Origin of the sequence: Pseudomonas serbica, from assembly GCF_028823535.1 — a bacterium.
GTDB classification, from domain to species: domain Bacteria; phylum Pseudomonadota; class Gammaproteobacteria; order Pseudomonadales; family Pseudomonadaceae; genus Aquipseudomonas; species Aquipseudomonas serbica.
Genome location: NZ_JAQIYM010000010.1, coordinates 114,581 through 170,630 on the forward strand (window position 1 = coordinate 114,581; position 56,050 = coordinate 170,630).

Consider the following 56,050-nt stretch of genomic DNA (forward strand, 5'->3'; position numbering starts at 1 on the left):
CAGCATGACGCCGAGGAAGCCGGCTTCGAGGAAGAATGCCGTGAGCACTTCATAGGTCAGCAACGGACCGGTGACCGAGCCGGCGAAGTCCGAGAAGCGGCTCCAGTTGGTGCCGAACTGATAGGCCATGACCAGGCCTGAGACCACCCCCATGCCGAAGTTGACGGCAAAGATCTTCGACCAGAAATGGTAAAGGTCTCGGTAGGTGTCGTTATGGGTTTTCAGCCACAAGCCTTCGAGCACCGCCAGGTAACTCGCCAGGCCGATGGTGATGGCTGGAAACAGGATGTGGAACGAGATGGTAAACGCGAACTGAATTCGGGCGAGATCAAGTGCCTCTAAACCGAACATAAGTCTTCCTCTGTCAGGTAGTACGGCTGCGGGCTCGAAGCCTGCACCCACGGCCCCCACGGATATGGAGTGTGGCGAATCTCTGTTTGTTCTTTTTTTGTACGCATCACAACGCAGGGAGTCTGGCCTCACGGCCGCCGGATCAATTCCTTTTGCCGGTCTTGATCTGGATCAATCAACGATGAAAGAGTAGTCCCATTTGCGCGGATGAACCGCGTGGCCTTTTGCCGCGTGACAAGTTGCCTCACGGTTTCAGTCACAGGTTGAAACGGAATCACCGGAAGGAAGTGGGCCATCAGCCAGTGAAATCGATGCTTGGCTAACGAAATTTTCCCGCCTCGCAACTTCCTGTTACAGCTTGGTGATAATCTCGCCCTTTCCCTCCCCAGACTTGCCTTCAAATGCCCAGCCAAGAGCCCTTGCTGTTACGTCGCCATCGCCCTTTCATCGCCTTCTGGCTGGCCCGGGTGTTTACCGCCAGCGGTTTCCAGATGCTCACCGTGGCCATCGGCTGGAACCTCTACCAACTGACCGGCAACGTGCTCGACCTGGGCCTGGTCGGGCTCGTGGAGTTCGCTCCGCGCGTGCTGTTCATGCTGCACACCGGGCATGTCGCCGATCGCTACGACCGACGCAAGGTCGCGGCCATCTGCCAGTCGCTGCAAGCGCTGATCGCCCTGTCGCTGGCCATCGGCAGCGCGACAGACCATGTCACCCGGGAAATGATCTTCATCCTCGCGTTCCTGCTCGGCGCCGCGCGCTCGTTCGAAATGCCCACCACTCAAGCCTTGCTGCCGAGCATCGTGCCCAGCGCACTGTTTCCCCGGGCCGTGGCCGCCGCGCAGTCAGCCCAGCAATCGGCGACCATCGTCGCGCCAGCCCTCGGTGGCTTGCTCTACGCCTTCGGCAGCTTCTGGGTGTATGGCCCGACGGTGATCCTGTACATCATCGCCTGCACACTGATGCTTAACCTGCCCGCCCGGCAAACGCCCCTGAACAAGGGCAAGGCCACCCTGGACTCACTGTTGGCGGGCATCCGTTTCATCCGCAGCCGCCCGGACATTCTCGGGGCCATTTCCCTGGATCTGTTCGCTGTCCTGCTAGGGGGGGCGACGGCGTTGCTGCCAGTGTTTGCCAAGGACATTCTGCTGACCGGGCCTTGGGGGCTGGGCCTGTTGCGATCGGCACCGGCGGTGGGTGCGTTGCTGATGTCGCTGTTCCTGGCGCGCTTTGCCGTGGAGCGCAATGTCGGACGGGTGATGTTCACCGCCGTGGGTGTGTTCGGCGTGGCAACGATCGCCTTCGGCCTGTCGACCTCGTTCTGGTTTTCGTTGGCCGTGCTGGTGGTGCTGGGCGCGGCCGACATGATCAGCATGGTGATCCGCGCATCCTTCGTGCAACTGGAAACCCCGGACGAAATGCGCGGCCGGGTGAGCGCCGTGAATGGTCTGTTCATCGGGGCCTCAAACCAATTGGGCGAATTCGAATCCGGCCTGACCGCCCACTGGTTCGGCACCGTGCCGGCAGTGGTCATGGGCGGTATCGGCACGCTGGTGGTTACCGGGACCTGGATCAAACTGTTCCCGACCCTGGCCAACCGCGACCGGATGCATGTGCCGGTGGAAGAGGTGAAGGCTTGAGGCCGCTGCCGATCACAAATTTGCCGACCAGGTGCAATACATAGTTAACGCATAGAGTGTAATGTATCGCCTTACACTTCCCCCATGATCAGATCCTTTCAGCACAAAGGCCTTCGTGGCTTCTATGAAACAGGCTCGACTCGGGGAATTCGCGCAGATCATGCGAAACGTCTGGGCCGTATGCTGCAATTCATGGATCGCGCAGCGGTACCCGGCGACCTCGACCTTCCAGGGTGGCGGTTACATCCACTCAAGGGAGAGTTGGCCGAGTACTGGTCACTGACCGTTTCCGGAAACTGGCGGATCATTTTTCGATTTACCGGATCGGATATCGAACTGGTCGACTATCTCGATTATCACTGACAGGAGGCAGGACATGCCCATGCACAACCCGCCGCACCCTGGTGAAACACTGTTGATGGATGTATTGCCTGAACTGGGTATCAGCGTCGCGGAACTCGCCCGGCACCTTGGGTTTGCGCGCCCGCATCTGTCGCGGGTGCTGCATGGACATGCACCAGTCAGTCCGGATTTGGCCGTGCGTTTGGAACGCGCAGGGATCGGCAAGGCCCGCATGTGGTTAGGGGTACAGACCGATTATGATCTGTGGCAAGCGGAGCACCGTGAGCAACCGCCCATCAAACCCATCGCCGCTCACGCCTGACGCCGTCTATACCAACAACTCCCCCGCCACCATCGCCCGCGTGGCTTTACCGCACAGCTGTTCCACCAGCGTCAGCGCAAATGCCAAGGCGCCACCCGAGCCTTGGGCGGTGATGCAATTGCCGTCGACCACCACCGGTTGATCGACGAAGTTGCAACCCGACAGTTGATGGCTGGCCGACGGCAGGCAAGTCATGCGTCGCTGGCGCAGCACGCCGAAGGTTTGCAGTGCTACCGCGGGCGCTTCGGCGATGCCGGCGAACAGGCGGCCCGCCGCGGCCTGGTCCTTGACCAGTTGTTGCAGGGGTTGGTGGGCGGTCAGATGTTGCGTCCCTACGGCACCGCCAGGCAGGACGATCAGATCGAATGGCTGGGCCAGCAAATCCACCAGCATCGCATCGCACGTCAAGCGCGTGCCTCGGGCACAGGTGAGCATGCGCCGCCCCTCGATGCTGGCGACCACCACCTCGACCTTGGCACGGCGCAATACATCGATCAAAGTCACAGTCTGCAGGTCATCGGCGCCCTCAGCGAGGGTAATCAAAGCTCGAAAGGTCATGGGAACAATCCACGGAATGGTTCCTAAAGCGTAGTCAGCTTTCCTGAGGCTTGTTCGAGCCCCTGTCGTTACTTGATGTAAAGCTGGGTCGACATCGTGTTGCCCGGTGCGTTGATCGAAGTGTTGCTGAAGGTGAACGTACCCTCCTGCTTACCCGCCAGATTGAAAATGTACAGGTTGCCGACGACCTTGGTCCTTTGCGCGCAATCGGTCAGGTTGCCGTTCTCATAAGCGCACACCGGCGTGCGGGTGCCGTCCACTTCGAAGCCATCGAGCGTGACATGGGGCTGGCTGCGGCCGTAGCCCACTTCCAGCACATAGATCCTGATGTTCGGGCCCGCGTGGTCGCAGCGGGTCTGAGCCTGTCCTTCCGCAATCGTCTCAAAACCACAGCCTGGCGATTCGACCTTGAGCACTTTTACCTGGGTCAATGGGGGGGCCGATGCCGCTGAAGCGGATTGTGCCGCCAGCGCCAACGCCATCAAGACACCGGACATGATCGTCAGCCACTTTTTCATCCAAATTGCCACCGCAAAAAACCAGCGCGCAGTATGGCTGGTTTGGACTGAACACAAAACATCGACGACGATCACCGCCATAAGCAGCCATAACCCCACGCTGCTGGTATGATGCGCGGCTTTTTCCGGCCCACAGTAATTTCCCAGGCGCGTTCAGCGGTCTGTGCTTTGCTGTTGAGGTCGATACATTCACGGCGCCGGGCGCGCCACGGGGAGCAGACATGCTGGAAAGGCTGTTTCAACTCAAGGCACACAACACCAACGTGCGGACCGAGATTCTGGCGGGCGTCACGACTTTCTTGGCCATGGCCTACATTCTGTTCGTCAACCCGAGCATCCTCGGCGAGACCGGCATGGACAAGGGCGCGGTGTTCGTCGCCACCTGCCTGGCGGCGGCCATCGGCTCAACCACCATGGGCCTGATCGCCAACTACCCGATCGCGCTTGCGCCGGGCATGGGCCTGAACGCCTTCTTCACCTACACCGTGGTCCTGCACATGGGCCATACCTGGCAAGTGGCGCTGGGTGCGGTATTCATCTCGGCGGTGTGTTTCTTCCTGCTGTCGATCTTCCGCATCCGGGAATGGATCATCAACAGTATTCCGCTGCCGCTGCGCTCGGCGATTGCCGCCGGTATCGGTCTGTTCCTGGCGCTGATCGCCCTGCACAACGCCGGTATCGTGGTCAGCAACCCGGCGACCATGGTCGGCCTCGGTGACCTCAAGCAACCGGCACCGATCCTCGCCACCCTCGGTTTTGCCCTGATCGTCGCCCTGGAAGCCCTCGCCGTGCGTGGTGCGGTGCTGATCGGCATTCTGGTGGTGACCATCGCTTCCATCGTCATGGGCTTCACCCCGTTCGGTGGCGTGGTGTCGATGCCACCATCGCTGGCCCCGACCTTCCTGCAACTGGACATCAAGGGCGCACTGGACATCGGTCTGGTCAGCGTGATCTTCGCTTTCCTGTTCGTCGACCTGTTCGACAATTCCGGCACCCTGATCGGCGTCGCCAAGCGCGCCGGCTTGATGGGCAAGGACGGTCACATGCCAAAAATGGGCCGTGCGCTGATCGCCGACAGTACCGCCGCAATGGCCGGCTCCCTGTTGGGCACCTCGACCACGACCAGCTACATCGAATCCGCCGCAGGCGTGAGTGCGGGCGGCCGTACCGGCCTGACCGCTGTCGTCGTGGCGATCCTGTTCCTGTTGGCGCTGTTCTTCTCGCCGCTGGCCGCCAGTGTTCCCGCGTTCGCCACGGCCCCGGCACTGCTGTTCGTCGCCGTGCTGATGACATCCGGCCTGGCCGAAATAGACTGGGACGACATCACCGTCGCCGCACCGGTGGTAATCACCGCGCTGGCCATGCCGTTCACTTATTCCATCGCCAATGGCATCGCCTTCGGTTTCATTGCCTGGACCGCCATCAAGCTGATGTCCGGTCGTGGCCGTGAGCTGAACCCGGCGCTGGTGATCCTGTCGATTCTGTTCGTGATCAAGCTCGGTTGGTTCAACGCATGACTTTTGATTCCCAGGCCTACACCGTCCAGCTCGAAGACAAGGTCACGCGCCTGCGCGACCTGCTGGCGCCGTTCGACGCACCCGAGCCGGTGGTCTTCGACTCGCCGCTGCAGAACTTCCGCCTGCGTGCCGAATTCCGCCTGTGGCGCGAAGCCGGTGAGCGCCACTACGCGATGTTTTCCCAGGAAGACAAACGCACGCCGATCCTGATCGAAGAATTCCCGATCGCCAGCCTGCGCATCAATCAGTTGATGCCGCAGCTCAAGGCCGCCTGGCAAGCCAGTGCGCCCCTGAGTCACAAGCTGTTCCAGGTGGAGTTCCTGACCACCCTGGCCGGCGATGCGATGATCACCTTGTGTTATCACCGCCCGCTGGACGAGCATTGGCATGCAGCGGCGAGCAAACTGGCGGCCGACCTGAACGTCAGCATCATCGGCCGCTCCAAGGGCAAGCGCGAAGTCATCGGTCACGATTATGTGGTCGAGAAACTGGAAGTTGGCGGCCGCACGTTCAGCTATCGCCAGCCTGAAGGCGCATTCACCCAGCCTAACGGCACCGTGAACCAGAAGATGCTCAACTGGGCATACGATGCGCTTGGTGATCGCTCCGACGATTTGCTGGAGTTGTACTGCGGCAACGGCAACTTCACCCTGCCGCTTGCGACCCGCGTGCGCAAAGTGCTGGCCACCGAAATCAGCAAGACCTCGGTTAACGCGGCTTTGAGCAACCTCAGCGAAAACGCCGTGGATAACGTCACGCTGGTGCGCTTGTCCGCCGAAGAACTGACCGAAGCCTTGAACGAAGTGCGCCCGTTCCGTCGCCTGCAGGGCATCGACCTGAAAAGCTACGAATTCGGCAGCGTCTTCGTCGACCCGCCCCGCGCCGGCATGGACCCGGATACCTGCGAGTTGACCCGCCGCTTCGACAACATCCTCTACATTTCCTGCAACCCGCAAACCCTGGCGGCCAACATTGCCCAGCTGCACGACACCCACCACATCACCCAATGCGCGATGTTCGACCAGTTCCCGTGGACGCATCACATGGAATCCGGGGTGTTGTTGACCCGCCGGTGATTGCAGAGGGCACAAACAAATCAGCCGTCATCACGACGGCTTTTTTGTGGGCGTTGGCAGCGCTGCCGAGCCGTCGCAAGGACGGCTGTCTTGCAAGGAGGCCTGCCGCATGCCGGCGGCCAAAGGCAGGCTGCTTCCCCGCTCGCTCGAAAAGTAAGGCTGACGGTATCTGTGTGCGGGCATTTGATAAATACTGACTTACAGACTTCATTTGATCCCCGGTGTAATCAATCATGCAGCGACAATTCGACGATCTTCAACTGGGCAGTATCGAACTGTTTTGCCTGGCCGCCGAAGCCGGCAGCTTCACTGCCGCCGCGCTGGTGGCGGGCGTCACTCCAGCCGCGGTGAGCCGCTCGGTGTCGCGCATGGAAGAACGTCTCGGCGTGCGCCTGTTTGCGCGCACCACCCGCAGCGTCAAGCTGACCGACAGCGGTCGGCGCTATTACGAAGAATGCCGCCAGGCACTGGCGCAATTGGTGGAAGCCCAGCGCGAGGTCATGGGCCAGCAACAGGTGCCTTCAGGAACCCTGCGCATCAGCATTCCCACCACTTATGCCCATCACCGCATCCTGCCGTTGCTGCCGGCCTTTCGCGCGCGTTTTCCGGCGGTTAAGGTCGAGTCGCATATCAGTAACCGCAACATCGATTTCGTCGGTGAAGGTTATGACATGGCCATCCGCGTGCGCGCCATTCCGGATTCCGGCCTGATCGCCCGGCAACTGGAAGACGCTGCGCTGGTAATGGTTGCCAGCCCCGACTACCTCAAGCGGGCCGGCACACCTCAGACCCTCGACGACCTGCAACAGCACGAATGCATTCAGTACGAACTGCCCAGCAGTGGCCGCCGCATTGCCTGGTTGTTCAACGACAATGGCGTGCAGTGCGAAATTCTCGCCGAGGGCAATTTCAGCTGCTCCGACGACGTATTGGGTGGCGTGACCCTGGCGAAACACGGTGCAGGGTTGTTCCAGACCTATCGATTCATCGTCGAGAAGGAACTGGCCGAAGGCTCGCTGGTGGAAGTGCTCAAGCCTTATGGGGGACGCTCGCGACCGTTCACTCTTCTCTATCCGCAAAGTCGTCACATGCCCCTGCGATTGCGGGCGTTTATCGACTTCCTGGTGGAGCAGTTGCCGCGCTGAAACGAAACCGTCCGATCACCGCACACAAACGGACCGTAAGCGGGCGGCACAATTGACCAAATTAACTATCCGGTACATTTTATCTCCACAGGCTGAAACCTCGGCCAACGCCAAAAATAATAAGTGGAGAAACCTTGATGCCCCCTATCATTCTGGTGCTCAACGGCCCGAATCTGAACCTGCTTGGCACCCGTGAACCGGCGACCTACGGCCACGAAACCCTGGCTGATATTTCCGCCATGTGCGGTCGTGCCGGTGAAGAGTTCGGCCTGGCGGTGGAGTTTCGCCAGACCAACCATGAAGGCGAACTGCTCGACTGGATCCATGCAGCCCGCGGCCGCTGTGCCGGGATCGTGATCAACCCGGCCGCCTGGACGCACACCTCGGTGGCAATCCGCGATGCGCTGGTCGCCAGCGAACTGCCGGTGATCGAAGTACACCTGTCCAACGTCCATGCCCGTGAAGCGTTTCGGCATCACTCCTTCGTCTCGGCCATTGCCACTGCGGTGATGGCGGGCTTTGGCAGCCATGGCTATCGCCTGGCACTGGAACATTTCGGTCAACGTCTGAAGGGGTGCGCGTGATGAGCAAGAATCAAACGGTACTGGCCGGCCTGATCGGCGCCGGCATCCAGGCTTCACGCACGCCTGCCCTGCACGAGCATGAAGGCGATGCCCAGGATTTGCGTTATCTGTATCGCCTGATCGATCTCGATCAACTGCAACTCGACAGCAACGCCCTGCCCGAACTGCTGCTGGCAGCCGAGCGAATGAACTTCACCGGCCTCAACATCACCTTTCCGTGCAAGCAGGCGATCATCCCGCTGCTCGACGAATTGTCGCCAGAAGCCCGCGGCATTGGCGCGGTCAACACCGTGGTGCTGAAGGACGGCAAACGCATCGGCCACAACACCGATTGCCTGGGATTTGCCGAGGGCTTTCGACGTGGTTTGCAGGGCGTTGCCGTTGAGCGCGTGGTGCAAATGGGTGCCGGTGGCGCCGGTGCGGCGGTGGCTCACGCGTTATTGAGCGAAGGCGTACGGCAACTGAGCATTTTCGATGTGGAAATCAGCCGCGCCCAGAGCCTGGCGGACAATCTCAATCAACATTTCGGCAGTCACCGCGCGGTGGCCGGCCTCGATCTGGCATTGACCCTGGCCGAGGCGGATGGCCTGGTCAATACCACGCCCATGGGCATGAAAAAACTGCCCGGCATGCCGGTGCCGGTCGAGTTGCTTCGAGCCGAGCTGTGGGTGGCGGAGATCGTTTACTTCCCGCTGGAAACCGAACTGCTGCGCAATGCCCGCGCGCTGGGATGCCGGACGCTCGATGGCGGCAACATGGCGGTGTTCCAGGCGGTGAAGGCGTTCGAATTGTTCAGCGGCGTGGTGCCGGATGCCAAGCGAATGCTTGAGCACTTCCAAAGCATGAATACTTGATGCGACTTATTGGAGCCGGCCGGCTGGCTGGCTCCTACAAAGGCAATTCACACAGCTGGATTATGCCTGCAGGTATCGCAAGACCGACTCGCAAATCATCTCCCGATGACGCTGCTTGATGCTTTCATCCGGCAAGTCGATCTGAAAGATTTCGCCGAAGGTGTGGCGGTTCGACACGCGATAGAAGCAGAACGAACTGATCAGCAAATGCACATCCAGCGGGTCAAGGCCGGTACGGAACAAACCTTGCTCGGCACCGCGACGCAGGATCTCGCCCAGTGAATCGAGAATGGTGTTGTTCATGGCCTTGATCGCATCGGAGCGTTTCACGTATTCGGCGTTGTGAATGTTCTCGATGCTGACGATGCGCACGAAATCGACGTTGCGGTCATGGTGATCGAAGGTGAACTCCACCAGCCGCCGAATCGCCTCGACGGGCGGCAGTTCAGCCAGGTGCAGCCGGTTTTCGGTATTGCGGATATCGCCGTAGAGCTTCTCCAGCACCTCGACGTAGAGCTGTTCCTTACTGCCGAAGTAGTAATAGATCATGCGCTTGGACGTGTGGATGCGCTCGGCGATGGCATCGACGCGAGCCCCGGAAAGCCCTTGCTGAACGAACTCGACAATTGCCTCCTGCAGGATGTTCTCGCGGGTTTTTTCCGGATTGTTCTTGCGACTCTTGCGCGGTTCGGCAGCCGGTTGATCGGGTGCTGCTGCGGAGAGTTCTGAAGTCATTGTCATTGCGGGCTCACGGCCATCACTGCACAGGTGGGCGATTATGAGCCGCGCCGCACAGTGAAGGAAGCCGTGCGGCAGCGGTTTGTCAGCGTAGTTACGATTTTCCTACAACTTTGCCTGACGCACGGCACCGCTGCGGGATTTGGCCATGGCTGCCAGGCGCACCGCCACGTTGGCCGCACCGTAACCGGCATATCCATTCTTGCGCTGAATGATTTCGAAGAAGAACCGCCCCTCGAACGGTTCGGTGTACACATGGAACAGCTCACCACCCTGGGCATCACGGTCGTACAGCACGTTGTAATAAGCCAGTTCGCTGAGAAACTCGTCGTCGAAATCGAAGCGTGCTGCCAGGTCATCGTAGTAGTTGAGCGGAATATCCAGCAACGGGACGCCCGCCGCCTTGGCGCGACTGACTTCGGCAAAGATATCGTCGCAATCGAACGCGATGTGGTGCACGCCGGAGCCGCGATAACTCGACAAGGCGTGTGAGATCGCGGTGTTGCGATTCTCGGAAATATTCAGCGGCAGGCGGATCGAACTGTCACGGCTGCGCAGTGCACGGCTCTTCACCAAACCATAGGGATCAGGCAGGACCACTTCGTCATCGGCCTCGAAGTCCAGCAGGCTCTTGTAGAACAACACCCAACTGTCGAGGCTGTCGGCGGGCAGCGCCATGGCCATGTGGTCGATGCGCTTGAGGCCGCCACCGGTCACTGCGGCTGGCTGCAGGTTGAAGTCGGTACCGTAGACATCGGCATCCTCGTCAACGAGGTAAATCAGGCTGCCATCCGGCGCGCGCACGGCGGCCAGTTCCAGTTCATTGGGGCCAACCAATCCGCGATACGGCTGGCCTTTGTAGGCCACGGCCCGGGCCAGCGCACTGGCACTGTCCTTGACTCGCACGGCCGTGGCGCAAAGGGATGGACCGTGCGCCTCGAAGAAACTGTGGCCGAACGAGTACGGTTCGGAGTTGAGGATCAGGTTGATATCGCCCTGGCGCAGCAGGCTGACGCTCTTGGAGCGATGCTGCCCGGCCTTGACGAAACCCAGCCGCTCCAGCCAATGGGAGAGCTTGGCGCCGAGGCTTTCGTCCACGGCGAATTCGAGAAACTCGATGCCGTTGTATTCGCTGGCCTTCGGCGTCTCGAACAGAATCTCGGGGTTGGCCGTTGGCTTGGCTTCCTGGGCCAGGCGCTCGCGGGTTTTCTCTTCCAGGTACAGCAACGAGCGCAGACCGTCAGCAGCGTTGGCCCGTGGCGGTGCGGCGCGGAAACCGTCGTTGAAGATTTCCAGCGACAGCGGCCCGGTGTAGCCACTCTTGATGATCGGCGCGAGGAAGCCCGGCAAATCGAATTCGCCCTGGCCCGGGAAGCAGCGGAAATGCCGGCTCCACTCCAGCACGTCCATGGCCAGGATCGGTGCATCGGCCATTTGCACGAAGAAAATCTTGTCGCCGGGAATCTCGGCGATGGCGCTCGGGTCACCCTTGAGCGACAAGGTGTGGAAACTGTCGAGCAGTACGCCGAGGCTCGGATGATCGGCCTGGCGGACAATGTTCCACACCTGCTGCCAGGTATTGACGTGACGACCCCAGGCCAGCGCTTCGTAACCGATACGCAGGCCTCGCGCGCCGGCGCGTTCGGCCAGCAGGCGCAAATCGTCGACCAGAATCTGTTCATCACCGATGGAGTCGGCCGAGGCGTTGCTGCACACCAGCACCAGGTCGGTGCCGAGCTCCTGCATCAGGTCGAACTTGCGCTCGGCCCGCTCCAGATTGCGCGACAGACGGTCACGGCGGCAGCCTTCGAAGTCGCGGAATGGTTGAAACAGCGTAATGGCGATCCCGAGATCGGCGCACATCTGTTTAATTTCTCGCGGGCTGCCGTCGTAGTAGAGAAGGTCGTTCTCGAAGATCTCCACGCCGTCGAAACCGGCGGCGGCAATGGCTTCGAGTTTTTCCGGCAGGGTACCGCTCAAGGACACGGTGGCAATGGAACGCTGCATATTTCGACTCCCGGTGGTGGAGGCAATCTTGTTAGGACATCGCACGCTTGTTGCAGGGCCCGGCTGCCAGCGATGGCGATCTCGCGGACGCCATCGCCGGCAAGCCGGGCCTCTACAGGGATTGCGTTTAGCTTTGATTGAATTATTGGCCTGGTGATTCCTCACGGCAATTCAAAGTGTACTATCCAGTTAGTTTTTCGTGCGATTATCGAACAGAATGGCTGTTAGCGAATTGACGATTTTTCGTCCACTGCGCAACATCAACACCACATTGGGTCCGGTCATTAATCATCGGTTCCAGTTAACAAGACCCTGAACACCACATAAAAATTTCAAAAAACGGGTATACGCTCATGCGCTCCTTCAACGCCTTGCTCGATTACACCACTGTCATTACGCCTTGCCTGGCGTCCATCCGAACCCCGCGCACCCCTGGCACCCACGTGCCGCTTGCTGAATAGCTCGTCAGCCGACGAACACAGCCGATCAGTCCAACCGCGCCCGTCGCCCTCGATTGATCACGCGCCCTTGAAGCCTCGACGAGCTTCGCTTGTCAGTCATTGAACGGATGGCCCACATGAATCCTACACATAGCTCACGCATGGCTCCGGCCATGAGCGCTGCCACTGGCGGCATCGGCGACAAGATCCGCGGCGCCATGGCTGTCGGCAAAACCCGTTGGGGCATGCTGGCGCTGGTGTTTTTCGCCACCACCCTGAACTACATCGACCGCGCCGCCCTCGGCGTCATGCAGCCCATCCTGGCCAAGGAAATGAGCTGGACGGCGATGGACTACGCCAACATCAACTTCTGGTTCCAGGTCGGCTACGCCATCGGTTTCGTGCTGCAAGGCCGCCTGATCGACCGGGTCGGCGTCAAGCGCGTGTTCTTCTGCGCCGTTCTGCTCTGGAGCCTGGCGACCGGCGCCCACGGCCTGGCCACGTCGGCGGTCGGCTTCATGGTCTGCCGCTTCATTCTCGGCCTGACCGAGGCCGCCAACTACCCGGCCTGTGTGAAAACCACCCGCCTGTGGTTCCCGGCCGGCGAGCGTGCCGTGGCCACCGGTATCTTCAACGCCGGGACCAACGTCGGCGCGATGTTCACGCCGATGCTGCTGCCGCTGATTCTCCATGTGTGGGGCTGGCAGGCGGCGTTCCTGTGTATGGCGGCACTGGGCGGGATCTGGTTGGTGTTCTGGGGCCTGAAATACTTCAACCCGGAAGATCACCCACGCGTCAAACAGTCGGAACTGGACTACATCCAGAACGAAGTTGAGCCGGAACAAGCCCGCGTACCCTTCTCGAAAATCCTGCGCATGCGCGGCACCTGGGCCTTCGCCCTCGCCTACTCGATCACAGCGCCGGTGTTCTGGTTCTACCTGTACTGGCTGCCTCCGTTCCTCAATCAGCAGTACAACCTGGGCATCAACGTGACCCAGATGGGTATCCCGCTGATCATCATCTACCTCACCGCCGACTTCGGCAGTGTCGGTGGCGGGATCCTGTCCTCGTTCCTGATTGGCCGCGGCGTCAACCCGATCAAGGCGCGCCTGATGTCCATGTTCCTGTTCGCCTGCTGCATCATCGGCGTGATCATGGCAGCCGGCTCCAGCAACCTGTGGGTCGCGGTGGCCGCCATTTCCCTGGCCATTGGTGCACACCAGGCCTGGACCGCGAACATCTGGAGCCTGGTGATGGACTACACGCCCAAGTACATGATGAGTACGGTATTCGGCTTCGGCGGCATGTGTGCGGCGATCGGCGGGATGTTCATGACCCAGTTGGTCGGCCACATCCTGACCGTTACCAATAACAACTACACCGTGCTGTTCACCCTGATCCCGGCGATGTACTTCATCGCGCTGATCTGGATGTACTTCATGGCACCGCGCAAGATTCCGAAAGTAGAAGACTGATGTTCCCTCGGCGCAGGTCCGGTTTACGGGCCTGCGCTTTTTTGTGCCTGCGTTTTATGAATCCGTGAATGTTCGCTCATTGCCAAGGAGGTCCCACCAAGTCGCCAGCTCACCTGAGCATCGCCGCCGATGCAGGCCTTGAGCGCCGATGCCGGCACGTCCCTGCAACAGGTGCAAACCCTGGCCGAGCAATCCCGGGAAATCGGCAAGGTGCTGGACGTGATTCGCCATCGCCGAGCTGACCAACCTGCTGGCGCTCAATGCCGCGATCGACCCGGGAAATTGAACAGATGATCGGCCGCGTCCAAGGCGATACCGAGAGTGTGGTGCTGGCGATGCATGTCAACAGTCAGCGCGTCGCCCAAACCCTGTCGATTGCCGAACAGCCCGGGATTGCACTGGCAAAACCTGGTGCTGCGTGTCAGGTTCTGAGTGACTTCAGCGCCGGCTTTGTTGCCATGCCGCCGCCAGGCCACTGCAGCAAATCACGGCGATCCCGACGACGGTGGTCAGGGTCGGCGTGTGGGAAAACAGCAACCAGCCCAGTAGACCCGCAAACACAATCTGGCAATAACTGAAAGGCGCCAGCAAGGCTGGCGCCGCATGGCGGAAGGCCTGGGTCAGAAACAGGTGCGCCGTCATCCCGCAGGCGCCCAGCGCCAGCATCATTGCGCCATGCAGCAAGGTCGGCACCTGCCAGAAGAATGGCACCAGCGCACTCATGACCAGGGTGTTGCACAGCCCGGCGAAGAAGTTGCTGGTGGTCGGGCTGTCGATCTCACTGAGCTTGCGGGTCAGCAGTTGGTAGAAGCAGAAAAACAACGCCGAGCACAGCGGCAGCAACACCGCCGGGGTGAACAAATCCCCCCCGGGGTGAACGATGATCAGCACCCCGATAAAACCGCAAATCACCGCCAGCCATTGGCCACGGGTGACTTTCTCCCCCAGCAACGGTACCGACAGCGCGGTTACCAGCACCGGCGCCAGGAAGTTCACCGACGTCGCCTCCGCCAGCGGGATGTACATCAGACCCGTGGTGAAAAACAGGCTGGTGCCCAGCAGGCACAAGGCGCGAATCAGTTGCAGCAACGGCCGCTTGGTACGCAGCACCCGCAGCCCGGACTGCGGCAGGAATATCCCGGCCATGAGCAGGGTGTGCACCACATAGCGCGCCCAGACCACCATGACAATCGGATAGAACCCGGAAAGGTACTTCGACAGGGCGTCATGGCTGGAAAACAGGAAGGTTGCGACAACGATCAGCAGGATCCCTTTGAAGGGCTGATTGACGCCGGAAAGCGGAGTGCTGACGGTCATGGGGTTCCTTTCTCATAGTCAAAAGCCTTGCGGGACCTATGTCAGCCGCGCCAGCAATTCACGGGTTTTGCTCAATGCCATCTGCGCCCGATCCAGCCCACTCACGCCCTGCTCCAGCAGTTGCACGGTGGGAATCTCCAGGCTCAATGGAATGTTAGCCGGCAAACATTGCAACAGCCCCGGCAGATCACAATCACCATCGCCGGGAAAACGCCGCTCATTACGCGCCTGCCGCAAGATCTCTGCCATGTCTGCAGGCCTGGCCCCCGCCACGTCGCACAACTGCGCATACCGTAACCGCGAGGGGTCGACCCTGGCCAGATCTTCCAGCCGCGAGCCGGAGCGATCGAAGTGAAAAGCGTCGACCAGCACCGCCGCGTTTGCACGCTCGGCCCGTTCAACGATGCGCACCGCTTGCTGCAGATCGCGTGCGTCGGTCCAGGGCATGAACTCCAGGTGCGGGTGTAGCCCGTATGGCGCCGCCAGATCACACAGCCTGGCGAAGTTTTCCGTCAGCCGCTGCTCGTCAGGATCGTTGCCGGCCACCAGCAATTCACTGGCACCGAACTCGGCTCCCACTGCCAGCACGTGCTCGAATTCGGCAACCACGGTGTCCGGTTTCAGCCGCAGGATTTCAACATCCAGGACACGTATGCCGGTATCACGCAGGCGCTCCAGGGTCTGGCGCCGCAAATCGGCATCCGCCACCAGCGCGAAATGGTGCTCCTGCGGCGTCGCTGGTATCAGGCGCAAACCGACATGACTGTAACCGGCCCGCGCAGCGACCTCGACCATGTCCGGCGGTGACAATTCCAGCACTGTCAGACTGGCCAGGGAAAAGATTCGTTCACTCATGCTCAATCCTCGATCAAGGCCGGTGCGCAGGCGCGACCGGTTTCAGCGGCCTGGCGAATCGCCTCGACCAGCGCCAGGGTGCGCGCTGCATCGGCGGCGCTCACCAGCGGTTCGACCTCACCGCGCGCAACGCGCACGAAGTGCTGCAACTGCAAGCGCAGCGCGGGTTCGTCACTGAAAGGTTCGTTGGTCACCGCCAGCGGTTGATGCCATCCGCCGTCCGCTTGCGTGTAGTGCCAGTGCTTGAGCTGCGGGATGCTGAGCGCCCCGGCGGTTCCCGCCAGCAAATAGCACGGTTGGTCGGCCTGGCGTGGATACACCGGGTTCTCCCCGGAACCCAGTTCCCAACTCCAGGGTGCCGCCACCGCATCGGACCCGGTCAGACTGCCCAGCGCACCATTGTCGAATTGCAGCAACACGGCCGCGCAATCCTCGTTGGCAAACCCGCGCACGGCATTGCTGGTGATGGCCTGCACCTGGCGGACTTCACCGCACAGATGACGGAGCAGGTCGAGGTCGTGGATCAGGTTGGTCAACAACATGCCCGCACCGGGCTCGCGGCGCCAGGCCGTTTCGAAATAACTATCGGGTTTGCGCAGCTGCCAGAGCGCAGTGACGGTGCTCAACCGGCCCAACGCGCCGCTGTGGACCCGCTCATGGGCGCGGGCGATCAAAGGGTTGTGGCGTCGATGATGACCGACCAACACCGCGACGCCGCTCGACTTCGAGGCAGCCACCAGCTCACGGGCCTCATCCAGGTGCACACCCACCGGCTTTTCCAGCAACACAGGCACACCGGCAGCCAGGCAATCGAGCGCAGTGCTGACATGCAGCGCATTGGGGTTGGCGATAATGACGGCCTCTGGCTTCGCCTGATCCAGCATCTGACGATGATCGGCGAAATATCCCACGCCCCATTCCTTGGCGAGGCTCGGCGCTTGCGGACCGGGGTCGGCCACAGCGCACAAGGTCGCTTCAGTCAGGGTTTTCAGATGCTGGTAGTGCTGCTGGCCCATGATGCCAGCACCGATCAGGGCTATACGCAGTGGTGAACTCAAGGTGCGGTCCTCTTGTGGTTATTGTTGGAAGGTGAATTTCAACAATTTAGAACCTGGTTCCAGATTCTTACACAGACGCGCATTGAAAGTGTTCGAACAGCGCACAGCTTTAGCAAGCTCACCACCAACTGATAGGTGGGAGCGGGCTTGCTCGCGAAAGCGGTGTGTCATGCAATTTCGATGTCGACTTACACGCCCTCTTCGCGCGCAAGCCCACTCCCACATGGGATTTAGGAGAATAACTCCGACGCCAGACTCGCCGCCGACAACTCATCGGTAAACGCCAACAGTAACGGCGCCAGTTCATGCAACCGCGCCCCCGGCATCCGCGCACTCGGCCCGGCGATGCTGAGCACGCCGATCACCCGGCCATCACCGGGATGGCGCACCACCGCAGCAATCGCCGAGGTGCCCACCGCCGAACTTTCCTCGACACAGGCATAGCCCTGCTCCCGCGCCAGGCGCAGGCGTTCCAGCAGTTCAATATTGGACCTCGGGGCATTCGGGCCCAGCTCCAATGGCCGGTCCGCCGCCTGGCGTTCCACTAGCGACAAGGCTTCGGCATCGCTCATGCTGGCCAGCCAGGCATGCCCCGAGGCGGTGTAGAACAGCGGCGCATCACGGCCCATGTCCGGGTCGTAACGCAGGCCGGAACGAGCTCCCTGGGACTTGGCGATCCAGGTCTGGCGCTCGCCTTCAATGACCCCCAGGCGCACCAGTTCGCCGGTTTCCTGCGCCAGCCGGTCGAGCACCGGCTGCACGATATCGGCACCGCTGCTCGACAGATAACGGAAACCCATCGCCACCAGGCGGGTCGACAAGTGATAACGCAAGTTCTCCGGATTCTGCCGCACATAGCCGAGCCGGATCAGCTCTGCAAGCAGGCGGTGGGTGGCACTCTTGGGGATGCCCAATTGCTCCGCCAGCACCTGCATCGGCAGGCCACGAGGGTCGCTGGTGAGGCTTTCAAGCACACTGAAAACACGTTCGATCTGACTGCCGGCCATGGGGGTATCCACGCAAAATTTGCTCGATTCTAGAAGACAACCTGAGTAATGCGAAATCTGGAACTGATCGTCCGATAATCGCCCGTTTTGATCGGTATCGTCTTGCCGGCTCATGCCAGGACTCTTATATTTTCTGGAATCAGATTCCAAAAAACCAATACCGGAGTTCACACATGCCTGCCCAAGCCCTTCCCGACATCGACTGCGATGTACTGATCGTCGGCTCCGGTGCGGCCGGGCTGGCATCCGCCGTGACAGCGGCATGGCATGGCCTGAAGGTGATAGTGGTGGAAAAAGACCCGGTGTTGGGCGGCGCCACCGCCTGGTCCGGTGGCTGGGCATGGGTACCGTGCAATCCCCTGGCCCGGCGGGCCGGCATCGTCGAAGACGTTGAACAACCACGCACTTACTTGAAACACGAATTGGGTGATCGGTATGACCCGGCGATGATCGATGCCTTCCTTGAGGCCGCTCCTCGCATGGTGGCGTTCTTCGAACAACACACCTCGCTGCAATTCGCCGACGGCAACGCAATTGCCGACATTCATGGCGACACGCCGGGCGCCGGTACGGGTGGGCGTTCAGTGATCGCCGCCCCCTATGACGCACGCAACGTGGGCAGGTTGCTCAAGCGCTTGCGCAAAACCATGCGCGAAACAGCCTTCATGGGCATGCCGATCATGGCGGGCGCCGACCTCACCGCGTTTCTCAACCTGACCCGCTCGTGGTCGGCAGCCTGGCACGTTACAAAACGCTTTACTCGCCATTTGCTCGACCTCGCCGTGCATGGTCGGGCGATGCAACTGGTCAACGGCGTGGCGCTGGTGGCACGCCTGGCGAAATCCGCCGACGATCTTGGCGTGTTGTTGTGGGAGTCGGCACCGGTCACTGAGTTGCTGCGCGAGAACAATCAGGTAAAGGGCGCGGTCGTTCACACCGCCAAAGGTTCGATTCGCATCAAGGCTCGCAGGGCGGTGGTGCTCGCGGCCGGCGGCTTCGCCAATGACATCGAACGACGCAAGGCCCTGTTCCCGCGCACACCGACCGGACACGAACACCTGGCACTTCCGCCCCTGGGCGTGTCCGGCGATGGTCTGCGGCTGGGCGAGAGTGTCGGGGCCCGAGTCGACACCAACCAGGCATCGCCTGTCGCCTGGGCGCCCGTTTCACGCGTGCCCTACCAGGATGGCAGCAGCGGCCACTTCCCGCACATCATCGAACGCGGCAAGCCGGGGATCATCGGCGTGCTGAGTAACGGCCAGCGCTTCGTCAACGAAGCCAACGGGTACTACGACTATGTGACGGCCATGGTCGCCAGCGCCCCGCCCGACGAAGAAGTGGCCTCCTGGCTGATCTGCAGCCATGGCTTTCAGCGACGATATGGCCTGGGTATTTCCCGGCCGTTTCCGGTACCGCTGTCATCCTTTATCCGCAGTGGTTACCTGAAAACCGGCAAGACCCTGGAGGAATTGGCACAGGCCTGCGGTATCGACCCTAACGGCTTGCGCACCACCGTGGCGGACTACAACCGACACGCTCGCAACGGCCAGGATCCTCAGTTCGGCCGTGGTTCAACGCCCTACAACCGCAAACAGGGTGATGCTCTCCACCAGCCCAATCCTTGCGTCGCACCGATTGAGCAGGGGCCGTTCTATGCCGTGAAAGTCGAACCGGGCTGTTTTGGCACCTTCGCCGGGCTCAAGGTCAATCACCATGCCCAGGTCCTCGACGACTCAGGGCAGGCCATCAGTGGCCTGTACGCGGCGGGAGGCGACATGGCCAGCATCATGGGCGGCCACTACCCCGCCGGCGGCATCAACCTTGGGCCGGCGCTGACGTTCGGCTACATCGCCGCACGCCATATCGCCGGCGTCACCGCTTATGAAAAGGAGATCGACCATGCAGCACATCGTTAATGCCCAGGGCTTGAACATGCCCAAGCTCGGCCTCGGCACCTGGCCAATGCTCGGTGAAGCATGCACCCGAGCCGTGGAACAAGCCTTGGCGCTGGGTTATCGACACATCGATACCGCGGCGGCCTACAACAACGAGGACGCTGTAGGTCAGGCACTGGCGAACAGTCATACACCCCGTGAACAGATCCATGTCACCAGCAAAGTCTGGTGGGACCAGCTGCAACCCGACGCCATGCGCTATTCCATGGACCGCAGCCTCAAGGCTTTGCACAGTGATTACATCGACCTCTTCATGATCCATTGGCCCAGCACCGATTGGGACTTGCCAAGGACGATCGAAACCCTGGTGTCATTCAAGGAACAGGGGTTGGCGCGCAACATCGGCGTGGCGAATTTTCCGTTGCCCCTGCTGCGTAAAGTCGTCGAGGAACTGGGCGCACCACTGTCAGCCATTCAGGTCGAGTACCACGTGCTGCTCGGACAAAATGCGCTGCTGGACTACGCCCGTCGGCACGACCTGGCACTGACGGCTTATTCGCCGCTGGCACGCAACAAGGTCTCGGACATTCCGGTTATCCAGCAAATCGCCGTCAAGCATGGGGTATTGCCGACCCAGGTCGCACTCAAATGGCTGCTGGATCAACCGAACGTGGCCGCCATCCCCAAAGCCAGCAGCGAGGCCAACCAACTGGCCAACCTGGCAGCGTTCACTGTCAACCTGGATGATCAGGATCGGGCGCTGATTGCGGGCTTGTCCAAACGCGAGCGTCAAGTCAGTCCGGACTTTGCGCCCGTGTGGGACGCGTTCGATCGTTAACCGCGAAAAGGCCACTTTTCATGTACGACACCTGTCGCAATGACTGTGGCTTACCAAACCTTACACATTTCACCCACACGCCTTTGCCAGTGCGGTTATTCATAGACCCGGCGCTACACGCCCCATCAATCTATGAGAGACCGTCAACATGCAATGGACCAAGGCAAGACGCAGCAAAAACGTGAACGACACACGTGAGGGCAAGGACGCCCGCATGCTTACGGGGACAACACTGGCTGCCGGAATGGCCGCCGTCGCCCTGGCCAGTGCGGGACTTTATTCAACACTGGACACACCAACAGACGTCACTCCGATCGCCCCCTCGTACACCTTGAACCGTCCCCTTCCTCACCCATCGGTCGAGCCGCAGGAAGATCTGCAACTGATGTTTGTGCAGTCGGTGCTGGGCGACACCGAAGACACATGGCAGCAATTGTTTTCGCAAATGGGCCGACACTATCCGCAACCCACCCTGACGCTGTTCGACAACGGCGTCGTCTCGGGCTGTGGTTTCGCCAGTTCCAGCAGCGGCCCGTTCTATTGCCCGAGCAATCAGCAGGTGTATCTCGACCTCGAGTTTTTCAGCAAACTGGAACAGCAGTTTGCAGTGGTCGGTGACTTCGCGCGGGCCTACATCATTGCTCACGAAATCGGACATCATGTGCAGCTGGAACTGGGGCTTTCCGAATCCTTCGAAAAAGCCTTGCTCGAGCGCCAACCCGTCAGCGGCGACGGTGGACTGGAGGTTCGCGCAGAGTTGCAGGCCGATTGCCTGGCCGGCGTCTGGGCGCACCATGCGCAACAACGCCTGGACTGGCTGGAGCCGGGTGATATTGATGCCGCCCTGCATGCCGCGGCAATGTTTGGTGACGACCATCTGCAAAGTTCGCGAAATGCCCAGGTTCGACCAGAGACCTTCAGCCACGGCACTTCCCGCCAGCGCGTGAACTGGTTCAAGACAGGATTTGCCACAGGTCTGCCGGAGTCCTGTGACACCTTCACCGCCGAGTCCCTGTGATACCCGCCCGTCAATGAGGCCTCCAATCTCGCGGCCTGGATAGAACCGCCGTCGCTCCCGGCTGTCTGACGACCGGACTGGCGCCGCTCCTACTCAGCAGCAACACTCATCGCACGGTTCTTTACCCGCAACATCAGAGGATTCCCACATGCTATGGAAAAAAGGCCGACGCAGCGACAACGTGGTCGATGCCCGTGGCGATGATGTCGGCGGCGGTGGCGGCGGGATGCGTTTTGGTGGCGGCAAGGGCCTGAGCCTGACGGCGATCCTGCTGATCGTAGGCATCGGCTGGATCACCGGCCAGGATCCGCTGCAGATTCTCGGACAATTGACCGGGCAGATGGGTGAACAATCGGCGCCGACCACGACCCAAACGCGCAAGGCGCCACCGGCCAATGATGAAGGGGCCGAGTTCGTCCGCTCGATTCTCGGCGATACCGAGGATACCTGGCGCCAGATTTTCCAGCAGGCGGACCGGCAATATAAGGATCCGACCCTGGTGCTGTTCAGCAACCGGGTCAATTCGGCCTGCGGACTGGCCACCTCGGCGACCGGTCCCTTCTATTGCCCCGCAGACCAGAAGGTTTACCTGGACATGGGCTTCTTCCAGGAAATGTCCCAACGCTTTGCTGCCGCGGGCGATTTCGCCCAGGCCTACGTGATCGCTCACGAAGTCGGACACCATGTACAAACCTTGCTCGGTGTTTCGGCGAAGATCCAGGCTGCCCGCCAGCAGGGCCGGCAGATGGAAGGCGATGGCGGCTTGCTGGTGCGCCAGGAGTTGCAAGCCGACTGCCTGGCCGGGGTCTGGGCCAACAATGCGCAGAAGCGTCTGAACTGGCTGGAACCCGGCGATATTGAAGAAGCGCTAAACGCGGCGAACGCCATTGGCGACGATCGCTTGCAGCAACAAGGCCAGGGCCGTGTGGTGCCTGACTCGTTTACCCATGGTACGTCAGCGCAACGAGTGCGCTGGTTCAAAACCGGATTCGCCCAGGGCCAGGTTGGCCAGTGCGATACCTTTGCGGCGAAAAATCTGTAGATGAAGAAGTGGTGGTTAGTCGTACTGTTCACATGCGCAACGTCCCAGGCCGCCGAGCATGGGGTCAAGGAACTCAGTCCCGGGCGCCTGCTGTTGAAATCCGGAGAAATCGCGGTGGGCATCAGTCGGGCCCCGGCCAAAATCGAACGGGTATTGATCATCGTCCATGGTCGCTTGCGCAATGCACAAACCTATCTGCAGAGCGGCGAGCACGCCGTCGAACTGGCTGGGCAAGGCGCTACGACCCTGGTGATTGCCCCGCAGTTCCTCAATGAAACCGACGTTGCACAGCACCAGGTGGCAGACACCGTCCTGCGCTGGCAGGGCAATGAGTGGATGGCCGGCGGTGAATCCACAGCACCCTTTCGTATGAGTTCCTACGATGCGCTGGACGAAATCATCGCCCGCCTGGGCGATCGCCAGCAGTTTCCGGATGTGAAGCAAATCATCATCGCCGGTCACTCGGGAGGCGCTCAAGTGGTTCAGCGCTACGCCTTGCTGGGCAAGGATCAGACGGCCCTGGAAGCCGCCGGCGTGCAGCTGCGCTATGTGATCGCCAACCCCTCGTCCTACACCTACTTTGATGAGCGTCGGCCAGTGGCTTTCAGTCATGCCGGTTGTCCACAATTCAACCGCTGGAAGTACGGGCTGACAGACTTGCCGGCCTACGCGGAAGGACAGACTGCCGCGCTGCTGCAGGAAAAGTACCTCAAGCGCGACATCGTTTATCTGCTGGGGCAGCAGGACGTGGATCCGAACCATCCGGCACTGGATAAAACCTGTGAGGCAAAGGCTCAGGGGCCGAATCGATTGGCCCGTGGGCGCTATTACTTCGCTTATCTGAAGCGGCTGCAACCCCAAGGGTTGCAGCAGCAACTGATTGAAGTACCCGGAGTCGGGCACAACGGGGAAGGGATGTTTACATCGCCCCAGGGGCAGCAGGCATTGTTTCCGTAACGAAGGGCGCTCAAGCCGACAGCATCTGCCGCAACTCGACACAATCCGCCGCATGCCAATCGGTCAACTCCGGCCACGGATTATCCGGCAGGTTGACCAACACCGTCCGGGCTCCCGCCGCGCGACCGCAATCCAGGTCAAAACGGTAATCACCGACCATCACCATCTCGCTGGCCGACACCTTCCAGGCTTCGGCCAGCTTGAGCAAGCCGCCAGGATGCGGCTTGGGTGGAGCCTCATCGCGCCCCAGCACATCCTCCACCGCGAAGCAGTCGGCCAGGCCGATAGCTTCCAGCGTGACATGCGCCAGTTCGCGGGCATTGCGCGTGAGAATGCCCAGGCGATAACCACGACCAGCCAATTCACGCACCAGTTCCACCGCTCCCGGTGCCGGTTTCGAGCCCAGCGCCAGATCGCGCTCGTGTTCGAGCAGCCAGGCATGTTTGGCGTTCGCTTCTTCGGCCGGCAGTGCCGCCAGATGCGTCAGGATGTCGTCTTCAGGCGGGATCGCCAACGCTACACGGATCGCCGCGAAATCATGCACAGCCACCGTCAGGGTGCCGTCCATGTCGAACACCCAATGGCGTACGTCCGCCAGGCTCATGCCCAATCCTTGCGATAGCGAATCAGGCCTTCCTGAGTGACCGAGGCCACCAGTTGCCCGGCACGGTTGAACACGCTGCCGCGGGAGAAGCCGCGGGAATTGCCGGCCCATGGGCTGTCCATCGCATACAACAACCAGTCATCGGCGCGCAGGTCGGCGTGGAACCACAACGCGTGGTCAAGGCTGGCGACCTGCATGTCCTTGTGCCAGACCGATTTGCCGTGGGGCAGCATCGAGGTGGTCAGCAGACCGAAGTCCGAAGCATAGGCCAGCAGGTACTTGTGCAATGCCGGGGACTCGGCCAAGGCGCCGTCGGCGCGAAACCAGACGTATTTGACCGGATCGCTGGCTTTCGGGTTGTAGGGATCTTCCTCGGTAACCGGGCGAAATTCGATCGGTTTCGGGCACAGCAGTTTTTCACGCATGTGCTCGGGGATCAGGTGCGCGCGTTGCTGGGTCAGCTCCAGTTCCGATGGCAGGTTTTCCGGCCCGACCACTTGCGGCATTTCAGTCTGGTGCTGGAAACCTTCTTCGTCGTACTGGAACGAAGCGCTGCAGGTGAAGATCGGCTGGCCCTTCTGGATCGCCGTCACCCGACGCGTGCTGAAACTGCCGCCGTCGCGCACCCGGTCAACGGAATACACCACTGGCAACTTGGCATCGCCCGGACGCAAGAAATAGCCATGCATCGAATGCACATGACGCGCCTCTTCAACGGTCTGACTGGCCGCCGACAGGGACTGCCCGAGTACCTGGCCTCCGAACAGCTGACGAAAACCCAGGTCCTGGCTGCGGCCACGGAACAGGTTTTCTTCGATCGGCTCCAGGCTCAGCAGGTCGACCAGATCATCCAACACTTGGCTCATTCAGACTCTCCTCACACAACGCAATGCCGCGCAGTCCTGGCTGCGTCGGTCGATTCAGTTTCTGGCCAGTGCCAACATTGGGATCATTGTAAACGTCCATGCTCGGTTATCCATGCAAGGTTTGCAGCCATTGTTCACGACTGATGCGATACAGCACGTGGCGGCGCAGGGGATGATCGCGGGCCAGCCGCGGATGATCGAAGTCATCGGCGGGATCGTGATGCATGCCGATCGCCTGCATGACCTTCTGCGATGGCAGGTTGCTGACTGAGGTAAAGGACACGACTTCGCTCAGCACCAGGCGGTCAAATCCGCAGCGCAGAGCGGTCCAGGCCGCTTCGCTGGCATAACCCAGGCCCCAGTGCTCGCGCGCCAGGCGCCAGCCGATTTCAATGGCCGGGCTGAACGGCGCATCGAAACCGACTACGCCCAGACCGGTAAAACCGATGAACTGGCCGGTATCCTTGCGCTCCAGCGCCCAGAGGCCAAAGCCATGCTCGGCAAAGTGGTCGCGAACCCTGCCGATCAACGCTGCACTTTCGGATCGGCTCAAGGGCGCCGGAAAATAACGCATAACCTGCGGATCGGCGCACATCGCGGCAAATTCCGCCAAGTCCCCATCACGCCATTGCCGCAACAGCAACCGCGCGCTCGCCAGTTCCAGTATTGGCTCCATCATCCCCCTCCCCCATTTCCATGCTGCCAGTCTACAACGCTGGTAGGATCCTTCACTCATTCCGAAACGAAAACCCCATGCCGCTGCCGCTGATCTACCACGAAGACTACAGTCCCGAGTTCCCGGCGGATCACCGCTTCCCCATGGACAAGTTTCGCCTGCTGCGCGATCACCTGGTGGACAGCGGCCTGACTCGCGATGCCGACCTGCTGCGCCCGCAGTTGTGCCCGCCGCAGATTCTTGCCCTCGCCCATGACCCTTCGTATATCGAACGCTACATGAGTGGCGATTTGTCCCGCGAGGACCAGCGACGCCTCGGCCTGCCCTGGAGCGAAGCCCTGGCCCGGCGCACGGTACGGGCGGTCGGCGGTTCGCTGCTGGCGGCGGAGCAGGCGCTGGAGCATGGCCTGGCCTGCCATCTGGCTGGCGGCACGCATCATGCGCATTACGATTTCCCCGCTGGTTTTTGCATCTTCAATGACCTGGCGGTGATCAGCCATTTCCTGCTGGAAAGTGGTCGGGTGAATCGGGTGCTGATCTTCGACTGCGATGTACATCAGGGCGACGGGACTGCACGTATCCTGCACAACACACCGGAAGCGGTGACCGTTTCCCTGCACTGTGAGAAAAACTTCCCTGCACGCAAAGCCGAAAGTGACTGGGACATCCCGCTCCCCAACGGCATGGGCGATGCCGATTACCTGAAAGTGGTAGACGATGCGCTCAACTATTTGTTGCCGCTCTATCAACCAGACCTGGTGCTGTATGACGCCGGTGTCGATGTGCACAAGGACGACGCACTCGGTTACCTGAAGCTGACAGACCAAGGCGTCGCCGCCCGCGATGAAGCCGTCATGCGCCATTGCCTGGGTCGGGATATTCCCGTTGTCGGCGTGATCGGCGGCGGCTACAGCAAGGACCGCCGGGCCCTCGCCCGCCGTCACGGCATCCTCCATCACAGCGCGCAACGGGTCTGGCAGTCATCAGGCTGTCACTGAGTTGTGGATGCTTTACCCACAATGCCTGTGGAACTGCCTGTGGATAACCTGCGGGCAAGGGACTGCAGGCCATGCGCCGTCTAGGCTACAGCGCGGCGGTTGTTTTTTGATCAGTGCTTGAATACAGCGCTCCACAGGGTTTGGACTGCTAGAATGCCCGCCCTCTTCCGCAGAACCGCAGCGCACGCCATGACCCAGCACTCCGCCTCTTCCCCTTCTACTGTCGCCATCATCGGCGGCGGCCCCGCCGGTCTGATGGCGGCTGAGGTATTGAGCCAGGCCGGGATCAAGGTCGACCTGTACGACGGCATGCCTTCGGTGGGGCGCAAATTCCTCCTGGCCGGCGTCGGCGGCATGAACATCACCCACTCCGAAGCCTACCCGGCATTCCTCTCGCGATACGCCGAAAGGGCCCCGCAGATTGCGCCGCTGTTGCGCGCCTTCGGTGCCGATGCGTTATGCCGGTGGATACATGAGCTGGGCATCGACACCTTTGTCGGCAGCTCCGGGCGGGTCTTTCCCACCGACATGAAGGCCGCGCCCCTGCTGCGCGCCTGGCTCAAGCGCCTGCGCGACAGTGGGGTAGTTATCCACACCCGTCATCGATGGATCGGTTGGGACGGTCACGGCGGTTTGCGCATCGACAGCCCCGACGGCGAAAAAACCGTTCACGCCGATGCCACCCTGCTGGCCCTCGGCGGCGGCAGTTGGTCGCGCCTGGGTTCGGATGGCGCATGGATGCTGCCACTGGAGAACAAAGGTGTAGGACTGGCGCCGCTGCAACCGAGCAATTGCGGCTTCGAGGTGCAGACCTGGAGCGACTTGATGATCAGCAAGTTCGCCGGCGCGCCGCTGAAAAACATCGCCATCGGCCTCAATGACGACGTGCCGAGGCTCGGTGAATGTGTGATTACCGCCACGGGGATTGAAGGCAGCTTGATCTACGCCTTGTCGGCACCGATCCGTGAAGCGATCAACCAGCACGGCTCGGCGACCATTCATCTGGACCTTCTGCCGGGCCGACCTGTGGATAAAGTCCAGGCTGCATTGAGCAAGCCGCGCGGCTCACGCTCAATGGCTAAACATCTGCACAGCCAGTTAGGTATCGATGGGGTGAAAGCGGCGCTATTGCGCGAGCTGACATCTGCCGACACCTTTACCGACATGGCATTGCTGGCCAAGGCGATCAAGGCGTTGCCGATGACACTGGTGAAAACCCGTCCGCTGGACGAAGCCATCAGCAGCGCGGGCGGTGTGTTGTTCGAGGCGATGGATGAGCGATTGATGCTCAAGCAGATGCCCGGGGTTTTCTGCGCGGGCGAGATGCTGGATTGGGAGGCGCCGACGGGCGGCTATCTGCTGACCGCGTGTTTCGCCAGTGGGCGGGCGGCGGGGTTAGGAATTGTTGAGTGGTTGCAGCGTAAGCGCTGAAGAGCGAGGCGCGCCCTTCGCGAGCAAGCCCGCTCCCACAGGGGATTTGTGAACAACACAGATCCAGTGTGGGAGCGGGCTTGCTCGCGAAGGCGGTTTAACAGACGCCGCCGTTAATCAAGGTTTGCGCTTACGCGGCCCAGTGTTGAACACCGGCACCTTGCGCACAGGCTTGATCGAAGGCTCCGCCGGCGCCACTTCCCCGCTGTCCACCCACTTGCCCAGGTTGCGTTTACCACCGCCACCACCCGACGCCTTGGGTTTCTTCGGTTTCTTCGGCTTCTTGATCACCTGGCCACTGGCATCGGTGTCCGGCACGCGGTGCTCAGGTTCGAAGTCCGGCTCGTTCTGACGCTTGAGCGTCTGGCGGGTCAACATCTCGATGGCTGACAGCAGATTCACTTCATCGGCGCACACCAGGGAAATCGCCTCGCCGGTCGCGCCCGCACGCCCGGTACGACCGATGCGGTGGATGTAATCCTCGGCCACGATCGGCAAATCGAAGTTGACCACCAATGGCAGGTCTTCAATGTCCAGGCCCCGGGCCGCGACGTCGGTGGCAACCAGGATCTGCACTTCGCTGAGTTTGAAGCGGTCCAGCGCACGCTGACGGGTCGCCTGGGGCTTGTCGCCATGGATGCCATCGGCGTTGATGCCAAGGCCCTGGAGTTTTTCCACCAGCGCATCCACGCCATTGCGGGTCTTGGCGAACACCAGCACTTGCTTCCACTTGCCCTTGCGCATCAAGTGCACGAACAGCTCCGGCTTGCGCTTCTTGTCCACGGTCACGATCCATTGCTTGACCGTATTGGCGGCGACGTTGCGCGGGCTGACTTCGATGCTCAGCGGGTCATTGAGCATCTGCCCGGCCAGCAGGCGGATGTCGTCGGAGAAGGTGGCAGAGAACAGCAGCGTCTGGCGCTTCTTTGGCAAGGCTTTGTAGATATTCGCCAGTTCCTCGGAGAAACCCAGGTCGAGCATGCGATCGGCTTCGTCCAGTACCAGGGTTTGCAGTTGATTGAACTTCAGGGCGTTCTGGCGGAACAGGTCGAGCAAGCGGCCCGGGGTCGCCACCAATAGGTCGACGCCGCTGCGCAGCTTCATCATTTGCGGGTTGATGCTGACGCCACCGTACACCGCGTAGGTGCGCAGTGGCAGGTTTTCGGCATATTGGCGCACCGCTTCGTGAACCTGCTCGGCCAGCTCCCGGGTCGGCACCAGAATCAGCGCACGCACCGAGTTGGCGGCGACTTTCGGCCCTTCCATGGCCAGCAACTGCAGGAGCGGCAGGGCGAAACCGGCGGTCTTGCCGGTGCCGGTCTGGGCAGCGGCCATCAGGTCGCGACCGGCCAGCACTGCCGGAATGGCTTGCGCCTGAACCGGCGTCGGAGTCTGGTAGCCGAGCGTCTCGAGGGAGCGCAGCAAGGGTTCGATCAGGCCAAGGGTGGCGAAAGTCATGGGAATACCGTAGGAAAATTCAGCGCGGGTTGTTCAAAACAAGTGTGCAAAAGGAGATGCAATGCCGCGCAGTTTACCCTAATTCACACGGGATTCTGTTGGCACAGCCTTTACCACTGGCCGTTGCGGTGTGCGGCGCCACTGCGGCAGGCCGATCAGCACCACGGCACTGATGATCACCAACATGGCCAGTGCCTCCTCGATGCCAATGGTTTCTCCGACAAACACGATCCCCAGCAACACGGCCACCGCCGGGTTGACGTAGGCATAACTGGTGGCGGCAGCCGGACGCACATGCTTGAGCAGGTACATGTAGGCGTTGAAGGCAATGATCGAACCGAACACGGTCAAGTACGCCAGCGCCGCCCAGCCCTCGATGGGCGGGACCTTCTCCAGGTGTTCACCGCTCACTGCGCTACCGATCAGCAACACCACGCCGCCCACCAGCATTTCCACGGCACTGGCCATGGCGCCTTGAGGCAACGGCAAATGTTTGCTCCACACCGAGCCGAACGCCCAGGTCGCCGCGGCAAAGATCAGCAATGCCGCACCCAGCGGACTCGATTGCAGGTTGGAGCCGAGGTTGAGCATGGCAATGCCGATCATGCCGAGCGCAATCCCGGCCCATTCGAGACGGGTATTACGCGCGCCCCAGAAATATCCACAGAGCAGGGTGAACAGCGGCACCGTCGCCACGGCCAGTGCCGCGACACCGGAGGCCACCCCCGTGTGTTCGGCCAGGCTGACCCCGCCATTACCGCAAGCCAGCAGCAACACCCCGATGATGCCGGCGGCTTTCCATTGCGCCCAGGTCGGTGCCGGCGCCCCGCGCCAGCGCAGGAAGGCATACATCAAAGTCCCGGCGATCACGAAGCGAATTCCCGCCAGCAGCAATGGTGGCCAGTACTCCACGCCGATGCGGATCACCAGGTAGGTCGAGCCCCAAATCACGTACAACGCGAAAAAGGCAGCGATTAACGGCAAGGGAAAACGACGTAGACCAGGCATGGCGGGCAGCTCACAGGCAAGACAAGTGAACGGCTATTTTAGAAAGGCTGGTGCAGGAAAATAAGTTACAAAACCTGTTTAAAGCATCGGTACACTTTTCAAAACACGGAGTTCAGCGCTATAAACCATGTTTTCGAAAGTCCGTGATTTTGAGGAGTTCGACCATGGACAAATACGACCGCATGCTGCTCAGCGCCCTGCTGGAAAACGGTCGCGCGTCCTACGCGGACCTGGCGCGCAAGGTCAACCTCTCTGCCCCGGCCGTGGCCGAACGCGTGGCCAAACTCGAATCCAGCGGGGTGATCACCGGTTACCAGGCGAAAGTCGACATGGCCAAGCTCGGCCTGCCGATCCAGTGCGTGATCGAATTGCGCCTGAACCAGCATGGCAATCAGAAAGCCTACAACGACCTGATCAAGATCCCGCAGCTGACCGAATGCCACCGAGTGACCGGTGACCCATGCGTGATCATGCAGGCGGCGGTGGGTTCGATGCCGGAGCTGGAAGAGCTGATCAACCGGATTGCCACGTTTGGCTTCAGCAAGACGTCGATTGTGCTGTCGAGCGCGATAGAGAAGCGCGTGCCGTTGGGGCATATCGAAGGGAATGGCAGGTAAATCCGAGGTTACAAAAGATCCAAATGTGGGAGCGGGCTTGCTCGCGAAAGCGCCAGTCCAGTCAACATCAATGTTGAATGACATACCGCTTTCGCGAGCAAGCCCGCTCCCACAGGGGATTCGTGCTGCTTTCAGAATCCGCGATAGCGCTTGAGGTGTTCGCCCACCTTCGCTGCCGGGACCTTCTGCAACGTGCACAGCAAGTCATGGGACAACTCGCGCAATCCGTGTTTCTGCCGTAACTCCCCGGCCAGGTGCGTCATCAGGTTGGCCGCCATCTCGGCATCGGCCATGGCCCGGTGAGCCTTGCCGGTGTGGGGCAGGTTGGCGAAGGCGGTCAGGGTGCCGAGCTTGTGGTTCGGTGCTGCGGGCATGAGGCGACGCGCCAGTAGCAGCGAGCAGGCAAAGTTCTGCAAGCGCGTGCGCTTGATTCGCCCAAGTTCGAAATCCCAGAACTTCTGGTCAAACGCCGCGTTGTGCGCCAGCAGAGGCGTGGTGCCGACGAACTCGTTGACCTCGTTCATTACCTGCTCGGCCGAAGGCGCGGTGCGCAGCATGGCGTTGCTGATACCGGTCAGTTGTTCGATAAAACCCGGGACGCGCACGCCGGCGTTCATCAGGCTCTGGTAACGCTCGACGATGCGTCCTTGCTCAAGGATCACTACGGCAATTTCCGTGGCTCGGCAGCTGCTGCTCGGAGAGATCCCGGTGGTTTCAAAGTCGATGACTGCTATGCGTTCCAAACCTGTTTCAACTCCGTAAAAATCAATTCTTGAGCAGCAACGCGCCTTCGATCGGCACATAGCGGCTGGCGGCGCGGATCAGCGAGTTGGCCGTCAGGCCCGGCACCCCGTAGGCCACCGCTTGCACGCCATGCTTGCTGATGATGCGCTCCAGCAGCATGTCGAAATCACCGTCGCCAGAGGCCAGCACCACTTCATCGACATGGTCGGCGGCGTCCATGATGTCGAGGGTGATGCCCACATCCCAGTCGCCCTTGGCCGAGCCATCGCTGCGCTGGATATAGGGCTTGAGCTTCACGGTGAAGCCGAGGTTGCGCAGGATCTGCTGGAACTGCTGCTGTTTACTGTCGCCACGATCGATCGCGTAGGCGTAGGCCTCGACGATCTCGCCTTGCTTGCTGATGTCGGCCCACAACGCGGCATAGTTGAAGTGGCAACCATAAGCCTGGCGCACGGTGTAGTAGAGGTTCTGGACATCGGCGAACACTGCGATTTTTTTCACCGGACACCTCATTAGCGCGCAGGCAGGATCAGGCACCAGGCCCGAAAAGTCGCCCAGTATGCCAGCCAAAAGGTGGGTTTCGCGAATAATCGGCCCGGAGCGCCGCAGCGCCCCGGACGAATGGCGTATCAGACGAAGGAGTCGTCGTCACCGCCGAAGAACGATGAGCTGTCATCGCTGTAGTCGGCGTCGGCAAAACCGCCTTGATCGTTGGCATAGCCATCATTGCCGGCCATGCGCTGATCATCGCCCCAGCCACTGTTACCCTGGTCGTTGACCTGGGCCGGTTCTTCCTTGATGACCTCGACGATTTCCTGCGCCGGCTGATTGTGGTGGAACAGACTGCTGATGCCTTGTGCCAGCATCACGCCACCGGCCACGCCGGCCGCTGTTTTCAGCGCGCCGCCGAGGAAGCCGCTGCCCGCCGCCGGGGCCTGTTGCTGGGGTGCATAGCCCTGCTGTGGAGATCCACCGAAGTTCTGCTGCGGTGGTTGCGCGTTGAATGACGGACGCGCCGGCTCACGCCAGCCGCCACCACTCGAAGACGCCGGTTGCGCAGGCGCAGGCTGCGGATCACGGCTATTGCCACCAAAGATGCTCGACAGGAAGCCACCGCTGCTCGCTGCCGGCGCGGACGTTTGCGCCTTTGCCTGTTGCAGCTCGGCCTGCAATTGCTGGATTTGCGCAGTCAGTTGTTTGTTCTGTCCGTCGAGGCTCTTGATCGCTGCCTCTTGCACCAGAATGGCCTGGGTCATGAAATAACCTGCCGCCGGTTGGCGTGTCAGGTGCTCCTTGATCCTCGCCTCGGCCTGGGCGTCGCGCGGGGCTGAGTCCGTTTCGGCCTGTTGCAGCCGGGAAAACAGTCCATCGATCAGGGTTTGTTCTTCGCTGTTCATGGCGACCTCGTAGATTGCCGGGAAAATCGTGCCTGTATCCACAAAGGATAAGGTGCCCGACCTTAATGGAGGCTGAAACAAGTTGTTTCAATGAGCTTTACCCAACGTTTACGTTTGCGCCCTCCGGCACATCATCGGTTAAAGTGTGCCACTGCTTTCAACCTGCGATACCAACTGATGAATCCGTTCGATGTACTGCGCGACTCCTTGTACTTCTTCAAACGCAATCTGGGCCAGATCGTGCAGTTGTGCCTGCCGCTGGTGATCATCGAGGCCCTGTTGCAACAAGTGGTCGACCACTCCACCGAGCCGGACAGTTTCCCCGGCATCAGTGTGATCGTCGGCTTGCTGGTCTATCCGCTGTACACCGCCGCGCTGATCCTGTTCCTCGACGCCCGCAGCCGTGGCGAATCGCCAAGCAATCGCGAGCTACTGTCGAGGTCTGCCTATCTGTGGCCGCGTTTCGCCTTGTTGACCGCCCTGAACACCCTGCTGATCCTGCTTGGCCTGTCGCTGTACTTCCTGCCGGGCATCTGGCTGATGGTGACCCTGGCCTTCGGCGAGTACCTGCTGGTGCTGCGCGGCCTGGCGCCGCTTGCAGCCATGAAGGAAAGCCTGCGCCTGACCCGCGGTCATTTCATGCGCATCCTGGTGTGCATCCTGTGTGTGATGGCCCCTTTGTGGCTGCTCAAGGGCGCCACATTGGCGGCGTACCCCGAGCCGCAGAACCCAGTGATCTCGCTGCTGATCGACAGCGCCCACAGCTTCCTGCAGCTGTTCACCAGCGTGGTGCTGTTCCGCCTGTTCATGTTGATCAGCGAAGTGCCGGAAAAAATCGATGGTCCACGTTGACCGTGGGCGACCGCTCGTCAGTCGGGTATGCTCGGGGTCAACTTCCGTAACGCGATAAGCCGAGCCATGACCCGACTGCTGCGCTACACCTTGCTGGGTTTGTTGATCGTCATCGGCTTGGCCGGCGTGGCGGTCTACAGCCTGACCTGGCGACCCGAGGCCAGGGAAACAGCGCCAGTCAGCTGCACCCAGGCGCCCACCCTGGCACCGGGCCAGGCACTGAAGGTCATGACCTGGAACGTCCAGTACCTGGCGGGCAAGCGCTATGTGTTCTGGAATGACCTGGCCACCGGCGCCGACGACTCCCCCACGCCGGAAGACATGGCCTTCAGCCTCGATGAAGTGGCGCGGGTGATCCGCGACGAGCAACCGGACGTCGTGCTGCTGCAGGAGCTCGATGACGGCGCCAAGGCCAGCGACTACCAGAACCAGCTCAAGCTGCTGAAGGAGCGGTTCGCCGACCTGTATCCGTGCAGTGCCCATGCCTTCGACTGGAAGGCTGACTTCGTGCCGAACCCGCACATTTTCGGCAGCGTCGGCCGGCAACTGGCGACCCTGAGCCGCTATCAGATCGAACACGCCGAGCGTCTGCAATTGCCGATCACATCGGCCAACCCGATCAGTCGCCAGTTCCAACCGAAAAACGCTTTGCTGGTGACGTACCTGCCCTTGAGCGACGGCGCCCAGCTCGCGGTCCTCAACACCCATCTGGATCGTGCGAGCCAACCCGACGAGACGCTGCAGGCGCAGGTCGCGGCCGTGGCCAAGGTCCTCGACAAGTTCGAAAGCCGCGGCACGCCCTGGCTGATCGGTGGCGACTTCAACCTGCTGCCGCTGGGCCAATACCAACGCCTGCCCGGCGAGCAGCGCACGCCCTACTCCGCCGACAGCGTCCTGCATCTGTTGTGGGACAAGTACCCGATGATCCCCACCAACAACGAATCCGGCGGGATCGACCGCGCGCGCTGGCTGACCCATTACCCGAACGATGCCGCTTTGAACGGCCCGGACCGGACCGTCGACTACCTGTTCTACAGCCCGCGGATCAAACGGGTCGAGGCGGTGGTCCGGCAGGACGATACCCTGCGCATCTCCGATCACCTGCCGGTAATAGCACGCTTTCTGCTGCCCGCCGCGCCCTAGCCTGGCGAGTCATGGCTTGCGCGGCTTGATCCGTGCCGTGGCTTCGGCCACCAGCGGGTCGTCCGGCCAGTAATGTTTCGGGTAGCGCCCCTTCAAGTCTTTCTTCACCTCGGCGTAGGTGCTGCGCCAGAAGTTCGCCAGGTCCTGGGTCACCTGCACCGGCCGCCGCGCCGGGGACAGCAAATGCAGCTTGACCACCTGCCGGCCACCGGCGATGCGCGGGGTTTCGGCCAGGCCGAACAGTTCCTGCAGGCGCACCGCCAGGATCGGCGGCTGTTCACTGTAGTCCAGGCGAATAGATGAACCCGACGGCACGCTCAAGTGGTGCGGAGCCAATTCGTCCAGGCGTTGCGGCAGTGGCCATGGCAACAGGTTGTGAACGATGCTCGAGAGGTCGAGGTTGGCGAAATGACTGAGCCGAGAGACTTTGCCCAGGTACGGCATCAGCCAGTGCTCAAGGTTGTTCAGCAGCGCAGCGTCGCTGACATCCGGCCAATCGCTTTCACCCTTGCTGCCCAGGTCCAGCTGGCGCAACAACGCCACCCGCGCCTGCCACTGGCGCAACTCCGGGGTCCACGGCAACAGCTCCAGTCCTTTGCGTCGCACCAGATTGACCAAAGCCTGACTGCGGGCGCTTTCATCAAGGCCGGTCAGCGGCTCGCGGCTGAGAATGAGCTCGCCGACCTTGCGCTGGCGCTCGGCCCGCAGCACACCTTCGCGCTCATCCCAATCCAGTTGATCGACGCATCGCACCTGCTCGGCCAGTACCGATTCGAACAGCGCCGGGTCGAAATCCGCCGCCAGGTAAATCCGCTCTTCACGCTGACCCTGACGGCTGCCGAGATCGGCGATGACCAGCCAAGGCTGCTTCATCAGGCTGTCGGCTTCGGCAAACAGCGCAGCACGACCGTTAGCCAGGCGATACTCGGCGCCGCCGGCACGGCGTTGTTGGGCAACGCGGTCGGGATAGGCCAACGCCAGAAGCGCGCCGAGCCAGCGCGGATGATCGACGTCGCTGACCGGCTCCGACGCCTTGCCGCGCAAATAGCCGCGATATTGCCGCGCCAGTTGACGGGCGCGTTGCACGCCGCCTTGGGCACCACGAGCGGCGCGCTCTTCCCCGGACAGCAGCGCCAAGCGGCTGTGCAAGTCGGCACCCGCGCCACGCAAGATGTCGCGCTCGCCAAGCAACGCCGCGACATCGCACGCCATGTCGGCCAGGCCGAGCGCCTGTCCTCGCAACAACAGGTGCGCGATACGCGGATGCGCCGGCAGTTCGGCCATGGCCTGGCCGTGACGGGTCAGCGCTTCGCCATCCAATGCACCAAGGCGCACCAGCAAGTCCTGAGCCTGTGCATAAGCCGCTGCCGGTGGTACATCAAGCCAAACCAGCTGGCCCGGTGTCACACCCCAACGACCAAGCTGCAGCGCCAAACCGGCCAGATCCGCCGAAAGAATTTCCGCGCTGCCATAAGCCGCCAATTGTTCATGCTGATCTTGCGACCACAGGCGATAGCACACACCCGGCTCCAGTCGCCCTGCCCGGCCCGCACGCTGGGTGGCGCTGGCCTTGGAAATTCGCTGGGTGTCGAGGCGGGTCATGCCGCTGCCGGGATCGAAACGCGGCACCCGCGCCAACCCGGCATCGATCACCACGCGAACGCCGTCGATGGTCAGGCTGGTCTCGGCGATATTGGTGGCCAGCACCACTTTGCGCTGGCCCGGCGGCGCCGGATCGATCGCCGCCCTTTGCGCGGCGAGGTCCAGTTCACCGTGCAACGGGCAGAGCAGGACCTGAGGGTTATCGCCCAGCGCATCCGCCAATTGTTGATGCACGCGACGAATCTCGGCTTGCCCAGGCAGGAACACCAGCACGCTGCCGGCTTCGTCGTTCAAGGCTTCGAGGACGGTCTGCACCAGCCGTGGCTCGATAAATTCACCGACCTGGAACGGCCGGCCCCAGCGCATCGCCACCGGGTACATACGGCCTTCGCTGCGCAGGATCGGCGCGTCGTCCAGCAACCCCGCCAGCCGTTCGCCTTCCAGGGTGGCCGACATCAGGAGGATCTTCAGCGGCTGATCGTCACGGAACAGCTCGCGGCCATTGAGGCTCAGGGCCAGCGCAAGATCGGCGTCGAGGCTGCGCTCGTGGAACTCATCGAAGATCAACAGGCCCACGCCCTCCAGCGCCGGATCGTCCTGCAAACGCCGGGTGAGAATGCCTTCGGTGACCACTTCGATACGGGTGTTGGGCCCCACCTTGCTGTCCAGGCGAATCCGATAGCCCACGGTTTCCCCGACCTTCTCGCCCAGCTCACTGGCCAGGCGCTCCGCCGCCGCCCGCGCAGCCAGCCGGCGCGGCTCGAGCATCAGGATGGTCTGCCCGGCCAGCCACGGTTCGTTGAGCAAGGCCAGGGGCACCCGGGTGGTCTTACCGGCGCCGGGCGGTGCTTCAAGCACGGCTTCGTGGCGTCTCGCCAGGGCTTCACGCAGGGCGGGTAAAACTTCATCAATCGGCAAAGAAATCATGCTGGCTCCCAAACAGAGGCGCGAGTATAACGGCGAACTGCCCAGTGTTCGTTGCGGTCCTAATTCATATCGACGACGCTTCGTTTTGAGATTACCCAGGAGATTTCATATGCGTGTTCCCTTTCGCCTGATCGGCGGTGTTCTGGTCGCGACCCTGCTGACCCAAGTGACTGCCTGCGGTTCGATCTTCTATCCCGATCGCCGCGGCCAGATCGATGGCAAGATCGACCCGGCCATTGCCGTGCTCGATGCCGTGGGCCTGCTGTTCTACATCATCCCCGGCCTGATCGCGTTTGCCGTGGACTTCGCCACGGGTGCGATCTACTTCGAACCGGGCAAGACCGCCCAGGTCGATCCGGAAAAACTCAAGGACGCCATTGGCGCCGACGGCCAGGTCGATAACCTCAAGTTGCAGTCTATTCTGCAGCGTGAACTGGGCCTCAGCTTGCCGCTGGATGATCCACGCCTGATCCAGCACAAGGGCAGCGCCCAGCAACTGGCCATGTTCGGCCTGCAACCCGCCGCTTAATCGGGGCACGACAAGGAACATCCGCACCCATGATCTCAAGCGTCGAACACGCCCGCCTGCTGCGGCTGGCGACCCGTGCCTCGGTAGCGGTGGCCTGCACGCTGATCGTCGCCAAAGCCATCGCCTGGTGGTTGAGCGGTTCGGTGAGCATGCTCGCCGGGCTGACCGACTCGACACTCGACGGCGTGACCTCGCTGCTCAACCTGCTGGCGGTGCACTACGCCTTGCGCCCGGCCGACGACGATCATCGCTACGGACATGGCAAGGCCGAGTCACTGGCGGGCATGGCCCAGGCGCTATTCATTGGCGGCAGTGCGGTGTTGATTGCGCTACAGGCAGTGGACCGGCTCAAGCATCCGGAACCGGTGGGCGCGCCGTGGATCAGCATCGGCGTGATCGTGTTCTCGCTGGGCCTGACCCTGGCGCTGCTGATGGTGCAGCATCGGGTGGTCAAGGCCACCGGCTCTAACGCCGTGCACGCAGACTCCCTGCATTACCGTTCAGACCTGCTGCTCAATGGCAGCATCCTGGTGGCGCTGGTGCTCGCCGGGTTTGGCTGGCATCAGGTCGACCCCTGGTTCGGCCTGGGGATTGCTGCGTACATCCTCTGGAGCGCAATCACCATCGCCCGGGCAAGCTTTGCGGTGTTGATGGATGAAGAATTGCCGCCGGATGTCAGCCAGCACATGCTGGAACTGGCCTGCAGTGTACCGGGGGTGTTGGGCGCCCATGACTTGCGTACGCGGATTTCCGGCAACCAGTGGTTTGTGCAGTTGCACCTGGAATTGCCGGGGGAACTGACCCTGTCAGTCGCCCACGGCATCAGCGACCAGGCTGCCGATGCGATTCATGCCGCCTACCCGCGGGCTGAAGTGTTGGTGCACGCCGATCCGCAGGAAGTCGTCCAGGCCGCCAAGGCTCAGAACGTCACCTGATATCCGCGACTGCTCAGGCAACCACCCTGGGCCTGACGGTAAGTCTGCACCACCGTCGGGTCCGGCTGGTAGGTATCGACCCGCGGATCAAAACCACTCTGCTCGACCGCCCAGCGGTAGCAATCGTAGCCATCCTGGTTGACCTGCTCCGGTGACTGACCGTTGGCCGGATAAGCCTCCACGTCGTAGCCATTGCCGCTCGCCAGCGGTTGGCCGGGCGGCTCGACCACCACGTAATCCTGAGTGCTTTCCTGATAGGCGTAATAGGCACCAGCCGCCAGGAACAACAACGAACCACCGATCCAGACTTCACGGGCGTAATCGGGCAGGTACTGGATGCGAATCCCGCGCGGTGGCTGCACTACTACATAACGCGGGCCTTGCGGGCGATACCAGTAGCCACCGGAGTAGTAATAGTCCCGGCCACCGTAGGGCACCCGGTAGTCTCGGTCGGGAAAGCGGTCGATCACATGACCTGGACGATACTGCGGGCCGGGGCCCCAGCCATTGCCGTGACCACTGGGGCGACCCTGCCAATGGTTATTGCCATTGGACGGCGCGCCTGTGTAGCCATTCCAGTGCTGGTTGGGATCGTTGCGCCGCGTCTCGTCCTGATAGTAACCACGACGTGGCGGCTGAGTCTGTTGTACCGTGTCCGGTCGAGGCTGGATGGGCAGGTCGTTGGCCGGCAGTTGCGGCGGTGGCGGCGGCGAACGCACCCGGCTGTTGTAATCCGGCACTGGACGGCTTTGCCCTTGGCCATTGTTGTGCGGATTCTGATTCTGGCCATTGTCCTGATGCTGCTGCTGGCCATTTTGCGGGCGCGGCGGGTTGTTGCCGCCATGGCCCTGATTGCTGCCCTGATGGCCGCCGTCCCCGTGTTGTCCACCCTCGGGGCCTTGGTTTTGCGGCTGGTCGGCCAGCGAATGCGCGCTGACACTGACACATAACACACCAACACCGGCTAAACGCCAGATGCGCGATCTCATGCTTTTCCTCAATGCGGGTCAGGGCCTGTACATAAGACTGGAATTGCCCAGGCCGGTTCTGCAACAGGTTATCAGTCGCGCGACTTATTTAATGAGGGCGGGAGGAAAATCGCGGGCAAGAAAAAGGGGAGACCCGTCGGCCTCCCCTTGAGAACTTCGTCCGTGCTCGACGCTTTTGACGTCGGCTCACCTCACGCCGTCTTCTGGACAGTGTGCAGCTCGGGGGCCAGCACATCCCCTGTGGGGGTGGCGACCGCGGCGGGCCTGATTCGGCGGGCCGCTGTGGACTGTTTGTCCGAGCAGTGATTCTGGTGATAAGAATAGGCCTGGGGCGGCGGCAGAGGATTGCGAAGATTGCTGAAATAAACATCACTTGCGCAATTTTTAACCCTGGATAGATAATCTGTCGCAATAGTTATGACAAGGGACCGTTTGATGAGCAAACTTGACCGATACGACCTGAGCATTCTGGCTGAATTGCAGCGCGATGCGCGCATCTCCAATCAGGAGCTGGCCGAACGCATCGGCCTGTCGCCTTCACCCTGCTCGCGGCGGGTCAAGCAGCTGGAAGACGATGGCTACATTACCCGCCAGGTCGCCCTGCTCGACCGCAAGATGCTCGGCCTGAGCCTGACGGCGTACGTACTGATCGGCATGGACCGACACACGCCGGAGCGCTTCGAAAACTTCGAAGCCGCCATCCGCACCTTGCCGCAGGTACTGGAATGCAGCCTGGTGACCGGGATGGATGCCGATTATCAGCTCAAGGTGGTGGTGCCGGACATGGACCATTATCAGAAATTGCTGTTGGGGCATCTGACGCGGATTGAAGGGGTGACCAGTGTGCGTTCGAGTTTTGTGTTGAACCAGGTGTTGAACAGCACTGAACTGCCTTTGACTCATCTGCGCAGTTAAAATCGCCTTCGCTGGCAAGCCAGCTCCTACAGGGGTTTCATATACGCTGGAGATTCATTGCAGGAGCTGGCTTGCCAGCGAAGGGGCCAGCACAGGCGACGAATAGCTGCGACACACTGCCGCAGGTCAACGCCCAGCCAATATCCAGTGGCGTATACTCCGCGCGCCCTTTCAGCCTCGCCCGCGCCGGAGATGTTCAATGGATCCTGCAGTTTTTGAAGAGTGGATGATGACCGGCCTGGTCAGCATCCTGATCATTTTCATGGGTTTCATCGTCTGGGATCTGGCGAAAAAGTCCAAGGCCGGGCGGTTCGGCTCGTTCATCCTGTTTTTCGTGCTGGGGCTTGGCGTGGCGGCATTCGTCATCAAGAGCGTGGTGATCGGCCTGATCGAAACCGGCACTTTATAAACGCGCCGGCACCTCTTTCCACTGGCCCTGATCGAGCCCCTCGATCGACCAGTCACCGATCCTGACCCGCACCAGCCGCAACGTCGGCAACCCGACCGCCGCGGTCATGCGGCGCACCTGCCGGTTGCGGCCTTCGCGAATCACCAGCTCCAGCCAATGGGTCGGCACGCTTTTACGAAAGCGTACCGGCGGGTTGCGCGGCCACAACTGCGGCTCATCCAGTTGCCGCGCCTCGGCAGGCAGGGTCATGCCATCGTTCAATTCGACACCGTCACGCAAGCGCTGCAACTGCTCGGCGCTGGGCTCGCCTTCGACTTGCACCCAGTAGGTCTTGGCCAGTTTGTGTTTCGGGTCGGCGATGCGCGCCTGCAACTGGCCGTCATTGGTCAGCAGCAGCAGGCCTTCGCTGTCGCGGTCCAGCCGTCCGGCGGGGTAGATCCCCGGAACATCGATGTAGTCCTTGAGGGTCGAGCGCCCTTCTGCGTCGCTGAATTGCGTCAGCACATCAAAAGGTTTGTTGAACAGGATCAACCTGGGCTCGGCCGGTGGCGCCTTGGCGACACGGCGCGGGGCTGCGGGGGATGGTTTTGCGCCAGGGCGGCGGGAAACAGGACGTGGCGGACGGGACATGGCGTACAAACATCTAACGGTCAGGGCTGCCAATGCTAGTAGCCCGACCGTTAAATAACCATCGACAAATCAGCGGAACGGTGGCTCGTCGAAGCTGCGCAGCTTGCGCGAGTGCAACGAATTGAGCTCGGTGCGCAGCAGATCCACGGCTTCGATGCCGATTTTCAAGTGCTGGCTGACCGCGCGCTCATAGAAGGCGTTGGCTGACCCTGGCAACTTGATCTCGCTGTGCAGGGGTTTGTCCGACACACAGAGCAATGTGCCGTAAGGTACCCGCAAGCGATAACCCTGGGCCGCGATCGTGCCGCTTTCCATGTCCACCGCCACCGCGCGGGACAGGTTGATCAGCGGCCGTTCCTGGGCCCAGCGCAACTCCCAGTTGCGATCGTCGTAAGTCAGTACGGTGCCGGTACGCAGGCGTTTTTTCAGTTCGTCACCCTTCTCGCCGGTGATGTTGGCCGCCGCCTGTTGCAGTGCGAGCTGCACTTCGGCCAGGGCTGGAATCGGGATATTCGGTGGCACGACCCGGTCGAGAATTCCATCACGGCGCATATACGCGTGGGCCAGCACGTAGTCGCCAATGGTCTGCGATTGGCGCAGGCCACCGCAGTGGCCGATCATCAGCCAGCAATGCGGACGCAGTACCGCCAGATGGTCAGTGATGTTCTTGGCGTTGGACGGCCCGACGCCGATATTGACCAGGGTCACGCCGTGACCGTCGGTGGCGATCAGGTGGTAGGCCGGCATCTGGTAGCGATGCCAGACCACGCCCGCAGCAATCGCCGAGGCTTCGCCGTGATCCATGCTCTTTTCGATGATCACGTTGCCCGGCAGCACCATGCGCACGAAGCGCGGGTCTTTGCGAAGTTGCTCCAGGCCATGGACGATGAACTGGTCGACGTAGCGGTGATAGTTGGTCAGCAGGATCCATGGCTGCACATGCCGCCAGTCGCTGCCGGTGTAATGCACCAGGCGGCGCAGGGAAAAATCCACCCGGGCGGCATCGAACAATGCCAGTGGCAGCGGATCGGTGTTTTCCCAATCGTACAAACCATCGGCAATTCCGTCGGTCGCCGCCGACAGGTCGGTACTGGGGAACACCCGCGCCAGCACGGCGGCGGTGACACCGGAACCGGCCAACTCATCGCCCTGCTCGACCACGTACGGATAAGGAATGTTCTGCTGGCTGACACCGACTTCTACAGTCACGGTGAAGTCGTGCATCAACGGCACGAGCTGCTCCAGCAGGTATTTACGGAAGGCGGAGGGATGGGTGACGGTGACGCTGTAGGTGCCCGGCAACTGGACCTTGGCGTAGGCGCGCGTGGTCTGCGGGACCTCGCCCTGGCAGAGATAAGTCAGGCGCAGTTCGGGATAACGAAACATCGCCCGTTGTTCGGCGTCCGGCTCGACACGATCCTTGAGATAACGCTTGAGCGCCTGGCTCAGCGCGGTGGTTGCACGATTGTGCAAGAGCGCAAGCCGGTCTACAGCTTGCTCGGCGGTTTGAACGACAATAAAAGCTTCGGTCACGATCAGCATCCTGTGTTCTGACTTGCAGGCCTTCATCTTGCCTGTAACGTCGCTTCACGGGAACAGTGGCCACTGCACAAATAGAATGTTCACCACCGATCAATGTAGGCGCGGGCTTGCTCGCGAAAGCAGTAGATCATTCAACAATGATGCCGACTGAAAACCGCTTTCGCGAGCAAGCCCGCTCCCACAGGGTTGAGTGGCGCTCATCCGATTGTGTTCAGAATCCCTGCGGGGTGGACCGGGCGACAATGGCTTGCACATCCACCCCGCGCGGCAACCCACCGTAAACCCGGCCACCGCCATTCAAACGACTGGCGATAAACCCGTCACTCACCGCCGCATTCCCCGCCTCCAGCAACAGCTTGGCCTGCAACCCGAGCGCAATGTCTTCGGTCAATTGCCGGGCGCGGTATTGAATGTCGCCGGTGTCCTTGAAAGCGCTGTGCAACTGGCTGATGTGCGCGGCCAGACGCTTGTCGCCATGACCATCGCCCAACTCGCTGAACAGAGCATCGAGCACACCCGGCTCCTTGGACAGGGCTCGCAGCACATCGAGGCATTGCACGTTGCCGGAACCTTCCCAAGTCGAGTTCACCGGAGCCTCGCGGTACAGGCGTGGCAGGATGCTGTCTTCGACGTATCCCGCCCCACCCATGCATTCGGCGGCTTCGTTGATCATGGCCGGCGCGCGCTTGCAGATCCAGTACTTGCCCACGGCCGTCACCAGCCGGGCAAACTTCGCTTCCTGTGCGTCATCCAGATGATCCAGCGCCCGGCCCATGCGCAGGCTCAAGGCCAGGGCGGCTTCGCTTTCCAGTGCCAGGTCCGCCAGCACGTTCTGCATCAAGGGCTGTTCGCTGAGCAACTTGCCGCCCACCTGGCGGTGGGCGCAGTGATGGCTGACCTGGGTCAGTGCCTGGCGCATCAACGAGCTTGAGCCGACCATGCAATCGAAGCGGGTCATGGCGACCATCTCGATGATCGTCGGCACCCCGCGCCCCTCTTCTCCGACCATCCACGCCAGGGCACCGCGAAACTCCACTTCACTGGACGCATTGGAGCAGTTGCCGAGTTTGTTTTTCAGGCGCTGGATGTAGAACTGATTGCGCGTGTCGTCCGGACGATGCCGCGGCAGCAGGAAACAGGTCAGGCCCTTGTCCGTTTGCGCCAGCGTCAGGAAGGCATCGCACATGGGCGCCGAACAGAACCACTTGTGCCCCACCAGCTCGTAAGCCTGGCCAGGACCGCTGGCGCCCACGGGATAGGCCTTGGTGGTGTTGGCCCGGACGTCGGTACCGCCCTGCTTCTCGGTCATGGCCATACCGATGGTAACCCCGGCCTTGTGGGCCATGCCGACGTTGCGCGGATCGTATTTCGTGGCGAGGATCTTTGGCAGCCATTGCTCTGCCAGGTCCGGTTGCAGGCGCATCGCCGGAACACTGGCGAATGTCATGGTCAGCGGGCAGCCGCTGCCGGCCTCGGCCTGACTGTGCAAGTACGTCATGGAGGCGCGGGCGACATGGGCACCGTCCTGCGGATGAGCCCAGGGCAACGAGGTCAGGCCATGCTCGACCGCTGTGCGCATCAACTCGTGATAGGCCGGATGAAATTCCACCAGATCGATGCGATGACCGTAGCGATCATGGCTGCTGAACACAGGTTTGTTCTGATTGGCCAGAAATCCCGCCGCCATCAGCGGTCCGCCAGCGAGAGCGCCGTATGCATCGATCCGCGATTCGGCCCAACCGGCCCCGAAACGCCGCAACCACTCCTGCAGGGGCAAGTCGATGCGATACAGGTTGACGCCATCCAGCGAAGGCGGCTGGTTGGTGACGTCGTGGGTTTCGGCGAACTGATGCAGGTTCATGACGGGGCTCCTTTGGTCAGCCAAGGGATTTCAGTTAAGCACCGCCCATTGGCCGAACAAAGTGTCATATCTGCCTAACTGTCGGCGCTTTCGCCCTGCTCTGCACAGAGCACTCGTCGATGAAGCGCGGCCTGCAAGTCCTCGAACTTCACCGGCTTGCTCAAATGGTCGATCTGCGCGCCGGTCGGGCAGCGCTCCCGGTCAGTACCCAGGGCGATCATGAACACCGGCAGTTGCGAGCAACCAGGCAACGCCCGGACCTGGCAGCACAGGGAAACACCGTCCAGGGACTGCAACTGACAATCGACCAGCACCGCATCGAAGCTTTCGCGCTGCAGCAAATCGAGTGCGGCGAGGCCGCTGTCAGCCGTTCGCACGCGGAATCCGAGTTTAAGCAACATACCGCGCATCACCAACTGACTGACGTTGTTGTCATCCACCAGCAATACGCTGCAATCCTGTGGCAGGCGCATTTGTGCCCCCTCCCGCGTCGCGAGTGGCACGGCAGGCCGCTCCGGTGCCGGCACGTCAAACTCGACGTCCAGCTGGAAACGGCTACCGCGCCCCGGCTCGGAGCGGTGTGTCAGGCGTCCGCCGAGCAGCTCCACCAGTTGCCGGCAGATGGCCAGGCCGACACCCAGGCCGCCGTACTCGCGCGTCATCGAACCGTCGAGCTGGAAAAAGCGCTGATACATCGTCGCCTCGCCAAGATCGGTGAAGCCGATACCGGTGTCGATCACCGCAAAGGACAATGCCAGTCGCTCGGGGCTGAGCGTTTTCCCAGTGACCCGCAGCGCCAGTCCACCCACCCGGGTGAACTTGATGGCGTTATCGAGCAAGCACTCCAGGCATTGCGCCAACTTTACGCTATCGCCGTGCAAGCGATCCGGCACACCGGGAGCCACGTCGACCTTGAAGTCCAGCGACTTACTCGAAGCATTACCATCGAACTGTGCGCGCAATGTCTCCACCACCGCGCGCAAACTGAAGGTAGCCGGGGTCGCCGTGAGCTTGCCGGCCTGCAGCTCTGTCAGGGTGAGAATGCCGTTGACCATGCGCATCATGTCCCGCGCCGACCCCGCAGCCGTTTGCTGATATTGCTCCAGCTCAGGGTCCATCTCGACGGTCTGCATCAGTTCCAGAGAACCGATCACGCCGTTCATGGGCGTGCGCAACTCGTGGGTCAGGGTGGCGAGGAATTCGTCCTTGAGCTTGTTGCTGTGTGCCAGTTGCTGGTTGAGCACCTCAAGCTTTTGCCCCGCGTCGAGCAGGGTTTGCGCCTGCTGCTCACGCATGGCATTGATACGGTCGGCGAGGGCCATGGACAGCAGCGCCACTTCGATGGCCGAGCCGATCTGGCTGGAGTACATGGTCAGGAAGACGTTGGGCAGGTAACCCAGCACCATCAGGGTATTGATGATGCCGCCGAGCAGAAACGCCGACCAGGCAATGATGAAATAACGCGCGACCCGCAACCCCCGCAGCCAGGCAAAAATACCCGCGGCAAAGATTACCACCGTGAAGGTCAGCGCCAGGGTCGTGGCCAGGCGCAAGGCCAGGGCGTAACTGGTCATCAGGGAAAGCCCGACCACCAGCGCGCCGAAGGCCACCAACGCCAGCAGCAAGCGATCCATCCAGCGGCTGAGGGTGGCGGTCTGCAGGAAGCTGCGCGCGAACTGGCTGCCGAATAACCCGGCGCAACCAATGAAAAAGGGCGTAGAAGCGTTGGCCCACCAGGGATTGTCGGGCCAGAAGTACTGCACGGCGGCGCCGTTCACAGACAGCTGATACAAGCCGAACGAGGCGATGTAGAAGATGTAGTAGAGATAGCTGGTGTCGCGCACGCTGAGGTAGATGAACAGGTTGTAGACCAGCATCCCCAGCAATACACCGTAGATCAGCCCCAACACATAGAGGCGCACCGGCTGGTCTTCGAGATACGCCGTACTGGACCACAGCGTGACCGGGGCCTGGATCGACCCCTGGCTTTGCAGGCGCAAGTACAGGGTTTGCGCCTGGTCAGGGGCAAAATTCACAGTGAACAGGTAGTTGTTCTGGCGGATTTCGCGACTGGCGAACGGCAAGGCATCGCCGGTCTGCCTGGCCAACTCATAATTGCCGCTTGCATCAGGCAGATACAGGTCAAGGTGATCGAGCGGTGGGTACGCCAACTCCAGCAGCCAGGTCCGGTGCGCAGACGGGTGGGTCGGGCGATAATGCAAATCGATTTTCAGCCAGAACACCGATCGCGAATAACCGGCGTTGAGGGTGTCTTTATCATGCGCCTTGAAGTTGCCGGCCGCCGCCTGCGCACGGACATCAGCGACGGTCGCCTGACCACCCACATCTTCAAACACTTGCAGGGTTCGCCCGAGGGGAAGGCTTTGGGTGAGTTCATTGAACTCAACGGCGTTCGCCAAGAGGGGCAAACACAACACAAACATCAGCAAATAGCGCATTTATGCCCCAGCGTGGCCTGTCCGGTCTTGTCAGGAAGCCCCCCATTCCTTTTGAGTAGACGTAAACCGGTGACACCCATTATTGGTTTGGATCCACTCTAGCATAGCCGTTGATGGCTAATGAGCACTACAGAAATTTTTCCTACAACAGCTCTAGCACGGGCGTTCCAGCGAAGATTATTGAGTTAGAGCGGTTCTATCGAACAGAAAAGGACAAGGGCTTGAAAGCAGGTGTCATTTCCCGCATCAACGTTCATTGGCCGACGCCCGGAAAAAGATGTTTGGTGGTAAGCTCGCGCACCATGAATATCTACAGCTCTCGCCCCGTTGTCCTCTGTCTCTCCGGCCACGACCCAAGTGGTGGCGCCGGCTTGCAGGCAGATATCGAAGCCTTGCTCGCCCAGGGTTGCCATGCGGCTCCGGCCGTTACCGCCCTGACCGTGCAAGACACTGTCAATGTCACTGACTTTCGCGTCCTCGACCGTGAGTGGGTGTTGGCCCAGGCCAATGCCGTGCTCAACGATTCCGAAGTCGCCGCCGTCAAGCTAGGCATGCTCGGTTCCCTGGAAATGGTCGACACCGTGGTCGAACTGCTCTCGGCGCACCCGCACTTGCCAGTAGTCTGCGACCCGGTCCTGCGCGCCGGTGGCGGTGGACGCCTGGGCAAGGACGAAGTCGGCTATGCCATGCGCGAACGCCTGCTGCCGCTTTCGATCATCGCCACCCCCAACCTTCCCGAGGCCCGTATCCTCGCGGAACTGCCCGAAGGCACCGCGGACCAGTGCGCTGAAAAACTCCTGCCATTCGTCAAGCACCTGCTGATCACCGGCGGCCATGGCGACGAAACCGAAATCCACAACCGCCTGTACAGCCGCGATGGCTTGCGCGAAACCTATACCTGTCAACGCCTGCCTGGCAGCTACCACGGCTCGGGCTGCACCCTGGCCAGTGCGCTTGCCGGCCGTCTGGCCCAAGGTGAAAACCTCGCCAGCGCCGTACAGACTGCACTTAACTACACGTGGCGCACCCTGCGCGATGCGGAGCAGCTGGGCAAAGGCCAATTCGTGCCACGCCGCCTGCCACTGGACTTCTGTTCGTAACGCCATGAGGCCTGCTTGATGAAACTACGTGGCCTGTACGCCATTACCGACAGCCAGTTGCTGGCCGGTAAATTTCTTTCGTACGTAGAGGCGGCGCTGGAAGGCGGCGTCACCCTGCTGCAGTATCGCGACAAAAGCAGCGATGAAGCCCGTCGACTGCGCGAGGCCGAAACCCTGCGCGATCTGTGCGAACGCTACAAGACCCGGTTGATCATCAACGACGACGCCGAGCTGGCGGCACGCCTGAACGTGGGCGTGCATCTGGGCCAGACCGATGGCCCGCTGTCGCCAACCCGCGCCCTGCTCGGCTCCAAGGCCATCATTGGCTCGACGTGCCACGCGCAACTCGAACTGGCCGAGCAAGCTGCCAAGGAAGGCGCCACGTATGTCGCGTTTGGCCGCTTCTTCAATTCCAACACCAAGCCCGGCGCACCGACCTGCAGCCTCGACCTGCTCGACCAGGCCCGCCAGCAGTTGCACCTGCCGATCTGCGCGATCGGCGGCATCACCCTGGACAACGCCGCCCCGCTGGTGGCCCACGGCGTCGATCTGCTGGCGGTGGTGCATGGCTTGTTCGGCGCCGAGAGCACGGCTGAAGTGACCCGTCGTGCCCGCGCCTTTAACGAATTACTGAAAATCTGATTTGAGAGCCCGATCATGTCTCGTTCCGAAACGCTGTTTGCCAATGCCCAGAAACACATTCCCGGTGGTGTGAACTCGCCGGTTCGCGCGTTCAAGAGCGTTGGCGGCACGCCGTTGTTCTTCAAGCACGCTGAAGGCGCCTACGTCACCGACGAAGACGACAAGCGTTATGTCGATTACGTCGGTTCGTGGGGCCCGATGATCCTCGGCCACAGCCACCCGGACGTCCTGGACGCGGTGCGCAAGCAGCTTGAACACGGCTTGTCCTACGGCGCGCCGACCGAGATGGAAACCCAGATGGCTGATCTGGTGTGCTCGCTCGTACCGTCGATGGAAATGGTACGCATGGTCAGCTCCGGCACCGAAGCGACCATGAGCGCCATTCGCCTGGCCCGTGGTTTCACCGGTCGCGACAGCATCATCAAGTTCGAAGGCTGCTACCACGGCCACTCCGACAGCCTGCTGGTCAAGGCCGGCTCCGGCGCCCTGACCCAGGGCGTGCCGAGCTCGGCGGGTGTGCCCGCGGCGTTCGCCAAGCACACCCTGACCCTGCCGTTCAACGACATCGACGCCGTCGAGGCCATGCTCGCCGAAGTCGGCCAGGACGTGGCGTGCATCATCGTCGAGCCGGTCGCCGGCAACATGAACTGCGTGCCGCCGGCCCCAGGCTTCCTCGAAGGCCTGCGGAGCCTGTGCGACAAGCACGGCGTAGTGCTGATTTTCGACGAAGTGATGACCGGTTTCCGTGTTGCCCTCGGCGGCGCCCAGGCTCACTACGGCGTGACGCCGGACCTGACCACCTTCGGCAAGATCATTGGCGGCGGCATGCCGGTGGGCTGCTTCGGCGGCAAGCGCGAAATCATGTCGCGCATCGCCCCGCTGGGTCCGGTCTACCAGGCCGGTACACTGTCGGGTAACCCACTGGCAATGGCGGCGGGCCTGACCACCTTGCGCCTGATCAGCCGTCCCGGCTTCCACGACGAACTGACCGACTACACCACTCGCCTGCTCGACGGCTTGCAAGTGCGTGCCGATGCGGCCGGCATTCCATTCGTGACCACACAGGCCGGCGGCATGTTCGGCCTGTACTTCAGTGGCGCCGACGACATCGTGACCTTCGATGACGTGATGGCCAGCGACGCAGCCTTGTTCGGCCGCTTCTTCCACCTGATGCTGGAAGGTGGCGTCTACCTGGCGCCGAGCGCTTTCGAAGCCGGCTTCACCTCGATCGCCCACGGCGACGCCGAGTTGAAACTCACCCTGGATGCCGCCGAGCGCGCATTTGCAGCACTGAAGTAACGCTGTTGCGCTGACGCCGGCCATTGCCGGCGTCAGCTTTTACTTACGCTCCTGCCCTTTTTTCTACTCATCTGCTAATAATCCCCTGCAAAGTGGGCGATATATTTCCCGCGCAGCAGAAAAACGAGTAAAGACTTTGTAAGGTTGGCCCTGCTTATTTCATAATGCGCGCTTATTGGATCCCCTCGATGGGTCCGCGCGCCCCTCAGAGGTAAGTCGATTCCCATGAACCGCACCGGCCGCGCCCTTTCACTGGGCTGCCTGTTGCTCCTTCAGCCCCTGCTCGCGCTCGCACAAGCAGGCGGTAACTCGTTGTTAATCCCAGCGATGGGTCGCTGCACCCTCAATACCGAGCCGCAAGACCTGGCCCAGGCACTCGCCGCCTGCCAGAAAGCGTCTGATGAAGGGGATGCTCAAGCGCAATACGAGTTGGGTGAGTTCTACTACGACGGTAAAAACGCGCCACGGGACCTCAATAAAGCCCTGAGCTACTTCGAAAAGGCCTCGCTGCAAGGCCACGCCCAGGCACAATTCAAACTCGGCACCATGTTCTTTCATGGCGAAGGCGTACCGGCCAATAACATTCAGGCGTATATCGTGCTGAAGATGGCCGCGGTCAATGGCGCAGAAGAAGCGCTGGACACCGCCGACGAAGTGGCCGAGAAAATGCCCCGCCAGGAACTGGAAGTCGCCACTCAGGTGCTTGGGCAGATTTTCCGCAAATACCTGATGGAATTGCAGAGCGCCGATGGGCGTACGCCGTTCGCGCCGCTTCCCTGATTTCTGTATTGATCTGTCTGACCCCTTCGCGAGCAGGCTCGCTCCCACAGTTGATTTCTGGTGTTCACAAATATCGTGTTCGCAGAAGATCCATTGTGGGAGCGAGCCTGCTCGCGAAGAGTGCGTTGAGCCTTACTTCTCAGGCATCGGCACCGGAAACGGCATCACATTGCCGACAGTGCCGCGGGCTTCGCTGATTTTCGGTGTGCCCAGGCGCTCGACCTCGTCGATACGCACGATCGAATGCATCGGCACGAAACTGCGCACGACGCCTTCGAATTGCGCCTTGAGCTTCTCTTCGCTCGGGTCTACGACTACCTGTGTGCGCTCGCCAAAGACGAACTCTTCCACTTCCAGGAAGCCCCACAGATCGCTCTGATAGATCTGCTTGGCGTACATTTCGAACACCTGGCCCTGATTGAGGAAAATCACCTTGTAGATTGGAGCTTCACGTTTGGTCATGGTGGGCGAGCAACACATCGAGGGATAAAAATGAGGGCGCGAACTATAGCATAGCCGCCAGACGCGCAGCGGTAGGAACCTGAGTACATGTTCCCTATAATGCGCGGTTCTTTGAATCACGTGATGACTCTCTCCATGGCCAAGAAGCTTTACATCGAAACCCACGGTTGCCAGATGAACGAGTACGACAGCTCGCGCATGGTCGATCTGCTGGGCGAACACCAGGCCCTGGAAGTCACCGCGCGCGCTGAAGATGCCGACGTGATTCTGCTCAACACCTGCTCGATCCGCGAGCGCGCCCAGGATCGTGTCTATTCCCAACTGGGCCGCTGGCGCGAATTGAAGTTGGCCAACCCGGACATGGTGATCGCCGTCGGTGGCTGCGTGGCCAGCCAGGAAGGCGCCGCCATTCGCGATCGCGCGCCCTATGTCGACGTAGTGTTCGGCCCGCAGACCCTGCACCGCCTGCCGGAAATGATCGACGCCGCACGCAGCAGCAAGCTGCCGCAAGTCGACGTCTCGTTCCCCGAAATCGAAAAATTCGACCATTTGCCAGAGCCGCGCATCGACGGCCCGAGCGCCTACGTGTCGGTGATGGAAGGTTGCAGCAAGTACTGCACGTTCTGCGTTGTGCCCTACACCCGCGGTGAAGAGGTCAGCCGTCCGTTCGATGACGTGATTGCCGAAATCATTCACCTGGCCGAACACGGCGTGCGAGAAGTGACGTTGCTCGGGCAAAACGTCAACGGCTATCGCGGCAAGACCCACGACGGTCGCCTGGCGGATCTGGCCGAACTGATCCGCGTGGTCGCCGCAGTCGATGGCATCGACCGCATCCGCTACACCACCTCGCACCCGCTGGAATTCTCCGACAGCCTGATCCAGGCCCATGCCGACGTTCCGGAACTGGTCAAACACCTGCACCTGCCGGTGCAATCGGGCTCGGACCGCATCCTCGCGGCGATGAAGCGCAACCACACGGCGCTGGAATACAAATCCAAGCTGCGCAAACTGCGCGCCGCCGTGCCGGGGATATGCATCAGTTCGGACTTCATCGTCGGCTTCCCCGGCGAGACCGAAAAAGACTTCGAACAGACCATGAAGCTGATCCAGGACGTCGGCTTCGACTTCTCCTACTCGTTCGTCTACAGCCAGCGCCCGGGCACACCCGCCGCCGACCTGGCCGACGAGACGCCGGAAGAACTGAAGAAAGAGCGCCTGAACGCCCTGCAACATCGCCTTAACCAGCAGGGTTTCGAGATCAGCCGACAAATGGTCGGTTCGATTCAGCGGATTCTTGTTACCGATTATTCCAAGAAAGACCCCGGTGAGCTGCAAGGCCGGACCGAGAATAACCGTATCGTCAACTTCCGCTGCGATAATCCGACCCTGATCGGCCAGTTCGCCGATGTGCATATCGACGCCGCGCAGCCACACTCGCTGCGGGGCTCACTGATCCAGTAACGCCGAAGATCCCTGTGGGAGCGGGCTTGCTCGCGAAGAGGGCGTGCCAGTCGACATTAACGGGGCTGACACACCGCATTCGCGAGCAGGCTTGCTCCCACAGGGGACGGTGTTTGAAGCTGGAATATTTAAGAGCTTTCGCACCCGCGCCACTGGCGCTATCCTTGAATCATCCCAATTGCCCCAGGGCGGCTAAATACGACCTTGAACGCACCCATCGAACCACATCGTTTCATCCTCGAGCCCTTTGAGGCTCGCCGCTTCGCCAATCTGTGCGGGCAATTCGACGAGCATCTGCGCTTGATTGAACAGCGCCTGACCATCGAGATCCGCAACCGCGGAAACCAGTTCGAGCTGATCGGCGAGCCAAAACACACCACCTCCGCGGAAAACCTCCTGCGCCGCCTGTACCGGGAAACCAAGGGTACCGAGCTGTCGCCGGACATGGTGCACCTGTTCCTGCAGGAATCCGCCGTCGAAGAGCTGGACAACCACTCCCCCGCCGAAGCCTCCGTCGCCCTGCGCACCAAAAAAGGCATGATTCGCCCTCGCGGCTTGAATCAGTTGCGCTACGTGAAGGAAATCCTCGGTAACGATATCAACTTCGGCATCGGCCCGGCCGGTACTGGCAAGACCTACCTGGCCGTCGCCTGTGCGGTAGATGCGCTGGAACGCGAACAGATCCGGCGCATCCTGCTGGTGCGTCCGGCGGTCGAAGCGGGTGAAAAACTCGGTTTCCTGCCCGGTGACCTGTCGCAGAAAATCGACCCGTACCTGCGTCCGCTCTACGACGCGCTTTATGAAATGCTCGGCTTCGAATACGTCGCCAAGCTGATCGAACGCCAAGTGATCGAAGTTGCGCCACTGGCCTACATGCGTGGCCGGACGTTGAACAACAGCTTCATCATCCTCGACGAAAGCCAGAACACCACGGTCGAACAGATGAAGATGTTCCTGACCCGGATCGGCTTCGGCTCCACGGCCGTCATCACCGGTGACATCACCCAGGTCGACCTGCCTCGCGGCACCAAGTCCGGGCTGCACCACGTGATCGAAGTCTTGAAGGACGTGCCGGGCATCAGTTTCACGCACTTCCAGCCCAAGGACGTTGTGCGCCATCCATTGGTGCAACGGATTGTCGAAGCCTACGAGCGCTTCGAAACCAAGGCGGCCGATGATGCTGCCGCCAGGGATAGCCGACGCGATGCTTGAGCTTGATCTGCAAATCGCGACCCAAGCGCCTGCCCCTGGCGAAGCCGAGTTCCGCCAATGGTGCGAGCTGGCCCTGCGCCAGCGCACGGCCGACTCCGAGATGACCATTCGCCTGGTCGACGAGGCCGAAGGTCGCGAGCTGAATAACACTTGGCGGCAAAAGGATTACGCCACCAACGTCTTGTCGTTTCCTGCAGATGTGCCTGACGAGTTTCTCGACATCCCGCTGCTGGGCGACCTGGTGATCTGCGTAGCCGTGGTCGAGCGTGAAGCCGCCGAGCAGGGCAAGGCACTCCAGGCCCACTGGGCGCATCTGGTGATCCACGGCTGCTTGCATCTGCTTGGTTACGACCATATTGAAGATGACGAAGCCGAAGAGATGGAAGCACTGGAACGAACGTTGCTTGCAGAACTGGGCTATCCCGATCCGTACGCGGACGACGAAATCGAAACATCCCCTACCGAAACAACAAAGGATTCAGAGTAATCGCTATGAGCGAAGATCGATCGAGCAACGGGCAGAAGTCTTGGCTGGGTAAGCTCACCCAGGCTTTTGCCCACGAGCCGAAGAACCGCCAGGAGCTGCTGGAGCTGCTGCGCGATGCACACCAGAACAAACTGCTGGACAGCGAAGCGCTGGCCATCGTCGAAGGCGCTATCCAGGTTGCCGACCTGCAGGTACGGGACATCATGGTCCCGCGCTCACAGATGGTCAGCATCAAGGCGACCCAGACACCTCGCGAGTTCCTCCCCGCCGTGGTCGACTCGGCCCACTCCCGCTACCCGGTAATCGGCGAAAGCCACGATGACGTGATGGGCGTGTTGCTGGCCAAGGACTTGCTGCCGTTGATCCTCAGGGAGAACGGCGACAGTTTCAACATCAAGGACCTGCTGCGCCCGGCCACTTTCGTGCCGGAGTCCAAGCGCCTGAACGTACTGCTGCGT

55 protein-coding genes and 1 pseudogene (2 of these 56 cut by a window edge) are annotated in these 56,050 nt (G+C 61.2%); 32 read left to right on the forward strand and 24 right to left on the reverse strand.

Annotated features, from left to right (window positions below; translation table 11 throughout):
- Positions 1–351, reverse strand: partial view of a cytochrome ubiquinol oxidase subunit I gene (locus NQL71_RS17820; protein WP_046815747.1) — the 5' end (the start) only. It extends 1,086 nt beyond the left edge of the window; only the first 351 of its 1,437 coding nucleotides appear in the window; it begins with the start codon at positions 349–351; its stop codon lies beyond the left edge, outside the window.
- Between the two features lie 401 nt (positions 352–752).
- On the opposite strand from NQL71_RS17820, the gene NQL71_RS17825 reads away from it, so the two are divergent.
- The 3 genes from NQL71_RS17825 to NQL71_RS17835 all read left to right on the forward strand — a co-directional run bounded on the left by NQL71_RS17825 (position 753) and on the right by NQL71_RS17835 (position 2,655).
- A complete protein-coding gene (locus tag NQL71_RS17825; protein WP_166618923.1) occupies positions 753–1,991 on the forward strand; it encodes an MFS transporter in 1,239 nt (412 codons plus the stop codon).
- Between the two features lie 84 nt (positions 1,992–2,075).
- Entirely contained in the window at positions 2,076–2,354 is a 279-nt protein-coding gene (locus NQL71_RS17830; RefSeq protein WP_046815749.1) for a type II toxin-antitoxin system RelE/ParE family toxin, read from the forward strand.
- Positions 2,355–2,367: 13 nt separating this feature from the next.
- Positions 2,368–2,655 carry a HigA family addiction module antitoxin gene (locus NQL71_RS17835; RefSeq protein ID WP_046815750.1) on the forward strand — a complete coding sequence of 96 codons (288 nt, stop codon included), beginning with the start codon at positions 2,368–2,370 and terminating at the stop codon, positions 2,653–2,655.
- A gap of 6 nt (positions 2,656–2,661) precedes the next feature.
- Here NQL71_RS17835 and NQL71_RS17840 read toward each other — a convergent pair whose 3' ends face one another.
- Together NQL71_RS17840 and NQL71_RS17845 are read right to left on the reverse strand one after the other, a co-directional pair.
- Positions 2,662–3,213, reverse strand: a complete 552-nt coding sequence (locus NQL71_RS17840) for a DJ-1 family glyoxalase III (protein ID WP_008066096.1) — start codon at positions 3,211–3,213, stop codon at positions 2,662–2,664.
- Between the two features lie 68 nt (positions 3,214–3,281).
- A complete protein-coding gene (locus tag NQL71_RS17845; protein ID WP_248687022.1) occupies positions 3,282–3,731 on the reverse strand; it encodes a DUF4879 domain-containing protein in 450 nt (149 codons plus the stop codon).
- 221 nt (positions 3,732–3,952) lie between these two features.
- Here NQL71_RS17845 and NQL71_RS17850 point away from each other — a divergent pair, with 221 nt between their 5' ends.
- The 5 genes from NQL71_RS17850 (at position 3,953) to NQL71_RS17870 (ending at position 8,907) form a co-directional block, all read left to right on the forward strand.
- Positions 3,953–5,248, forward strand: coding sequence for an NCS2 family permease (locus NQL71_RS17850; RefSeq protein ID WP_046815752.1), 1,296 nt, complete (start codon positions 3,953–3,955; stop codon positions 5,246–5,248).
- A complete protein-coding gene (gene trmA, locus NQL71_RS17855; protein WP_077185834.1) occupies positions 5,245–6,324 on the forward strand; it encodes a tRNA (uridine(54)-C5)-methyltransferase TrmA in 1,080 nt (359 codons plus the stop codon). Before NQL71_RS17850 ends, trmA begins: the two co-directional genes overlap by 4 nt.
- A gap of 233 nt (positions 6,325–6,557) precedes the next feature.
- Positions 6,558–7,469, forward strand: a complete 912-nt coding sequence (locus NQL71_RS17860) for a LysR family transcriptional regulator (RefSeq protein ID WP_077185833.1) — start codon at positions 6,558–6,560, stop codon at positions 7,467–7,469.
- A gap of 137 nt (positions 7,470–7,606) precedes the next feature.
- Positions 7,607–8,053 (forward strand): type II 3-dehydroquinate dehydratase, encoded by a 447-nt coding sequence (gene aroQ / locus NQL71_RS17865; protein WP_046815755.1) that lies wholly within the window; start codon positions 7,607–7,609, stop codon positions 8,051–8,053.
- A complete protein-coding gene (locus NQL71_RS17870) occupies positions 8,053–8,907 on the forward strand; it encodes a shikimate dehydrogenase (protein ID WP_046815756.1) in 855 nt (284 codons plus the stop codon). The genes aroQ and NQL71_RS17870 overlap by 1 nt, the downstream gene beginning before the upstream one ends.
- Positions 8,908–8,967: 60 nt before the next feature.
- Here the strand turns inward: NQL71_RS17870 and NQL71_RS17875 are convergent, their stop codons facing one another.
- Together NQL71_RS17875 and quiC are read right to left on the reverse strand one after the other, a co-directional pair.
- Positions 8,968–9,648 carry a TetR/AcrR family transcriptional regulator gene (locus NQL71_RS17875; RefSeq protein WP_046815757.1) on the reverse strand — a complete coding sequence of 227 codons (681 nt, stop codon included), beginning with the start codon at positions 9,646–9,648 and terminating at the stop codon, positions 8,968–8,970.
- Between the two features lie 102 nt (positions 9,649–9,750).
- Entirely contained in the window at positions 9,751–11,652 is a 1,902-nt protein-coding gene (gene quiC, locus NQL71_RS17880; RefSeq protein WP_046815758.1) for a 3-dehydroshikimate dehydratase QuiC, read from the reverse strand.
- A gap of 577 nt (positions 11,653–12,229) precedes the next feature.
- Between quiC and NQL71_RS17885 the strand changes: the two genes are divergently transcribed.
- Together NQL71_RS17885 and NQL71_RS36840 are read left to right on the forward strand one after the other, a co-directional pair.
- Positions 12,230–13,567, forward strand: coding sequence for an MFS transporter (locus NQL71_RS17885; protein WP_046815759.1), 1,338 nt, complete (start codon positions 12,230–12,232; stop codon positions 13,565–13,567).
- A 192-nt stretch (positions 13,568–13,759) separates the two neighbouring features.
- A pseudogene (locus NQL71_RS36840) lies at positions 13,760–13,841 on the forward strand (hypothetical protein); the annotation flags it as partial.
- A 164-nt stretch (positions 13,842–14,005) separates the two neighbouring features.
- Here the strand turns inward: NQL71_RS36840 and NQL71_RS17895 are convergent.
- The 4 genes from NQL71_RS17895 to NQL71_RS17910 form a co-directional block, all read right to left on the reverse strand.
- Entirely contained in the window at positions 14,006–14,884 is an 879-nt protein-coding gene (locus NQL71_RS17895) for a DMT family transporter (protein WP_046815761.1), read from the reverse strand.
- Positions 14,885–14,920: 36 nt separating this feature from the next.
- A complete protein-coding gene (locus tag NQL71_RS17900) occupies positions 14,921–15,739 on the reverse strand; it encodes a sugar phosphate isomerase/epimerase family protein (protein WP_046815762.1) in 819 nt (272 codons plus the stop codon).
- Positions 15,740–15,741: 2 nt separating this feature from the next.
- On the reverse strand, positions 15,742–16,797 hold the full coding sequence (locus tag NQL71_RS17905; RefSeq protein ID WP_046815763.1) for a Gfo/Idh/MocA family protein: 1,056 nt from the start codon (positions 16,795–16,797) through the stop codon (positions 15,742–15,744).
- A 230-nt stretch (positions 16,798–17,027) separates the two neighbouring features.
- The gene (locus NQL71_RS17910; protein WP_046815764.1) at positions 17,028–17,804 is read right to left on the reverse strand and encodes an IclR family transcriptional regulator; all 777 of its coding nucleotides are present in this window, start codon (positions 17,802–17,804) and stop codon (positions 17,028–17,030) included.
- 173 nt (positions 17,805–17,977) lie between these two features.
- On the opposite strand from NQL71_RS17910, the gene NQL71_RS17915 reads away from it, so the two are divergent.
- From NQL71_RS17915 to NQL71_RS17935, 5 genes are all read left to right on the forward strand, one after another.
- A complete protein-coding gene (locus tag NQL71_RS17915; RefSeq protein WP_274643070.1) occupies positions 17,978–19,720 on the forward strand; it encodes an FAD-dependent oxidoreductase in 1,743 nt (580 codons plus the stop codon).
- Positions 19,704–20,537 (forward strand): aldo/keto reductase, encoded by an 834-nt coding sequence (locus NQL71_RS17920; RefSeq protein ID WP_274643071.1) that lies wholly within the window; start codon positions 19,704–19,706, stop codon positions 20,535–20,537. Before NQL71_RS17915 ends, NQL71_RS17920 begins: the two co-directional genes overlap by 17 nt.
- A 148-nt stretch (positions 20,538–20,685) precedes the next feature.
- On the forward strand, positions 20,686–21,555 hold the full coding sequence (gene ypfJ, locus NQL71_RS17925) for a KPN_02809 family neutral zinc metallopeptidase (RefSeq protein ID WP_274643072.1): 870 nt from the start codon (positions 20,686–20,688) through the stop codon (positions 21,553–21,555).
- Between the two features lie 148 nt (positions 21,556–21,703).
- Positions 21,704–22,597, forward strand: coding sequence for a KPN_02809 family neutral zinc metallopeptidase (gene ypfJ / locus NQL71_RS17930; protein WP_046815768.1), 894 nt, complete (start codon positions 21,704–21,706; stop codon positions 22,595–22,597).
- Entirely contained in the window at positions 22,598–23,554 is a 957-nt protein-coding gene (locus tag NQL71_RS17935; RefSeq protein WP_248687003.1) for an alpha/beta fold hydrolase, read from the forward strand.
- 10 nt (positions 23,555–23,564) lie between these two features.
- Here the strand turns inward: NQL71_RS17935 and NQL71_RS17940 are convergent, their stop codons facing one another.
- The 3 genes from NQL71_RS17940 to NQL71_RS17950 form a co-directional block, all read right to left on the reverse strand.
- Complete coding sequence (locus tag NQL71_RS17940) at positions 23,565–24,158, reverse strand: HAD family hydrolase (RefSeq protein ID WP_077185826.1); 594 nt, start codon at positions 24,156–24,158, stop codon at positions 23,565–23,567.
- Positions 24,155–25,024 (reverse strand): acyl-CoA thioesterase II, encoded by an 870-nt coding sequence (tesB, locus tag NQL71_RS17945; protein ID WP_046815771.1) that lies wholly within the window; start codon positions 25,022–25,024, stop codon positions 24,155–24,157. Before tesB ends, NQL71_RS17940 begins: the two co-directional genes overlap by 4 nt.
- Positions 25,025–25,130: 106 nt before the next feature.
- Complete coding sequence (locus tag NQL71_RS17950) at positions 25,131–25,700, reverse strand: GNAT family N-acetyltransferase (RefSeq protein WP_274643097.1); 570 nt, start codon at positions 25,698–25,700, stop codon at positions 25,131–25,133.
- Positions 25,701–25,777: 77 nt separating this feature from the next.
- Here NQL71_RS17950 and NQL71_RS17955 point away from each other — a divergent pair, with 77 nt between their 5' ends.
- Both NQL71_RS17955 and NQL71_RS17960 read left to right on the forward strand, forming a co-directional pair.
- On the forward strand, positions 25,778–26,698 hold the full coding sequence (locus NQL71_RS17955) for a histone deacetylase family protein (protein WP_046815772.1): 921 nt from the start codon (positions 25,778–25,780) through the stop codon (positions 26,696–26,698).
- Between the two features lie 189 nt (positions 26,699–26,887).
- The gene (locus NQL71_RS17960) at positions 26,888–28,129 is read left to right on the forward strand and encodes a TIGR03862 family flavoprotein (RefSeq protein ID WP_274643073.1); all 1,242 of its coding nucleotides are present in this window, start codon (positions 26,888–26,890) and stop codon (positions 28,127–28,129) included.
- 117 nt (positions 28,130–28,246) lie between these two features.
- On the opposite strand, the gene rhlE1 is transcribed toward NQL71_RS17960, so the two are convergent.
- Entirely contained in the window at positions 28,247–29,587 is a 1,341-nt protein-coding gene (gene rhlE1, locus NQL71_RS17965) for an RNA helicase RhlE1 (protein ID WP_046815774.1), read from the reverse strand.
- A 78-nt stretch (positions 29,588–29,665) separates the two neighbouring features.
- Positions 29,666–30,595, reverse strand: coding sequence for a drug/metabolite exporter YedA (gene yedA / locus NQL71_RS17970; RefSeq protein ID WP_077185823.1), 930 nt, complete (start codon positions 30,593–30,595; stop codon positions 29,666–29,668).
- A 164-nt stretch (positions 30,596–30,759) separates the two neighbouring features.
- Between yedA and NQL71_RS17975 the strand changes: the two genes are divergently transcribed.
- On the forward strand, positions 30,760–31,212 hold the full coding sequence (locus NQL71_RS17975; RefSeq protein WP_274643074.1) for an Lrp/AsnC family transcriptional regulator: 453 nt from the start codon (positions 30,760–30,762) through the stop codon (positions 31,210–31,212).
- 131 nt (positions 31,213–31,343) lie between these two features.
- Here the strand turns inward: NQL71_RS17975 and NQL71_RS17980 are convergent, their stop codons facing one another.
- From NQL71_RS17980 to NQL71_RS17990, 3 genes are all read right to left on the reverse strand, one after another.
- On the reverse strand, positions 31,344–31,955 hold the full coding sequence (locus NQL71_RS17980) for a 3'-5' exonuclease (RefSeq protein ID WP_046815777.1): 612 nt from the start codon (positions 31,953–31,955) through the stop codon (positions 31,344–31,346).
- A 22-nt stretch (positions 31,956–31,977) separates the two neighbouring features.
- Positions 31,978–32,457: a LabA-like NYN domain-containing protein gene (locus NQL71_RS17985; protein ID WP_007946629.1), complete on the reverse strand. Its 480-nt coding sequence runs from the start codon at positions 32,455–32,457 to the stop codon at positions 31,978–31,980.
- A 128-nt stretch (positions 32,458–32,585) separates the two neighbouring features.
- The gene (locus tag NQL71_RS17990) at positions 32,586–33,353 is read right to left on the reverse strand and encodes a DUF2076 domain-containing protein (RefSeq protein ID WP_274643075.1); all 768 of its coding nucleotides are present in this window, start codon (positions 33,351–33,353) and stop codon (positions 32,586–32,588) included.
- A gap of 177 nt (positions 33,354–33,530) precedes the next feature.
- Here NQL71_RS17990 and NQL71_RS17995 point away from each other — a divergent pair, with 177 nt between their 5' ends.
- Complete coding sequence (locus NQL71_RS17995; protein WP_046815779.1) at positions 33,531–34,205, forward strand: YciC family protein; 675 nt, start codon at positions 33,531–33,533, stop codon at positions 34,203–34,205.
- Positions 34,206–34,271: 66 nt separating this feature from the next.
- Positions 34,272–35,348: an endonuclease/exonuclease/phosphatase family protein gene (locus NQL71_RS18000; protein WP_274643076.1), complete on the forward strand. Its 1,077-nt coding sequence runs from the start codon at positions 34,272–34,274 to the stop codon at positions 35,346–35,348.
- Between the two features lie 9 nt (positions 35,349–35,357).
- On the opposite strand, the gene hrpB is transcribed toward NQL71_RS18000, so the two are convergent.
- A complete protein-coding gene (gene hrpB / locus NQL71_RS18005; RefSeq protein ID WP_274643077.1) occupies positions 35,358–37,877 on the reverse strand; it encodes an ATP-dependent helicase HrpB in 2,520 nt (839 codons plus the stop codon).
- A gap of 109 nt (positions 37,878–37,986) precedes the next feature.
- Here hrpB and pmcY point away from each other — a divergent pair, with 109 nt between their 5' ends.
- Together pmcY and NQL71_RS18015 are read left to right on the forward strand one after the other, a co-directional pair.
- Entirely contained in the window at positions 37,987–38,406 is a 420-nt protein-coding gene (gene pmcY, locus NQL71_RS18010) for a periplasmic Zn2+ metallochaperone PmcY (RefSeq protein WP_166619548.1), read from the forward strand.
- Positions 38,407–38,435: 29 nt separating this feature from the next.
- Positions 38,436–39,341 (forward strand): cation diffusion facilitator family transporter, encoded by a 906-nt coding sequence (locus tag NQL71_RS18015; RefSeq protein ID WP_077185818.1) that lies wholly within the window; start codon positions 38,436–38,438, stop codon positions 39,339–39,341.
- Here the strand turns inward: NQL71_RS18015 and NQL71_RS18020 are convergent.
- Positions 39,326–40,330, reverse strand: coding sequence for a DUF6515 family protein (locus NQL71_RS18020; RefSeq protein WP_274643078.1), 1,005 nt, complete (start codon positions 40,328–40,330; stop codon positions 39,326–39,328). The two genes, NQL71_RS18015 and NQL71_RS18020, sit on opposite strands and share 16 nt — an antisense overlap.
- 435 nt (positions 40,331–40,765) lie before the next feature.
- Between NQL71_RS18020 and NQL71_RS18025 the strand changes: the two genes are divergently transcribed.
- The gene (locus NQL71_RS18025; protein WP_007894448.1) at positions 40,766–41,245 is read left to right on the forward strand and encodes an Lrp/AsnC family transcriptional regulator; all 480 of its coding nucleotides are present in this window, start codon (positions 40,766–40,768) and stop codon (positions 41,243–41,245) included.
- Positions 41,246–41,444: 199 nt separating this feature from the next.
- Positions 41,445–41,654 (forward strand): DUF2788 domain-containing protein, encoded by a 210-nt coding sequence (locus NQL71_RS18030; RefSeq protein ID WP_046815823.1) that lies wholly within the window; start codon positions 41,445–41,447, stop codon positions 41,652–41,654.
- Here NQL71_RS18030 and NQL71_RS18035 read toward each other — a convergent pair.
- The 4 genes from NQL71_RS18035 to NQL71_RS18050 form a co-directional block, all read right to left on the reverse strand.
- On the reverse strand, positions 41,649–42,284 hold the full coding sequence (locus NQL71_RS18035) for a pseudouridine synthase (RefSeq protein ID WP_077185816.1): 636 nt from the start codon (positions 42,282–42,284) through the stop codon (positions 41,649–41,651). The genes NQL71_RS18030 and NQL71_RS18035 overlap by 6 nt on opposite strands.
- A 69-nt stretch (positions 42,285–42,353) precedes the next feature.
- Positions 42,354–43,853 (reverse strand): AMP nucleosidase, encoded by a 1,500-nt coding sequence (amn, locus tag NQL71_RS18040; RefSeq protein WP_178134371.1) that lies wholly within the window; start codon positions 43,851–43,853, stop codon positions 42,354–42,356.
- A gap of 184 nt (positions 43,854–44,037) precedes the next feature.
- Positions 44,038–45,687 (reverse strand): acyl-CoA dehydrogenase family protein, encoded by a 1,650-nt coding sequence (locus tag NQL71_RS18045; protein WP_274643079.1) that lies wholly within the window; start codon positions 45,685–45,687, stop codon positions 44,038–44,040.
- Between the two features lie 74 nt (positions 45,688–45,761).
- Positions 45,762–48,146 carry a hybrid sensor histidine kinase/response regulator gene (locus NQL71_RS18050; RefSeq protein ID WP_248687010.1) on the reverse strand — a complete coding sequence of 795 codons (2,385 nt, stop codon included), beginning with the start codon at positions 48,144–48,146 and terminating at the stop codon, positions 45,762–45,764.
- A gap of 302 nt (positions 48,147–48,448) precedes the next feature.
- Between NQL71_RS18050 and NQL71_RS18055 the strand changes: the two genes are divergently transcribed.
- The 4 genes from NQL71_RS18055 (at position 48,449) to NQL71_RS18070 (ending at position 51,967) form a co-directional block, all read left to right on the forward strand.
- Entirely contained in the window at positions 48,449–49,246 is a 798-nt protein-coding gene (locus NQL71_RS18055) for a hydroxymethylpyrimidine/phosphomethylpyrimidine kinase (RefSeq protein WP_046815827.1), read from the forward strand.
- Between the two features lie 18 nt (positions 49,247–49,264).
- Positions 49,265–49,888: a thiamine phosphate synthase gene (gene thiE / locus NQL71_RS18060; protein WP_077185814.1), complete on the forward strand. Its 624-nt coding sequence runs from the start codon at positions 49,265–49,267 to the stop codon at positions 49,886–49,888.
- 15 nt (positions 49,889–49,903) lie between these two features.
- Complete coding sequence (gene hemL, locus NQL71_RS18065) at positions 49,904–51,187, forward strand: glutamate-1-semialdehyde 2,1-aminomutase (RefSeq protein WP_046815829.1); 1,284 nt, start codon at positions 49,904–49,906, stop codon at positions 51,185–51,187.
- A 225-nt stretch (positions 51,188–51,412) separates the two neighbouring features.
- Entirely contained in the window at positions 51,413–51,967 is a 555-nt protein-coding gene (locus NQL71_RS18070) for a tetratricopeptide repeat protein (RefSeq protein WP_046815830.1), read from the forward strand.
- A 132-nt stretch (positions 51,968–52,099) separates the two neighbouring features.
- Here the strand turns inward: NQL71_RS18070 and NQL71_RS18075 are convergent, their stop codons facing one another.
- A complete protein-coding gene (locus NQL71_RS18075; protein WP_008066015.1) occupies positions 52,100–52,429 on the reverse strand; it encodes a DUF1820 family protein in 330 nt (109 codons plus the stop codon).
- 135 nt (positions 52,430–52,564) lie between these two features.
- Between NQL71_RS18075 and miaB the strand changes: the two genes are divergently transcribed.
- The 4 genes from miaB to NQL71_RS18095 all read left to right on the forward strand — a co-directional run.
- Positions 52,565–53,893 carry a tRNA (N6-isopentenyl adenosine(37)-C2)-methylthiotransferase MiaB gene (gene miaB, locus NQL71_RS18080; RefSeq protein ID WP_046815831.1) on the forward strand — a complete coding sequence of 443 codons (1,329 nt, stop codon included), beginning with the start codon at positions 52,565–52,567 and terminating at the stop codon, positions 53,891–53,893.
- 204 nt (positions 53,894–54,097) lie between these two features.
- Complete coding sequence (locus tag NQL71_RS18085) at positions 54,098–55,105, forward strand: PhoH family protein (RefSeq protein ID WP_046815832.1); 1,008 nt, start codon at positions 54,098–54,100, stop codon at positions 55,103–55,105.
- A complete protein-coding gene (gene ybeY / locus NQL71_RS18090; RefSeq protein WP_248687012.1) occupies positions 55,098–55,592 on the forward strand; it encodes an rRNA maturation RNase YbeY in 495 nt (164 codons plus the stop codon). The genes NQL71_RS18085 and ybeY overlap by 8 nt, the downstream gene beginning before the upstream one ends.
- A gap of 5 nt (positions 55,593–55,597) precedes the next feature.
- A protein-coding gene (locus NQL71_RS18095; RefSeq protein WP_046815833.1) for a CorC family transporter crosses the window boundary here: on the forward strand, positions 55,598–56,050 show its 5' portion. 387 nt of this gene lie beyond the right edge of the window; 453 of the gene's 840 nt are visible here — the first part of the coding sequence; it begins with the start codon at positions 55,598–55,600; its stop codon lies beyond the right edge, outside the window.

Excerpts from the sequence above, each read along its gene's own strand:
- NQL71_RS17825 (WP_166618923.1), top strand. The coding sequence starts at position 753 with ATGCCCAGCCAAGAGCCCTTGCTGTTACGTCGCCATCGCCCTTTCATC.
- NQL71_RS17830 (WP_046815749.1), top strand. The coding sequence starts at position 2,076 with ATGATCAGATCCTTTCAGCACAAAGGCCTTCGTGGCTTCTATGAAACA.
- NQL71_RS17835 (WP_046815750.1), top strand. The coding sequence starts at position 2,368 with ATGCCCATGCACAACCCGCCGCACCCTGGTGAAACACTGTTGATGGAT.
- NQL71_RS17840 (WP_008066096.1), bottom strand. The coding sequence starts at position 3,213 with ATGACCTTTCGAGCTTTGATTACCCTCGCTGAGGGCGCCGATGACCTG.
- NQL71_RS17845 (WP_248687022.1), bottom strand. The coding sequence starts at position 3,731 with ATGAAAAAGTGGCTGACGATCATGTCCGGTGTCTTGATGGCGTTGGCG.
- NQL71_RS17850 (WP_046815752.1), top strand. The coding sequence starts at position 3,953 with ATGCTGGAAAGGCTGTTTCAACTCAAGGCACACAACACCAACGTGCGG.
- trmA (WP_077185834.1), top strand. The coding sequence starts at position 5,245 with ATGACTTTTGATTCCCAGGCCTACACCGTCCAGCTCGAAGACAAGGTC.
- NQL71_RS17860 (WP_077185833.1), top strand. The coding sequence starts at position 6,558 with ATGCAGCGACAATTCGACGATCTTCAACTGGGCAGTATCGAACTGTTT.
- aroQ (WP_046815755.1), top strand. The coding sequence starts at position 7,607 with ATGCCCCCTATCATTCTGGTGCTCAACGGCCCGAATCTGAACCTGCTT.
- NQL71_RS17870 (WP_046815756.1), top strand. The coding sequence starts at position 8,053 with ATGAGCAAGAATCAAACGGTACTGGCCGGCCTGATCGGCGCCGGCATC.
- NQL71_RS17875 (WP_046815757.1), bottom strand. The coding sequence starts at position 9,648 with ATGACAATGACTTCAGAACTCTCCGCAGCAGCACCCGATCAACCGGCT.
- quiC (WP_046815758.1), bottom strand. The coding sequence starts at position 11,652 with ATGCAGCGTTCCATTGCCACCGTGTCCTTGAGCGGTACCCTGCCGGAA.
- NQL71_RS17885 (WP_046815759.1), top strand. The coding sequence starts at position 12,230 with ATGAATCCTACACATAGCTCACGCATGGCTCCGGCCATGAGCGCTGCC.
- NQL71_RS17895 (WP_046815761.1), bottom strand. The coding sequence starts at position 14,884 with ATGACCGTCAGCACTCCGCTTTCCGGCGTCAATCAGCCCTTCAAAGGG.
- NQL71_RS17900 (WP_046815762.1), bottom strand. The coding sequence starts at position 15,739 with ATGAGTGAACGAATCTTTTCCCTGGCCAGTCTGACAGTGCTGGAATTG.
- NQL71_RS17910 (WP_046815764.1), bottom strand. The coding sequence starts at position 17,804 with ATGGCCGGCAGTCAGATCGAACGTGTTTTCAGTGTGCTTGAAAGCCTC.
- NQL71_RS17915 (WP_274643070.1), top strand. The coding sequence starts at position 17,978 with ATGCCTGCCCAAGCCCTTCCCGACATCGACTGCGATGTACTGATCGTC.
- NQL71_RS17920 (WP_274643071.1), top strand. The coding sequence starts at position 19,704 with ATGCAGCACATCGTTAATGCCCAGGGCTTGAACATGCCCAAGCTCGGC.
- ypfJ (WP_274643072.1), top strand. The coding sequence starts at position 20,686 with ATGCAATGGACCAAGGCAAGACGCAGCAAAAACGTGAACGACACACGT.
- ypfJ (WP_046815768.1), top strand. The coding sequence starts at position 21,704 with ATGCTATGGAAAAAAGGCCGACGCAGCGACAACGTGGTCGATGCCCGT.
- NQL71_RS17935 (WP_248687003.1), top strand. The coding sequence starts at position 22,598 with ATGAAGAAGTGGTGGTTAGTCGTACTGTTCACATGCGCAACGTCCCAG.
- NQL71_RS17940 (WP_077185826.1), bottom strand. The coding sequence starts at position 24,158 with ATGAGCCTGGCGGACGTACGCCATTGGGTGTTCGACATGGACGGCACC.
- tesB (WP_046815771.1), bottom strand. The coding sequence starts at position 25,024 with ATGAGCCAAGTGTTGGATGATCTGGTCGACCTGCTGAGCCTGGAGCCG.
- NQL71_RS17950 (WP_274643097.1), bottom strand. The coding sequence starts at position 25,700 with ATGGAGCCAATACTGGAACTGGCGAGCGCGCGGTTGCTGTTGCGGCAA.
- NQL71_RS17955 (WP_046815772.1), top strand. The coding sequence starts at position 25,778 with ATGCCGCTGCCGCTGATCTACCACGAAGACTACAGTCCCGAGTTCCCG.
- NQL71_RS17960 (WP_274643073.1), top strand. The coding sequence starts at position 26,888 with ATGACCCAGCACTCCGCCTCTTCCCCTTCTACTGTCGCCATCATCGGC.
- rhlE1 (WP_046815774.1), bottom strand. The coding sequence starts at position 29,587 with ATGACTTTCGCCACCCTTGGCCTGATCGAACCCTTGCTGCGCTCCCTC.
- yedA (WP_077185823.1), bottom strand. The coding sequence starts at position 30,595 with ATGCCTGGTCTACGTCGTTTTCCCTTGCCGTTAATCGCTGCCTTTTTC.
- NQL71_RS17975 (WP_274643074.1), top strand. The coding sequence starts at position 30,760 with ATGGACAAATACGACCGCATGCTGCTCAGCGCCCTGCTGGAAAACGGT.
- NQL71_RS17990 (WP_274643075.1), bottom strand. The coding sequence starts at position 33,353 with ATGAACAGCGAAGAACAAACCCTGATCGATGGACTGTTTTCCCGGCTG.
- NQL71_RS17995 (WP_046815779.1), top strand. The coding sequence starts at position 33,531 with ATGAATCCGTTCGATGTACTGCGCGACTCCTTGTACTTCTTCAAACGC.
- NQL71_RS18000 (WP_274643076.1), top strand. The coding sequence starts at position 34,272 with ATGACCCGACTGCTGCGCTACACCTTGCTGGGTTTGTTGATCGTCATC.
- hrpB (WP_274643077.1), bottom strand. The coding sequence starts at position 37,877 with ATGATTTCTTTGCCGATTGATGAAGTTTTACCCGCCCTGCGTGAAGCC.
- pmcY (WP_166619548.1), top strand. The coding sequence starts at position 37,987 with ATGCGTGTTCCCTTTCGCCTGATCGGCGGTGTTCTGGTCGCGACCCTG.
- NQL71_RS18015 (WP_077185818.1), top strand. The coding sequence starts at position 38,436 with ATGATCTCAAGCGTCGAACACGCCCGCCTGCTGCGGCTGGCGACCCGT.
- NQL71_RS18020 (WP_274643078.1), bottom strand. The coding sequence starts at position 40,330 with ATGAGATCGCGCATCTGGCGTTTAGCCGGTGTTGGTGTGTTATGTGTC.
- NQL71_RS18025 (WP_007894448.1), top strand. The coding sequence starts at position 40,766 with ATGAGCAAACTTGACCGATACGACCTGAGCATTCTGGCTGAATTGCAG.
- NQL71_RS18030 (WP_046815823.1), top strand. The coding sequence starts at position 41,445 with ATGGATCCTGCAGTTTTTGAAGAGTGGATGATGACCGGCCTGGTCAGC.
- NQL71_RS18035 (WP_077185816.1), bottom strand. The coding sequence starts at position 42,284 with ATGTCCCGTCCGCCACGTCCTGTTTCCCGCCGCCCTGGCGCAAAACCA.
- amn (WP_178134371.1), bottom strand. The coding sequence starts at position 43,853 with ATGAAGGCCTGCAAGTCAGAACACAGGATGCTGATCGTGACCGAAGCT.
- NQL71_RS18045 (WP_274643079.1), bottom strand. The coding sequence starts at position 45,687 with ATGAACCTGCATCAGTTCGCCGAAACCCACGACGTCACCAACCAGCCG.
- NQL71_RS18050 (WP_248687010.1), bottom strand. The coding sequence starts at position 48,146 with ATGCGCTATTTGCTGATGTTTGTGTTGTGTTTGCCCCTCTTGGCGAAC.
- NQL71_RS18055 (WP_046815827.1), top strand. The coding sequence starts at position 48,449 with ATGAATATCTACAGCTCTCGCCCCGTTGTCCTCTGTCTCTCCGGCCAC.
- thiE (WP_077185814.1), top strand. The coding sequence starts at position 49,265 with ATGAAACTACGTGGCCTGTACGCCATTACCGACAGCCAGTTGCTGGCC.
- hemL (WP_046815829.1), top strand. The coding sequence starts at position 49,904 with ATGTCTCGTTCCGAAACGCTGTTTGCCAATGCCCAGAAACACATTCCC.
- NQL71_RS18070 (WP_046815830.1), top strand. The coding sequence starts at position 51,413 with ATGAACCGCACCGGCCGCGCCCTTTCACTGGGCTGCCTGTTGCTCCTT.
- NQL71_RS18075 (WP_008066015.1), bottom strand. The coding sequence starts at position 52,429 with ATGACCAAACGTGAAGCTCCAATCTACAAGGTGATTTTCCTCAATCAG.
- miaB (WP_046815831.1), top strand. The coding sequence starts at position 52,565 with ATGGCCAAGAAGCTTTACATCGAAACCCACGGTTGCCAGATGAACGAG.
- ybeY (WP_248687012.1), top strand. The coding sequence starts at position 55,098 with ATGCTTGAGCTTGATCTGCAAATCGCGACCCAAGCGCCTGCCCCTGGC.